The sequence below is a fragment of the Streptomyces ardesiacus genome, from assembly GCF_003112575.1.
Taxonomy (GTDB): domain Bacteria; phylum Actinomycetota; class Actinomycetes; order Streptomycetales; family Streptomycetaceae; genus Streptomyces; species Streptomyces ardesiacus.
In genome coordinates this window covers 1,410,621-1,467,857 of record NZ_BEWC01000001.1, presented here as the reverse complement: position 1 = coordinate 1,467,857, position 57,237 = coordinate 1,410,621, and the positions used below count along the sequence as shown (strand labels likewise).

The window sequence follows — 57,237 nt, the reverse complement described above, 5'->3', positions numbered from 1 at the left end:
GTCGGGCAGCCGCGTGATCCGGTCGTGGATGCGGGCGGCGCGGGCGCACCGCTCGACCTCCTCGTCGGTGGCGTCGGGGCGGCCGAGGCGGATGTTGTCGGCGACGCTCGCCCGCAGGAGCCGTACGTCCTGGAGGACGAAGCCGACCCGGCGGTACAGCTCGGTCGCGGGGATGTCGCGGAGGTCGACGCCGCCGAGGGTCACCGTGCCGGCCGTGACGTCGTGGAAGCGAGGCAGCAGTGACGCCAGGGTGGACTTGCCGGAGCCGGAGGGGCCCACCAGTGCCGTGACCGTTCCGGGGGACAGGTCGAGGTCGACGCCGCTGAGGACGTCGGTCTTCCCGTCGTAGGAGAAGGACACTCCGCGCATCGAGATGTGGTGACCGTCGGGCACGGCGGGGTCGGTGGGCTCGGGGAGGGTGGGGGCGTGCAGCAGCTCCGTGATGCGTACGGCGGCGGCCTGACCGGCCCGGATCTGCTGGATGCGGGGCCCCACGACACCCATGGGCGCGGCGACGGCCGGGCCGAGCAGCAGGAAGGGGACGAGTTCGGCGCCGGTCATCCAGTCCTGGGTGACGAACACCGTGCCCGGCACGCACAGGAGCAGCAGGACCACGGCCGGTGCGACCACCAGGATCGCGGCGGTGGAGCTGACCAGGGTGGACCGGACCCAGCCGGAGAAGAAGTCGGCGAAGCCCTCGGTCGCGCGGACGAAACGCTCATGGGCCTTGCGCCCACGCCCGAAGCTCTTGAACACGGCGATGCCGGACGCGAACTCCACGGCGGCAGCGGAGATCCGGCCCACCGCCGCACCGAACTCTGCCATCTGTGCCGCCGCGCCCGCCATGGCCCGGCTGAACAGGAACACGCCCAACAGCAGGGGCACCACGCTGAGGCAGGCGAGACGCCAGTCGACCGTGAACAGGTAAGCCAGTGCCAGAAGCGGGGCGGTGAGGACCGCGACGACATCGAGCAGCGTGTGGGCGAACAGCGTGTGCAGCGCGCCCACGTCGTCCTGCACGGCCTGCTTGACCTCGCCGGTGCCGCGGTCGACGAGCCGCCCGAGCGGCAGCCGCCCGATGTGCCGGGCGAGCCGCCGTCGGAGGGTGAGCTGGAGGTCGTTGTCGGCGATGTGGGCGAGGGCGCCGGCCGCCGTGCCGCACACCAGAGCGACGAAGCCCGACGAGCAGGCCAGCACCACCAGCGGCCACAGGGCGCCACCGTCGGCCCGGGACTCGCCGGTGAGCCTCTCGGCGATGCGGGAGACGGCGATGAAGGGCACCACTCCGGCCAGGGCGGCGACGGCCTGGAGGATGACGGCGAACGCCAGCCGCCCGCGAACGGGCTCGGCGAGCGCGCGCAGCGGAGGAGGGGGGACGCGAGCGCCCGTGTCGCCCGCAGCGGCGGCCGGGGCGGCCGGGTCCGGGCCGGGCTCGGACGGTTGTGACTTCACTTGACGAGTACTCCAATTTCGGGGATGGGCCTGCCGCCCGCCTCGGTGATGCGGCGGCTCGTCATGCCGGCCTCGCGGGCCAGTCGGGCAACGTCGAAGGTGTGCCAGTCGTAGGTGTCGGAGACCTCGCGCACGGTGCGGCCGTCGCGCAGCACCTTCCAGGTGGTGGTGAACCGCATGCCGTCGCCCTCGGTGGGTTCGCCGCCGATCCACCACTCGTACGTCTGACGCCCGATGGTCTCCCTGAGAGACATCACGGGTGGGATGACGCGGGGCGAGGACACGCCCATCAGCTCCACGACGATGGGCGCGCCGTCCGGGAGACGGTCCGCGAGCCGCTTCCACAGGGCGACGCGTTCGGGGACGGTGAGATGCCCGGCCACACCGAAGACGACGACGGCGGAGAGCCGTTCGGGCAGGGCGAGGTCCTGGGCGGCCCCGTCGACGACGGTCACGCGTCTGCGCAGGTCCGGGTCGCGGGCGATCCGGGAGGTGAGCATGGCGCGCATGGTGGCCGACGGCTCGGCCGCGAGGATCTCCGCGTCGGGCAGCGCGGAGGCGATGACCTCCGTCACGCGTCCGGTGCCCGCGCCGATCTCCAGGACGGGACCGTGGGACACGTCCAGGCCCGTGAGGACGCGAGTCAGCGGCGGACCGCTGCTGGCGGTGTGCCGGGTGGCGACCAGCTCGTAGAACTCGGCCGAGGTCGAGTAGTAGTCGATCACGAGGTTCTCCCGGTGGGGACGTGCGGTGCGGGTCGTGTGCGGGCGGGCGCACCGGGGGGGCGTGCGGCACGGGACGGGGCCGACCACGTGGTCACGGTTCACGGGGTGCTCGGCCAGGTGTGCGCGCCGCCGGTGGTCAGCGAGGGGTCCAGCCGGCGCAGGACGGTGGCGACGACCTCGCGGCGTCGGGGGGTGAGGTAGAAGTGGTCGCCGGGGAAGACCCGTACCTCGGTGCGGGCGGTGGTGAGGTCCGCCCAGCCGCCTGCCCGGTCACGGCTGCGTTCCTCGCCGAGTTCGGGGTCCGCGCTGCCGGTCAGGACGTGCAGGGGGCAGGACAGGGGCGGCCGGTCCGCCGGCCGGTAGGTCTCGATGATCCGGTAGTCGTGGCGCACGGCCGTGAGGACCAGGGACCGCAGCCCGGGGTCGTCCAGGATCTCGCGGCTGGTGCCGCCGAGGCGCGCCAGTTCGGAGCTCAGGACGTCGTCGCTCTGGCGGTGCAGTTGCCCGGTCACAGCCGTGCCGGGAGCGACGCGGCCCGACGCGAACAGCCGGCGTGGGCCCGGGGCTCGGCGGCCGGCGAGCTCGTGGGTCAGCTCCCAGGCCACGGCGGAGCCCATGCTGTGCCCGAAGAGGGCGTACGGCCGGTCGAGCAGCGGTTGGAGGGCGTCCGCCACCGCGCGGACCAACTCGCCCATGTCGGCCGCCCCGGGGTCCTCGAGGCGGTCCTCGCGGCCGGGGTACTGGACGGCGAGGAGTTCGACCTCTGGGGGCGTCAGCGCCGCCCAGGGCCGGTAGAAGCCCGCGGTGCCGCCCGCGTGCGGCAGGCAGACGAGTGTGAACCGGGGGGCGGGCCCGCCGCTCCACCGCCTGAGCCACGGGCTGTCGGCCCGGGCGTCGCGTGGGGAGGGCCGGGTGGGGTGCCGGGCGGAGTCCTGGAAGGGCAGGTTCGGGGAAGAGGGCGCGGTCACCAGGTCACCTTCAGTTCTTCGAGGCCGAAGGTGGCCGAGTCGTGCTTGACGACGACGACGTCGTCCCGGTCCCCGGCGAGGCGGAGGGTGGGGACGCGGCGGACGAGTGTCTCCAGGGCGACCTCCAGCTCCAGCCGGGCCAGGTGCTGTCCGATGCACTGGTGGACGCCGTAGCCGAACGCGACGTGGTGGTTGTCGGTGCGGTGGAAGTCGACCCGCTCCGGCTCGTCGAACTGCTCGGGATCGTGGTTGGCCCCGGCCAGGAGGGCGATGACACCGTCGTCGGCGGGGATCGTCCGGCCGGACAGGTCGATGTCCTCGGCGGCCACGCGCAGGGGAATGGAGTCAGCGACGGACAGGACGCGCAGGAGTTCGTCGACGGCCGCGGGCATGAGGGAGGGGTCGCGGCGCAGTTCCTCCCTCAGCTCCGGCTGGTCCAGGAGGAGCAGGGTGCTCAGGGCGATCATGCTGGTGGTGGTCTCGCGGCCGGCGTTGATGGTGATGCCGAGGGTGGAGAGGAGCTGGTCCATGGTCACGTGGCCGGGGACGAGCTGCTCGGTCACGAGCTTGGAGATCAGGTCGTCGCGGGGCTCCTCCCGCCGCTTGCCGACCAGGTCGGCGAGGAGGCCGAAGAGCCCGCCGAGGGCTTCGGCGACCTGTTCGGCGGTGCTGTTCCGAGAGCCGGAGATCCGGGTGACGTCCCGGAAGAACTCCAGGTTCTCGCCCGGGATTCCGAGCAGTTCGCAGATCACCGAGGTGGAGACGGCGTTGGCGTACGCGGAGACGAGGTCCGCGGGGCCGCCGGCGGCGAGCATGGCGTCCAGGATCTCGTCCACCCGTGCCTGTACGGCGGGGCGCATCGCCCGGACCCGGCGCACCGTGAACACCGGCAGGAGCATCCGCCGGTACTTGGTGTGCTCGGGGGCGTCGGTCCGGATGAAGGGACGGAACCTGGCCCCGGCCTCCTGTTCGCCCTCGCCGAGGGCCGGAAAGTTGGGGCGGCGGATGTCAGCGCTGACGCGGGGGTCGGAGAGCAGTTCGCGGACGTCGTCGTAGCGGGTGACCGCCCAGGCTTCCTTCTTGGTCGGCAGGGTGACGCGGGCGACGGGGTCGTGGGTGCGCAGGGCGTCGTACTCCGGGGGCGCGGCGAAGGGGCATCCGCGTTGGATCGGGAAGTCCCGGGGCGGGGCGGCGGCCTCCGGCGCGGCGTCCGTGCGAAGTGGGTCGGCGACGTGGGACGCCGTCGAGGTCTCGGGTGTGTTCATGGGGTGTCCTGGCCGTCGGTGGAGAAGGAGACGAGTGAGGGGGCGCTGGGTGAGGCGTCCGGGTCGTCGGACGCGGGGCGTGTGTGCGGCAGCTGTGGTCCGGCGGCGGTGTCGGGGCTTCCCGGTGTCCGGGTGAGCACGGCCAGCGGGGGTGCTCCGGGGCGGGTGGGCAGGGTTCGTGCCGTCATGCCGGACTCGGCCGCCACGTCACTCAGTCCGAAAGGCGTCCAGCGGTAGGAGTCGCGCACCTCGCGTTCCGCCTGTGCGGCGCCGTCCCGGTAGACCCGCCAGGTGGAGTGCAGGCGCATCACCGCGTCCTGCGTCCCGTCCGGTGCTCCGCCGAAGGACCACTCGTACCGATGGCGTCCGGCTCTGGCGGTGGCGAGCCGGGTCTCGGGGAGGACCAAGGGCCGTGCGAACTGCATGAGTTCGACGATCACGAGCCCGTCGGGGGCCAGCCGCCGGGTCAGCCGCCGCCACAGCCGGGCCCGCCCTTCGGCGTCGAGGTGGCCGAGGACTCCGCAGAGCAGGACGACGCTGATCCGGTCGGGGAGATCAAGGTCCGGGGCGGAGTCCGCGGTGACGGTCACCCGGGCACGCAGGTCCTCGTCGCTGAAGACCCGGCTGGTGAGCACGGCGCGCATGCCGACCGACGGTTCGCAGGCGATGATCTCCGCGTCCGGCCGGGCCCGGGCGACGGCCTCGGTCACCAGGCCGGTGCCCGCACCGATGTCGACGACCGGCCCGGTGCTCAGATCGGCGTCGGCGAGGAGCGCGGCGACCGCGGGGGCGCTGGAGGTCGCGGTGTGCTCGGCGGCCACGAGGTCGAAGAACTCGGCCGACGGAGAGTACGCAGCGGCGTCCGCGGGTCGGGCCGAAGCCGTTTCCGGTGAGGGCCCGGCCGGCTCCCCGGCGAGGGCCGGGCGTACGGCGGCCCGGCCCGCGGGAGGCGGGGCCGGTTCCGGGCGGGGCGTGGTGTCGCCCGGGAGTCCCCCGGGCGCAGGGAAGACGTCACTGACCGCCAAGGGCCGGGGCGTGGCCGGCCGGATGATCTCGGGTGGTCCCAGCCGGGCCGCGAGGTCGGTCCAGATACGGCACACGGCCAGGTCGTACTGGCCCGCGCGCAAGGCGTCGCCGCCCTGCAGGACAGCCGCGCGGAGTCCGTCGAGGGCGGTGCCGATCGCTTCGGGCCACAGGTCGGAGAAGACCGTACGGAAGGACCCCGTGGTGCCGACCACGGCCGTGGTCCCCAGCCCGAGCCGGCCGGTGCCCGGACCCTCCAGGACGAACCGCCGGTGCGCGTCACGCCCGATGTGCAGCCGGGGGCTCCACAGCACGGGGCCGTGGGTGTCGGCCAGGGTGAGCACGCCGCCCTCGGTTCCGACGGAGATCCGGTGCCAGTGCAGGGCGTGGTTGTCCCGGTCGGACGGGTCGAGCTGGTGGTGCACCCGCAGGGTGAGGGGCACGCCCGCGAACACGCCGTGCAGGGAGCGGAACGGCTGCGGTCCGATCTCGGCGGGCAGCGGCGCGGGGTCCGCGAACCGCCAGGGCCTCAGCGTGCCCATCGCCTGGCCGAGGATGTCGACCAGGGGGTGCATCAGGTGGACGGGGGTGGCCGCGTCCACGAAGAGCGGCCGCTGCTCCGCGACGAGCCGGCGGGTCGCCTCGACGAAGGCCCGGACCGGGGCGACGTGCGGATAGTGGGTGTTGAGCCGGTACTGCACTCCCCGCCTGCGGGCGTGTGTGAGGTTGCCCGTCAGCTCGGTGAGGTGGACGGGATGCTCCTGGAGGACGTGAATGCCGCGGTCCATGAGTGCCCGGGCCAGCTCGGTTCCCCGACCTCCCGATATGGAGGAACTCACCGCGACGCAGGCGGCGTCGATGCCCGCCGGGAGGTCGTCGGCATCCGTGAGGAACGGAACGCCGAGGCTCTGGGCGTACGCACGGGAGGCTGCCGAGCCCCGGCTCAGGATGCCGGCCAGGACGTATCCGGGGCGCCGGCGTACCGCCTCCGCGTAGAAGCGCCCGAAGTTGGTGCCGCAGACCAGTACGCGCAGCGGCGACGGTTCGCTCACAGCACACCTTCTTCCAGCTGGTCGGCGCCGGCCGCCGCGCCGGTGAGCCGGAGGTCGGCCGCCCCGTGCGACCTCAGGTGCCGCACCACGGTGTCGGGGTCCAGCACGTCGCAGGCGAAGTGCACGCCCGCCGGGATCCCGCCCCGCAGTACCGCGTCCACCGCGAGTGCGCCCACGGCCGCCGTGAGGCGGTAGCTGCTGGCCGCGCGCAGGGTCAGTCCCGCGGCGGCGGGTCGCCCGGACGCGGTGCCCGCCAGGGCGAAGTCCATGACGTAGTAGGGCTTGCGTCCGGCCAGGTCGAGGTCGGCGGCGAGGATCAGCCGCTCCGCGAGCCGGTCCGGGTCGTCTCCGGCCGCGAGACGGCCCGGCAGGAGGGTGAGCAGCGCACGTACGGCGGGGCCGGGGTGGACGGTGTACCAGTCGAGCCGGTCCAGGCCCAGGACGGTGGCGAGGCGTTCGCTCTCCCCGCTGAGGTAGGGCTGCACGGCGACCCGGCCGGGGAACGCCTCGTGTTCCGTGTCCTCGGCCGTGCGCAGGACGCGCGGCACGCGGCGCCCCCCGCGGACGGCCGCCAGCGCCTCGCCGTAGGCCGCACCGTCCGCGCCGCCGGAGGTGAGGGACAGCATGAGATCGTGCGCCACCGTGGGCGAGCAGGTTTCCAGACCACCGCAGTACGCGGTCAGAGCGGTGGCGCCGTCCGGTCCGTGCCCGGCCAGCCAGCGCGGCAGCAGGCTCGACAGTCCGGGCAGCGCTCCCGCCGAAAGGACGACGGTGCGGCCGTCGCGGGCGGGGTCGCCGCCCTTGAGGAGGTCTTCGGCGGCCGGGTCGTCCCCGGCCACGTCGACGCAGTGGGCGCCGGCGGCGAGTGCCGCGGAGGCCACCGTGGCGCGGAGCCGGTAGGTGGGGCCGACGCAGTTGAGGACGATGTCGCAGCCCTCGGTGAAGGGGCGCAGGCCGTCCGGTGCGGTGGCGTCGGCCCAGACCGTCTCGTCGTGGCCGGCGGGGCCCTCCTCGGCGACCGCGCACAGGGCGGACGCGGTGCGCCCTCCCAGGCGGAGCCCGGTGTGGCCGAGCGTGCGCAGCTCCCGTACGGCGGCCCGGCCGACCGCCCCGGAGGCACCGAGGACCCCGATCACGGGTTTGGTCATCGGGTGATCGCCCCCTGGGTCAGCCCGTCGAGGGTCTTGAGGATGCCGGGTGCGTGTTCGACGGACAGGCAGCTGTAGTGGTCGCCGCCGATGTCGACGATGTCCAGGTCTCCCAGGGTCAGTTCCTCCCAGTAGGTGGTGACGGCGTCCTTGCTGCCGGGGAAGGGGTAGGCGCCGTCGTGGCGCAGGAAGGTGATGTCGCCCGCGTAGGGCTCGGCGTCGTAGCGGGTGATGGCGAAGACGCTCTGCCGGAAGGCGAGGAAGAGCCGTGTCATGTGGTCGGGCTCGTAGGTGCCGGCCGAGGCGGGCACCGCCTCGCACATCCGGGCGATACGGGTGGCCCGGGGCACGTCGGCGAGTCGCCGGAAGCGGCTCGCGACGTCCTCGAACTCCTCGGGCAGCGCGGCGAGTCCGCCGTCCGGCAGTACGCCGGGACTGGCGGCCAGGACGGCGTCGGCCGCCGCGGCCACCCGGTACTGGTCGTCCGGGAAGCCGAGGTCGGCCGGATCGATGCCCATCATGACGGCGAAGGAGTACTCGGCGAGGAGTTCGTCGTCCAGCCGGAAGCGGGGGCTGTGGCTGCTGATGACGGTGAGGCTCTCGACCTCCGCCCCGGACTCGGCCAGGTTGCGGGCCACCTCGGTGGCGATCAGGCCGCCCAGGCAGTAGCCGACGACGTGGAACCGGCTGCGGCCGTCCGCCGTCAGGGCCCGCGCGTAGTCGGCCGCCATCTGCTCGATGAGTCCCTCCGGTGGCGCGGTGAGGAACCCGTTCAGGTCCGGGACCTCGATGCCCACGACCTCGGCGAGACCCGGTGAGCGGCGCCTGATCTCGGTGATCAGCGCCCGGTACGGCATGATCGTCGCCGTTCCCGCGTGCACCAGGACGGTCGTCGGCTCGTCGTCGGAGCGGGCGCCGTGCAGGTGGATCACCGGGTCCGTGCGCACGGCCTCCGTCGCGGGGGCGTCCTCGGCACCGGCGAGGCCGCGCAGGAACCCGGCGAGACCGGCGACCGTGGGGCGGCGCAGCATGTGGCGCAGGACGACCTCCCACTCCAGGTCGGCCGCCCGGGGGACGCGTTCGCGCAGCCGGCCCACCATGCGTGCGACGAGGAGCGAGTCGCCGCCGAGGTCGAAGAAGTCGTCGTTGCGGGTGACGCGTTCGACCGCGAGGAGTTCCGTCCACAGCTCGGCGAGGCTGTTCTCCAGCTCGTCCCTCGGCTGCTCGGCCACGACGACGGGGGCGCTCTCGCGGGGCAGCCAGGTCCGCAGACGGGAGCGGTCGGTCTTGCCGTTGGCCGTGCGGGGCAGGGTGTCGACGACCTGCCACACCGAGGGGAGCATGTACTCCGGGAGCCGGGTGGCCGCCGTGCGGGCCAGCTCGCCCACGGGGACGTGGTACCGGTCGTCCTTCAGCGTGGCGAAGAAGACTTCCTGGCCGGTGAGCGCCAGGGCGTCTCGGGCGTCGGGCAGCGAGGTGACCTCGGACGCCCCGTGTGCGTCGAGGAGTTCGCGCCATTGGGTGTGGGTGAGGAAGGACTGTCCGGTGTGCTCGCGCACGTCGGTCCAGGTCCGGCCGGCGACCTCCAGGAACTCCATGGAGACGAGCAGCGGCAGGTTCTCGTCGCGGGTGTTCTCCACGAACACGAGCTGTCCTCCGGGAACGAGCAGTTCCCGCAGCCGGCCCACGGCGGCGTCCGCGTCGGCGGCGGCGTGCAGCGTGTTGGCACAGATCACGACGTCGAAGGTGTTCGGCAGCAGTTGCTGGACGCGCGGGTCCTCGTCGACGTCGAACCGCTGGTAGCGGACCCACGCGTGGTCGGCGAAGCGCTCGCGTGCTTCGTTCAGGAAGAACGCGGAGGCGTCGGTGAACAGGTAGTCGACGCCGTACTCGGCGAGTACGGGCACCAGTTCTCCGGTGGTGCCGCCGACACCGCCGCCCACTTCGAGGACGCGCAGCCGCTCCTCGCCGGTGTGACCGGCGGCGATCTCGCGCAGCGCGGCGACCACCGCGCGGTTGAGGTGGCGGATGGCGAGGTTGTCGCGGTAGGCGGCGTCCGCGGCCTCCGTGGCCGCGCCGGGGAAGAGCAGTTCCTGGATGCCCCGCTCGCCGGAGACCAGCTCGGGCAGCCGCTCGGCACAGGTGCGCATGACGGTGAGCAGCTCCGTGCTCCAGCCGATCTCGTGCTCCAGCGCCGCGGCCCGCTGCCAGCGTTGTTCCCTCTCGGTGTCGGAGACGGGGACGAGGCCGGTGTAGGTGCCGTCCGCGTTCCGGTGGGTGAGCCGGTCGCGGGCGGCCAGGGCGCGCAGCCATCGCCGGACGATGTGCCGGTGCCGGGGCGTGGCGCGCAGGGCCGTGCCCACGTCGTCCGCCGTGCGGGGCGCTCCCCCGTCGAACACTCCGCTGGCGGCGAGGACGTGCGTCATCTCGGCGATCGCCACTTCGTCGAGGGCGGCCAGGAAGTCGGTGAGCCGCTGGGCGTCGACGGCCGCGGAGGCTTCCCGTACGGCGTCGGCGGCAAGCGTGCGCGCCTGGGCCCGCCTCGCCGCGGCGGGCTCGTCGCCGTCCCCGGTGGCCGCCCCGGAACGACCGGCCGCCCCACCGTCCTTGCGGGCCGTCTCCACGAAAGCGGCCAGACGCCGTCCACCCGCCGCGGAGTCGTCGACGACGACCGCGCCCGCGGCGACCGCCGGGTGGGCCTGTACGGCGGCCTCCACCTCGGCGAGTTCGACCCGGTAGCCGCGGATCTTGATCTGGGCGTCCTCGCGGCCCAGGAACTCGACGGTCCCGTCGGGCAGGTACCGCCCGAGGTCACCCGTGCGATACAGCCGCCCTCCGGTGACCGGGTCGGTGAGGAACCGCTGTGCCGTACGCTCCTCGTCGCCGAAGTAGCCCAGGGCGACGCCGGCGCCGCCGATGTACAGCTCGCCCGGCACCCATTCGGGGCGGGGGCGCAGGTGCCGGTCGAGTACGGCGAACGTCTGATTGGTCAGGGGCTTGCCGTACGGGATGCTCGGGCGGGCCGTGTCCACGTCGCCGATCGGGTGGGCGATGGACCAGATGGAGCCCTCGGTGGCGCCGCCGAGCGAGATGATCTCCAGCCCCGGCAGGAGTGCGCGGGCCTGGTCGGGCAGCGAGACGGGTATCCAGTCGCCGGATATCAGCGCGAGCCGAAGCGGGGTGTCGTCCGCGGACGGCTCGGAGCGGAGCCAGTCGCACAGCATGTGGAGCTGACCGGGGACCGAGTTCCACACGGTCACCCCGTGGTCGCGGACCAGCTCGGCCCAGTGGGAGGGGTCGCCGCGCCGGTCGGCCGCGGGCAGGACGAGGGTGGCGCCCACCGCGAGCGGCCCGAACAGGTCGTAGACGGACAGGTCGAAGCCGAGTCCCGCGATGCCGAGGACGCGGTCGCGTCCGGTGACGGCATAGCGGCGGTTGATGTCCTCGACGGTGTTGAGGGCGGCGCGGTGACTGATCATCACGCCCTTGGGCGTGCCGGTGGAGCCCGAGGTGTAGATGACGTAGGCGAGGTCGTCCGGGTCGCGCCGGGCTCCCGCCGCGTCCGGCGTGGCCGCCGTGCCTTCGGCGAGGAGGTCGACGGCGACGGCCGTGACGTTCTCCGGCAGGTCGTCGGTCTCGGCGAGCCAGGACTGGGTGAGGACGGTGCGTGCGCCCGCGTCCGCGATGATCGTGTCCCGGCGGGCCGGTGGCTGAGCGGTGTCGACGGGCAGGTAGGCACCGCCCGCCATGAGGGTGCCGAGAACCGCGACGACCTGCTCCCAGCCCTTGTCCGCCCAGATGGCCACGGGTTCTCCGGGACGCAGCCCGGCTGCCGTCAGTGCCTCGGCCAGAGCGCTCGCGCGGGCCACGAGCTGTCGGTAGGTGAGAGCGAGTTCCGGGGTCCGGACGGCGATCGCGTCCGGTGTGGCCCGTGCCTGGGCGAGTACGGGTTCGTGGAGCAGGGCGTCCGGCAGGGGGCCCTCGGTCGCGTTGACCGCGCGCCGGCGTACCGCCTGTGCCTCGGGCAGGGGGATGCGGGCCGGGGCGTCCCAGGCGTCCTCACCGGCTTCGCCCTCGGCCGACAGGGACCGCACGAGTGCCGTGTACGCCTCGAACATGGCGTCGGCCACCCCGTGGGCGAGCGCGCCCTCGCGGATGTCCCAGGACAGGCTCAGCGCGTCGCCGCGGTGCATGACCTGGCAGTCGAGCCACACCTGCGGCGTCCGGGTCACGGCGTACGTCACTTCGGGGGGTACGCCCTCGGAGGTGGCGCCGGTGCCCAGTGCGCTGGTGAAGACGACCGGCATCAGTACCGGCGCGCCGGCCCTGCGGGAGAGCTCGGCGAGCACCTCCGTGCCGGTGAACAGCGGATGCGCCAGGTCCTCGAGGAGCTGCTCCCCCACGGCCCTGGTCCGTTCGGCGAAGGCGGCCGGGGCGTCGAGGTCGACGGCGAGGAGTTCGAGCGAGGTGAAGTCTCCGACGAGACGGTCGATGTCCTCGTGCAGGGCGGGCCGGTCGACGGTGGGTACGTTGAGCGTGAAGCGGCTGGTCCGCGACCAGGCGCCGACGGTCTCGGCGTACGCCGTGAGCAGTGCGGCCGACACGGTCAGTCCGCGCCGCGCGGCCCGCTCGGTGAGGCGGTGCCGGTCTTCCGCGGGCAGCAGGATCTCCAGCCGGCGGAACGACACCGGGGCGTCGGGAGCCGGAGTGCGGCCCGGCTCTCCGGAAGCGCTCACCGCGGCTTCCCAGGCTTCGGCCAGGGGCAGTTCGGGGGCGGGCGGCAGGGTGTCGAGGCGTCCGGTCCAGTAGGCGCGGTCGCGGGTGTGCGCGTCGCCGTCGGTGAGGGCACGTCGGGCCAGGACGTAGTCGCGGAAGGTGATCCGCGGCGCGTCGGAGAGGGCGGCGCCGTCGTAGCCGCGCTGGAACTCGGCCAGCAGGATGCGCAGGCTGGCGTGGTCGACGACGAGCATGTCGAAGGCCAGGTGGAGTACGGCCCGTTCGGCGGTCCGGCTCACGTGCACGTCGAAGAGCGGCCACTGGTCGGTGGGTGCCTCGCGGGTGGCCAGACGCCTTCGGGTGCGCTCCAGCTCCGTCTCGGCGGCGCTTGCCGGGAGCGCGGTCAGGTCGTCGGTCCCGAGCACGAGGGCGGGCACGTCGGACAGGACCCGCTGGTAGCCGTCGTGGTGGACGACGGCGCGGAGCATGTCGTGGCGCCGGACCAGCTCGCGCCACACGGCGGTGACACGGTCCACGTCCAGGGAGGGGTATTCCAGCTCGACATAGGCGTGGCAGCCGACGCCCCCATAGGCGTAGGCATCGGTGCGGCCGATGAGGTAGGCCGCCTGGACGTCCGTCAGCGGGAAGGGTTCGTGGCGGTTGCCGGGGTCGGCACGCAGGGCCGGTTCCCCGGCCTGCAGGTGGCGCAGGACGGCGTCCTTGTGTGTGCGCAGTTCGGCGCGGTGCGTGTCGGTGAGCCGGCCCTGAGGGGCCCGGAAACGCAGTTGTCCGTCCTGGGCCCACAGCACCACGCCTTCGTCGGCGTAGCGGGCCAGCAGTTCAGCGATGTTCACAGCTCTCCGGTCTCGTAGGCGGTCTCGTGGGCCGCGAGCGTTCGGTTGATGTCCGCGGCGAGCGCGGCGATGGTCGGTGCGGCGAAGAAGCGGCGGACGGGCACGGCGGCCCCGAGGCGGCGCTCGATCGCGGTCAGCAGGCGCAGTGCGGTGAGACTGTCGCCGCCGGCGGTGAAGAAGTTGGCGTTGCGGTCCGGGGACCAGTGCGGCAGGTGCTCGTGCCAGAGGGCGGCGAGGGCCTCTTCGGTCGCGCCCCGTGGCGGTTGGGCGCCGGCGGACGCCGCCTGCGGGCCCGCCGTGGCGGCCAGGGCTCCCCGGTCGACCTTGCCGTTCGCGGTGAGGGGCAGGGCGGGCAGGAGGAGGATGCGGGACGGGACGGCGTAGACCGGCACCCGTTCCGCCAGCAGGGCGAAGAGTTCCTCGGTGAGTGCGCGGTCCTCGGGAGCCGGTGTGCCGGGTCCGGCGAGTACCGGCTCGGCGGCGGGCGTGCCGCCCGTGGTGGGTTCGTGCGGTACGGCGAACGCGACCAGGCGCTTGGCGGTGCGCTCCCCCACGGCCACGACAGCGGCTCGCGCGACGGCCGGGTGCGCTTCCAAGGCGGCCTCGATCTCTCCCGCCTCGATACGGTGACCGGCGATCTTCAGTTGGCTGTCGAGCCGGCCGAGGAACTCCAGCAGTCCGTCGCCCCGGAATCGGCCCAGGTCACCGGTCCGGTACCAGCGCTGCCCGTTCTGCTCGACGAACTTCTCGGCGGTGCGGTGCGGGTCGCCGAGGTAGCCGCGGGCCAGTCCGGCGCCGCCGATCCACAGTTCGCCGGGCGTCCAGTCGGGGCAGTCCCGGCCGTCCCGGTCGACCACGCGGTAGTGCTGCCCGGTGAGGGGACGGCCGTAGGGGATGGAGACCCACCGGGGGTCCAGCTCGGTGACGGTGAGCGTGTTGGACCAGATGGCGGCTTCCGTGGCTCCGCCCATGGCGACGAAGGAGCAGGGCCGCGTGGTCCGGGCCCGCAGCCGGGCGGGCAGGTCGAGGCCGATCCAGTCGCCGGAGACCAGTACGGTCCGCAGCCCTGCGATCCGGCCGTCCTCCCCGCCCTGTTCGTCGGCGTCCAGCAGCAGGTCGAGCAGGGCGGGCACGGTGTTCCAGACAGTCACGCCGCAACGCCCCACCAGGCTCGGCCAGCGGGCCGGTTCGCGGCGCTGGTCCTCGGTGGGCAGCACGAGGGACCCTGCTGCGGCGAGGAGCCCGAAGACGTCGTACACGGACAGGTCGAAGTCCAGCGCCGACAGGGCGAAGGCGCGGTCGTCGTCGGTGATGCCGTGCCGGGCGTTGATGTCGGCGATCGTGTTCCAGGCCGCTGCGTGGGTGATCTCCACGCCCTTGGGCTCACCCGTGGAGCCGGACGTGAAGATCACGTAGGCGAGCGTCCGCGGGGATGCCTCGCAGGGTGCGGGCAGCGGCTCGTGGTCCTGCGTGTGCGCGAAGGACAGGCCGCGGGGACCGGTTCCCGCCTGGGTGGGCCAGCCCCCCAGGGCCACCTCGAATCCGGCGGTGTCGTGCACCCGTGCCAGCCGCGCGGCAGGCTGGTCGAGGCTCAGGGGAACGTAGGCGGCACCGGCCGCGAGGACGCCCAGGACCGCCGCGATCTGTTCGGGGCCCTTGGGCAGGGTGACCGCGACCAGGTCCCCCGGCCGTACGCCCGCGTCACCCAGTGCCGCGGCGACGCGCAGCGCCTGCCGGGCGAGGGATCCGTAGGTCACCTCCTGGCCTGCCGTCGTGACGAGGGCGGTGCGCTCGGGGGTGGCGGTCGCGTGGGTGAAGAACGCCTCGTGCAGCAGGCGTGGGGCCACCGGTTCCAGGGCGGCCTCCCGCGCCTCGGCGGTCCGCCGTTCGTACTGGGAGGCGGGCAGCAGGTCGGGGAGCGGTGCCTCCCAGTCGCCGGCGACGACGTGCCGCAGCAGCCGTTCGTAGGCTGCGAACATCGCGTCGAGCACGCCCTCGGCGAACAGCTCCTCGACGGCGTCCCAGGTGACGACCAGGTTGCCGGACTCCTCGGTGACCTGGTTGTCCAGGCAGACCTGCGGGGACTGGGAGATGCCCCAGACCTTGGCGGGGAAGCCGGAGCCCGGTGCGGCCAGCGTCGCGTCGCCGACGCCGAGGGCGCTGGTGAACACCACGGGTGCGGCGGCGTCCACCGTGCCCGTGCGCCGGCCGAACTCCCGCAGCAGCCAGTCGACCGGCACGTCGGCGTGGTCGAGGTCCTCGGCCTGACGGCGTTGCAGCGCCGCGGCCGCCGCCGGCCAGGACGTGCCCTCGCGCCGGTGACCGGCGAGGGACAGGGAGGTGAAGTCGCCCAGCACGCGGTGGATGTGGGGATGGACGTCACGCCGGTTGAAGAGGGTGAGCGTGACGGTCAGGGCGTCGGTCCCGCTCCAGGTGGCCAGGACTTCCGCGTACAGGGCGAGCAGGACGGTGGAGGGGGTGAGGCCGTGCCGGGCCGCGTCCCGCTTGACGGCCTGCCAGTCCTCGGCGGGCAGGCTCGTCCGGCGCCGGGTGAAGACGGGCGCGTCGAGCGTCGCCGGGTGCCGGGCGAAGGGCAGGGCGGGGGGCGGCGGCAGTTCCGACAGGCGGGTCTGCCAGTGGGCGCGGGCTCGCGCCTGTGACTCCGGGTCCGCCGGGAGGCGGGTCAGATAGTCGCGGAACGTCACGTCGACGGGCGGCAGTTCGTGTTCCGGGTCGGCGTAGAGCGCGTTCAGTTCGGCGTAGAGCGTGGTGAGGGAGAGCGCGTCGAGCACGAGGTAGTCCAGGCCGACGCCGACACGGGTGCGTACCTCACCGTCCTCCCCCTCGGCGTGCTCGTCCTCGCGGTAGCGCACCGCCTCGATCGCGAAGAGCGGCCACCGGGCGGGATCGCGGACCTGGCGGGACAGGCGCGCGCGCAGGTCGGCCAGGGCCTCGGCCGTGTCGCCGGCACGGGCCTCCTCCACCGGGATGCGCACCGGCGGTACCTCGGGCAGGACCCGCTGGTGCCCGTCCTCGACGACGGCGCGGAGCATGCCGTGGCGTCGGACGAGGGTGTTCCAGGCGCGCTCCAGCCGGTCCAGGTCGACGTCTGTGCCGTCGAACTCGGTGTAGTGCCAGGTGCCGACGCCGCCGAGGGTGAAACGGGGATCGCGGCCGGTGTGGTAGGCCGCCTGGACGTCCGTCAGCGGGAAGGGCTCGTGGGCGTGGTCCGGGTCGGGCACGAGGAGGGTGGCGGTGGCCGGTGCCTGCTCGTCGTCGGCGGTCGTCGCGGGACGCAGCGTCTCGCAGAAGTGCTGGAGCACGGGACGGCCGAAGAGGTCGGCCACGCGAGCTCGGGGGAATCCGGCGGCGCGCAGCCGGCCGATCATACGGGTCGCGACGAGCGAGTCGCCGCCCAGGAGGAAGAAGCTGCTCTCGCGTCCCACGTCGGCCGCGTCGAGCAGGTCGGCCCACTCGGCCGCCACAGCCGTCTCCACGGGACCGACCGGCGCGGAGGTGCGCGGTCCGTCCTGTCCGGCGGCCTCGGTCAGCGCCTGGCGGACGGCGGCCCGGTCGAGTTTGCCGTTGGCGGTCAGCGGCAGGTCGGGCAGGACGAGCACGCGCTCGGGGACCATGTAGGCGGGCAGGCGGTCCGCCGCCCGGAGACGGACCTTCTCCGGGTCGGGTGCCTCGGCTCGGGGGGACACGGCCGCGGCGAGGTGCCGTGCCGGTGTGTCGAGGACGGTGGCGACCGCGTGCAGGACGGCGGGGTCGTCCTCCAGCGCGGACTCGACCTCGCCGAGTTCGATGCGATGACCGCCGATCTTCACCTGGTGGTCGGCGCGGCCGAGGAACTCGATCACCCCGTCGGGCCGGTAGCGGGCCAGGTCGCCGCTGCGGTACCAGCGTTCGCCGTCGTGCTCGACGAAGCGTTCCGCCGTGCGCGCGGGGTCCGCACGGTAGCCGTTCGCCACACCGGGACCGCCGATCCACAGCTCGCCGGGGACCAGGTCGGGGCAGTCGCGCCCGCGTCCGTCGACGACTCGGGCCCGCATGTTGCGCAGAGGAACGCCGTAGGGCACGGACTTCCAGGCCGGGTCGGTCTCCTCCACCTCGAACACCGTGGAGTGGACCGCGGCCTCCGTCATGCCGCCGAGCGCGACGAAACGGCAGCCCGGGACGAGGGCCCGCAGCCTGCGGGGCTGGTCGAGTCCGACCCAGTCCCCGCCGAGCAGCACCATGCGCAGGGAGTCGCCGAGGCCGTCGTCCTCGCCCGCGGCCATCAGCAGGTCCAGCAGGGCGGGGGCGCACTGCACCAGCGTCACCCCGTACGTGCGTACCAGCCGCGCCCAGTGGTGGGCGTCGCGGCGGTGCTCCTGTCCCACGGCCACCACCTGGCCGCCGAGGGACAGCGGGGTGAAGATGTCCCAGGCGGCGAGGTCGAAGTCCAGCGCGGAGACCGCGAGCGTACGGTCCGAGGGGCCGAGTTGGAGCTGCTCCTCCATCGCCTCGACGGTGTTGACGACCGCCCGGTGCGACACCTCGACGCCCTTGGGCAGTCCTGTCGAGCCGGAGGTGAACAGCACGTAGGCGGGCAGGGCGGGATCCGGCTGGACGACCGCCGCGGGTTCCGCCTGCGACGCGTCCTCCACGAGCAGCACCGGAGCCGAGGAGACGTCCTCGCACAGGTGGGCGTGGTCCCGGTCGGTGAGCACGGCGGACGCGGCGGCCACGGAGTGGATGCGTGCCCGGCGCACGGCGGGCTGTTCCACGCCGACGGGGGCGTAGGCCGCGCCGGCGGCCAGGATGCCGAGGACCGCGGTGATCTGGTCGGCGCCCTTGGGCAGGGTGACGGCGACCGTGTCTCCCTCTCGTACCCCCTGGGCGCGCAGCAGCGCGGCGATCTTCCGTGCCGTGCGGCCGAGTTCGCCGTAGGTGAGCGTGTCACCCGTCGTGCGGACGACCGCGGTGCGGTCCGGTTCGGTCTCGGCGAGCCGGAAGAAGCGGGTGTGCAGGGCGCGGTCCGGGACCGGCGTGGGGGGCAGGGCTGCCACCGCGCGCCGGGGCAGGACGTCGGGGGCGAGCAGGCCGTCCACCGGACGGTCCCAGGCGCCGGGGTCCGTCACGAGACGGGTGATGAGGCGACGGTAGGCGTCGAAGGCGGCGTCGGGCACGCCGGCCTCGAACACTCCGTCCCGGACGTCCCAGTTGAGGAGGAGACCGCCGTCGAGTTCGGTGACCTGCGCGTCCAGGTAGACCTGCGGCCCCTGCGAGATGATCCAGGCAGGGCGGCCGAAGGATTTCTGCACGTCCTGCTCGAAGATCTCCCCCAGCCCGACGGCACTGGTGTACACGACGGGGGCCAGCACCGGGGCCCCCTCGACGCGCGCGAGGTCGCGCAGCACCTCCACTCCGCCGTACGCGCCGTGGGAGATGCCTTCCTGCAGGCGTTCCTGCACGCCGCGGGCCTGCCGGGAGAAGGGCAGGGACGCGCGCATGTCCGCGTCGAGCAGGACCGAGCTGCTGAAGTCGCCGACCAGACCGGCGACGTCCGGGGTGAACATCTCCCGGTCGAACAGAGGGAGGTTGAGGAGGAAGCGTCGGCTGTCGCTCCAGGCGGCGACGACCTCGGCGAAGGCGGTGGCGAGCGCTGCGGCGGGGGTGATGCCGTGCCGGCGCGCCGCGCTGATCAGCGCCGCCTTGTCGGCGGGGCCCAGCCAGTGGTGCAGGCGGCGGGAGTGGGTGAGCGCGGTGTCGTCGGCGCTCACCGGCGTCAGCGGGTCGACGGTCGTCGGCAGGCGCGGAGCGCGGGGCAGGTCCGGCAGCCGCTCGCGCCACCAGGCGGCGTGCTGTTCGCGTTCCGCCTTTCGTCGGGCCTCGTGCTCCGCCAGGTAACCGCGGTAGTCGAGGGCGAGTTCACGGGGCTGGTCGTCGGGAGACTCGTAGAAGCGGCGCAGGTCGGCCAGGAGGACCCGCAGGCTCAGCGCGTCTCCGGCCATCATGTCCAGGTCGATCTGCAGCCGGGTCCTGCCGTCGGGGAGCAGACAGAGGGCCACGCGGAAGACGTCACCGGAGGTGATGTCGGGACGGGCGTGGGTGTGGCGCTCGCGCAGGAGCTCCAGCTGGGCCTCGGCATCGGCGGCGGGGTGCTCGCGCAGGTCGTGGACGGTGAGGGAACTGGCCGGAGGGCCGAAGCGCTGCCGTCCCTCCTCGTCGAAGACCGCCCTGAGCATGCCGTGCCGCAGCACGAGCGCCCGCACGGCGGTGTCGAGCCGGGCGGGGTCGACCTCGTGGCCGTCGAGTTCGACGTAGAAGTGCGCGGCGACGCCGCCGAGGGGCTGTCCGTCCTGGCGGCCGATCCAGTAGGCGTGCTGCATCGTCGCCAGTGGGAACGTCTCCGTCCGCTCTCCGGCCGGCACCGCGTCGAGCGGGACGGGTGGCGCGGTGGCGGATGCCTCGGCGCGATGCGCCTGCCCCAGCAGGTCCGTCCAGGCGGCCAGGGTCGGGGTCCGGGTGAGGTCCTGGAAGGTGACCGTACTGCCTTCGCGCCGCCAGGTGCCGACCAGAGACATCAACATCAGTGAGTCGAGACCGACTTCGAAGAGGTCCCGGTCGTCGTCCAGCTCATGGGGCGCCATCTGCAGTGCGTGTGCGACCGCTTCGCGCACCGTGGCCGACGTGTGAAGGGTTCCGTCACCGTCCGCTGTCCGCGCCTGGACGACTGCTTCATCGCTCACTGAGGGGGCCTTCCGGTCATATGGGGTGGCCAGTTGGGGGCCGGCGTCCGAAACGGGTCTCTCTCCCGCCGGGCCGAACGCCACTCTAGATTGAAATGATTATCATTTCTAGACTTCACATCGTAGTCACACCGCGGGCTGCGGCACCAGGGCCCGAGATCGACGGAGAGAGGGCAGAACCACATGACCGAGAAGCTGACCGGCTGGTCGGAGGTGGAATCGGCGCGCTACCGGGCCGTCGGCCACTGGGAGGGGGTCACCTTCGGTGCTCGCCTGCGTGAGGCGGGCACCGACCATGGAGACCGTGTCGCCCTGGTCGACGGGGACCGGCGGTGGACCTATGCCGATCTGGACACCGAGGCCGACCGCGTCGCCCACGGACTGCGGGGGCTCGGCATCGAGCGGGGTGACCGCGTCGTCGTCCAGCTCCCCAACTGCGCCGAGTTCGTCCTCACCTGGTTCGGACTGCAGCGCCTCGGGGCGGTCCCGGTGCACGCCATGCCCGGCCACCGGCGCCGGGAGGTCGGTCATCTGGTGCGCGTGTCGGGTGCGGTGGCCTGTGTGGTGCCCGACCGGCACGCCAGGTTCGATCACCGGCAGTTGATGCGCGAGGTACGGGCGGAGCAGGGGCGGGACGGCTCGCTCCGGACGGTCGTCGTGGTCGGCGATCCGGGTTCGGAGCACGGCTTCGTCCCGTTCGACGCACTGCGGGCCGCCCCGCCGACGCCGGGCGCCGACGACGGCGGAGCGGACTCCGCCGACGTCGCCCTGCTGTTGCTGTCCGGCGGCACCACCGGCCTGCCCAAGCTCATCCCGCGGACGCACGACGACTACGCCTACAACGCCCGCGCCTGTGCCGGGATCTGCGCCCTCGACGAGCGGACCGTCTACCTGGCGGTGCTGCCGGTCGGATTCAACTTCACCTTCGCCTGCCCCGGTGTGCTGGGCACCCTCATGGCCGGGGGGACCGTCGTGATCGCCCCGGATCCCAGCCCGCAGACGGCGTTCGCGCTCGTCGAGCGGGAGGGCGTGACCCTGACCTCCCTGACCCCGCCGCTCGTCACCCACTGGGTGGCCGAGGCCGCCTCCGGTGCGTGGGACCTCGGCAGCCTCTCGGTGGTGCAGGTCGGCGGGGCGCGGCTGCCGGAGGAGCACGCCCGCGAGCTCGGTCCGGCGCTCGGGGCCACCGTGCAGCAGGTCTTCGGCATGGCGGAGGGGCTGATCAACCTCACCCGGCTCGACGACCCCGAGGACCTCGTCTGCGCCACCCAGGGCCGGCCCGTCTCCCCCGACGACGAGATCCTGGTGGTGGACGCCGACGGCAGGCCCGTGCCGGACGGGGCGGCGGGCGAACTGCTCACCCGGGGCCCGTACACGCTGCGTGGCTACTACCGCGCCGAGGAGCACAACCGCACCGCGTTCACCCCGGACGGCTACTACCGGACCGGCGACGTGGTGCGTCGGCTGCCGAGCGGGCACCTCGTGGTGGTGGGCCGGATCAAGGACCAGATCAACCGCGGCGGTGAGAAGATCGCCGCCGTCGAGGTGGAGGAGCAGTTGCTCACGCATCCGGCGATCACTGCCGCGGCGTTGGTGGGTGTGCCGGACGAGCGCCGGGGCGAGCGGACCGTCGCCTTCGTGGTGTGCGACGGCGAGGCTCCCGGCGCGCGGGAGCTGGCCGCTCACCTGAGGGTGCGCGGGCTGGCCGGATACAAGAGCCCGGACGAGGTGGTCCAGGTGGCCGGCCTCCCGCTGACCGCGGTCGGAAAGGTCGACAAGGCCACGCTGGCGCAGACACTGCTCCGGCCGTAAGGCGTCTCGCGGAGGAGCGCCCACGAGGCGGGGCGCTCCTCCCGACGCCCGTGGGACGCCTCTCACCCTCGGCTACTCCGGCACGGCGAGGGCGGGGCCCTCCTCGCGGGCGAGCAGTCCTCGGGTGACGGGATGCTCGGGGTCCACCAGGACACGGTCCGCAGGACCGGCTTCGACGACCCGGCCCCCGTCCAGGACGACGACCTGATCCGCGCGGGGGGCTACGGCGGTCAGGTCGTGCGTCACCATGACGACCGTCAGGCCCAGCGTGCGCCGCAGCGAGTCCAGCAGGTCCAGGACCTGGTCCGCGGTCTCCGGATCGAGCGCCGAGGTGGTCTCGTCACAGACGAGAGCACGCGGCTCGGCGGCCAGCGTCCTGGCCAGCGCGACGCGTTGACGCTGCCCGCCGGACAACTCCCCGGGCCGGCGCGTCAGTACGTCGGCTCGCAACCCGACCAGTCCCAGGAGCCGTTCGGCTTCACCGGACGCCTCCCAGGCCGACCGGCTGCGCAGCCCCCTGAGTGGGCGCGTGAGCGCGTCGGCCACGGACTCGCGCGGATTGAGGGCCCCGCGGGAGTCCTGTGCGACGAGCTGCACCGCAGCCCCGCGTCCGCGCGGCGCGCCGCCCTCACGCCACTCGACGCTCCCCCGTACCGGCGGGTGCAGTCCCACAAGACATCGGGCGAGGGTGGTCTTCCCCGATCCCGACGCACCCACGACGGCGGTGCAGGAACCCGCCGGAACGGTGAGGGAGACATCGTGCAGCACGCAGACCCGCCCGTGGACGGCGTGCAGACCCCGTGCGGAAAGCCCTCCCGAGGCGGCGAAGTCGGCGGCAGCGTCACGGGGAGTCTCGGAGCGGAGTCCGGTGGCCGGGGGAATTCTGGAAGGCCGGGCGGCCGGCACCACCCCGGGCTTCCGGCGGGCGACGATCCGGCCCTGTTCCAGACGGATCACGTCGTCCGCCACGGACGCGATCCACGCCGGATCGTGGCTGACCAGCAACGCGGCGCGGTCCCCCTCGGAGAGGGCCTCGGCCAGCAGGCCGCGCATGCCGTCCGCCAGGACCGGGTCCAGGCCGCTGGTGGGCTCGTCGAGGACCAGCAGGCGGGGCCGGCCCGCCAGCGCCACGGCGAGGGCGACCCGTTGGGCCTGTCCCCCGGACAGTTGCCGGGGCAGCCGACGCCGGAACGCCCGGTCGGCCGGCAGTCGCACGGACGACAGCAACTCCCCGACCCTCGCGGAGACGTCGGCTCTCCCCGTCACGGACGAGCGCAGCCGCACCGCCTCGGCGATCTGCGTGCCGATCCGGAGCGCGGGGTTGAGCGACGAGGCCGGGTCCTGCCCGAGGAACGACACCACCCGGCCGCGCAGCCGACGGGCACCCGCCCGGTCGAAGGGATCCAGGCCGGCCACCCGGACGGTCCCGCCGCGGATCCGCAGGCCGGGGCGCACGTGTCCGAGCAGACTGTGCGCCAGACTGCTCTTGCCCGACCCCGACCTGCCGACAACTCCCAGCACCTGCCCGTGCGACACCGAGAGGCCGACGTCGCGCACGACGGGCGGCCCGCCGGCCGTGGGGCCGAGCGTCAGGGCGTTGATCTCCGCGAGCCGACCGGTGCCGGGGAGGGGAGCGGTGGCACGGCGACCGGTCATGCGGCTCCCCTCCCCACGGTGTCCGCCAGCCGCCCGGCCAGCAGGCCGACACAGACGGACAGCAGCACCAGCAGCAGCGCCGGGGCGAGGAACGGTGTGACGGCCAGCGTCGCACCCGGGACATTCTCACTCACCATGCGCCCCCAGTCCGGCGTCGCCCCGCCCGGTCCCAGGCCCAGGAATCCCGCCGTGGCGGTGAGGTGCAGGGAAGCGACCAAGCGCAGCGCGGTGTCCGTCAGCGCCGGTCCGGCGATGTTGGGCAGCACGTCGTGGCGCAGTACGGCCCGCCGCGTGTCGCCCCGGGCCAGGGCGGCCTCGACGTACCCGCTGCTGAGTACCGTGTCCGCCGCGGCGCGCAGCACGCGGGTCGAGAACGGGGCGGTGGCGAGGGCGATCGCGGCCACCAGGGCCGCGTCGCTGCCGGGGAACCCGGCGGCCAGGACGAGGACGATGAGGAGGGCGGGGAGGACGGCCAGGGCGTCGATGCAGCGGAGCAGCAGGTCACCCAGCCGGCGGGAGACCATGGCCGCCAGAACGCCGACGGCCGTCCCGATGGCTCCGGCCGCGGCCGTACCCGCCAGCGCGGTGAGCACGATGGTGCGGCCGCCGCTGAGCACCCGGCTCAGTACGTCCCGGCCCAGCACGTCCGTGCCGAGGAGGAACCGGCCGTCGGGCTGGTGGAAGGGCGCGGCGAGCTGTGAGGTGGGACTGTGCGGCGCGGCCAGCGGGCCCAGCAGGGCGAGCAGGAGGACGAGCAGGGTGCCCGCCCCGGTGAGCAGTGGTGGCCGGCGGCGGTGGAGGGTGCCCCTCCGTGGGGTGCGTGACCGCCTCCCCGGTGGTGTGAGGGCGGTCGTCATCGGCCGTGTCCTTCCCGTGCGCCCAGCAGGCGTGCGCAGATGTCGCCGGTCAGCAGCACCGCGAGCATCACCCCGGCGAGTACCGTGGCGATGCCCTGCACCATGGGTATGTCCCGTGCCGCGACGGCCAGTTGGAGTTCCCTGCCGATGCCCGGGTAGTCGAAGACGTTCTCCACCACCACCGCCGAGCCGACCAGCGCCCCCGTGGTGAGTGCGAGCGCGTGGACGGCGGGACCCGCTGCGTTGGGCAGGATGTGGCGGACGGCGAGCCGCACTCCGCGTACTCCGTTGAGCCGTGCGGCTTCGCAGTAGGGGGTGGCCGCCGCGTCCGCGACGGAGACCCGCAGGAGCCTGGTGGCCACCGCGAGCCCTACGGCGCCGAGCGTCAGCACGGGCAGGATCAGCGCGTGCGGCACGTCGAGGGGCGTACCGCCCAGGGGAATGACGGAAACACGCGGCAGCAGCTCCAGCCACACCGCCAGTACCGCCACGAGCAGCGCGGCGACGACGAACTCCGGTACGGCCGCCAGGATCTGGGCGGCCGTCGAGACGAAGCGGTCGGCGCCGCCCCCGCGCAGCCCGGTCCACAGGCCCAGGAGCGCGGCCAGTGGTGCGGTGACCGCGAGCGTCAGCCCGGCGAGGAGCAGGCTGTTGGGCAGGCGGGTGGCGAGGACGTCGGTGACCGGCCGGTCCCCCACGAAGCCATGGCCCAGATCCCCCCGGACGGCGCCTGCCGCCCAGGCCGCGTACCGTGCCGCGGCCGGCCGGTCCAGCCCGAGTTCGGCGCGGACCTCGGCGCGCTGCGCCTCGGAGGCGTCCACCCCGGCGACCGCGCTGACCGCGTCGCCCGGAAGGACCGCCGTGGCCGCGAAGATCACGGCCGACAACACGACGAGCAGGACGGCCGCCCCCACGAGACGACGGCCGACGAACACGATCAGGCTCACGCCAGCGACGCCTGCGAGAAGCCGGGGAACTGCTCGAAGAGATCGTCACGTATCCCACGGACCCCCTTGGACTGGGCGTTCAGGTTCGGCTTGAAGACCGGCAGTACCTGGTTGCCGTCCTCCCAGCGCGTGCGCTGGGCCCGCGTTCCCAGCTTCCTGGCCTCGGCCCGGTCGCTCTCGGCGCGGGCCTTCGCCACGAGGGTGTCGGTCGCGGACTCCTTCCAGCCGAACGCCGACGGCGATCCGCCCGCCGTGCTCATCTGGTAGGTCGAGAGTGCGGGGACGGGCATCTGGTACGAGCCCACCAGCGGCAGAGCCGTGTAGGCGGGGAAGTCCGCGTAAAGCTGTCCCGCCGGCAGTTCCCGCACCGACGCCCGGACACCGGCCTTCTTCAGGTCCTCGACGAAGAGGGTGGCCATCTCGACCATGCCCGGCGTCTCCGGGCCGGTCGTCAGCGTGACCTTCATCCCCTCGGCCCCGGCCTCCTTGAGCAGCGCCCGAGCGCGCTCCGGGTCGTGGGCGCGCTGGGGCAGGCCCTCCGCGTAGTCGGGGAAGCCGAGGGAGGGCAGGTCGTTGCCGACTTCGGCGTTGCCGTAGAACACCGTGTCCACCATGGCCCGCCGGTCGACCGCGAGCTTGAACGCCTCGCGCACCCTGGGGTCGTCGAAAGGTTTGGCCTTCATGTTCATCTGGAAGGACAGGCCGACCAGGTACGGACTCTTCGTGGGGACGAGTTCGACGTTGCCGTTGTCCCCGAGTGTGCGCGCGGTGACGGGTGAGAGGTCGTGCGCGAAGTCGATCTCACCGCCGGTGAGCGCTCCTGCCCTGGCGGTCGAGTCGGCGATCGCCCGCAGCTCCAGTCCGTCCAGGTGGGGCACGTGGCCGTAGTGGTCGTCGTAGCGTTCGAACGCCGCACCCTGGCCGGCCGTGAACTCGGTCAGCCGGAAGGGGCCGCAACTGGGCATGCCCTTGCGGAAGCGCTTGGTGCCGTCCTTGACGACCAGGAAGTTGCCCTGGCAGAGAATCATGCGGCCGTCGGCGATGGGCCGCAGGGTGGGCAGGACGACCTTCAGGTCGCCTTCGGCCCTGGCGTGCGCGAGGTCGAAGTTGGCGGCGGCGAGCCGGTACACGGGCAGTTTGCTGGTGGCCGCGAGGGAGCTGAGGGAGTGCAGGACGTCGGCCGCGGTCAGCTCGGAGCCGTCGGTGAAGCGGACGCCGGGCCGCACGTGCAGGGTGTAGGCGGACAGATCGTCGGCGATGTCGATGCCCTTGAGCACGCCGTATCGCACCCCGTCGGGCCCGCTGGGGTCCAGGTTGCCCAGGGTGCCGTGCCAGGCTCGGGCACGCACCAGGTCGAGAGCGGACGGGCCGTTGAAGAAATCGAGGGTCTCCGAGGCGCCGCCTCCGACGAAGGCGGCCCGCAGCGTGCCGCCCGAGCGGGGCGACGAACCCGGCCCGGACTTGCGGTCGGACGCGGGCTCCTCGGTGGAGCACGCCGCCAGCAGGCCGGGGCCCACCGCCAGAGCCGCGGCCCCCGCGGCACCGCGACGGAGGAAGGCGCGGCGATCGATCTGTCTGGACATGCTTCTCCTCGACGTTCTGCTGAGCTGATCAAGAAGCCGTGGCACATGCACGGCGTGTGAAAGAGGGCCCAACGGGATCCGGTGACCAGCAGGTCAGCAGCGCGTTCGGCGGCAAGACGTACCGCTTCCGTCACGTCTGGGTGCTGGACCGTCCCGCAGCGCTCGTGGACTGCCGCGCTCTCGCGGACTACCGCAGGGCCAGGGCGCCGGACGGGCAGGCCCACACGGCCTCACGCACCGCGTCCGACTGGGCCGCGGGCGGTTCCCCGTCCAGGACCAGCACGAGTCCTTCCTCGTCGTCCTGGTCGAAGACGGCCGGCGCGGCGAGCACACACTGCCCCGCCCCGACACACCGGTCCCGCTCGACACTGATCTTCCGGGCTTCGGACGCCCGGCCTGCCACGGTCATGAGGACCCCTCCCCTGCCGCCGCCCACGCGGCCACCTGTTCGGCAGTCAGACAGTAGTCGGTAATGACTTCCATATTCAACTAGCAGCACGCCTGAACGGCGTCCACCTCTCGACGGACGCGCAGAAGGAAGGTCTGGTTGGATTGCAGCCCGACAATGAGGTGATTCGGTCCGGGGCGTGCAGCGTTCCCCGCGATCCTGCGTCGGGAGGGCACATGCCGCGCGGCGAGGTCTGGTTGGCGGACGTGGACGAGCGGCGGCCGGTAGTACTGCTGTCGGGAGACGAAGCGTCCGGGTTCCGAGCGATGCAGGTCGTCGCTCCTGCGGGGACCGAGATCAGCGGTGTGGCCGTCGAGGTGGCAGTGGGGGCGCCCGAGGGGCTGCCACTCGAGGGTGTCCTTCGGGTGGCGCTGCCACGTCCCGGTCTTGTCCCGTGCACTTGGCTGGTCACGCTGGCCGAGGAAGATCTGACCGAGCAGGTGGGAGTCTTGTCGTCAGCGAAGCTCGGCGAGGTCGAGGATGCCCTCCGTGCCGGTGGACTCGAGTGGACGGCGCACAAGTCGTCACATCCGACCAGCACAACGAGCAACCCGGCACACCTTCCCGGCCACAGCGCGAGGGCATCCCGGCCGACACCAAGCCGTACCCGCTCGACGAACTCACCGAGGATGTCTCGGCAACCTCGTTGAGTGGCGTCTTCCTGCTCAGTGCGCACGCATTGCCGAGCGCCCCCTCGACTCACTGCATCGCTCGCATCCGTCACACGCTTCGTGCGTAAGCGATGAGTTTGGGCGGCGGTTGGGGTCTGCCCTGGCATGAGTCGAATCATCGCTGACATCTCGGTCTCTCTCGACGGCTTCGTCACCGGGCCCGACCCCGGCCCGGACAACGGTCTGGGTACCGGCGGCGAGGCCCTGCACACGTGGGCGTTCTCCGACGACCCCGACGACCGCCGGGTCCTGCGCGAGGGAACCGCCCGCTCGGGCGCCGTCGTCCTCGGCCGCCACCTCTTTGACGTTGTCGACGGGCCGAAAGGCTGGGACGACACGTCCGGCTACGGCGCCGGCGAGGTCGGCAAACCCGCGTTCGTCGTCGTGACGAGCTCACCGCCGGAGTCGGTGCGGACCACCAACCTCGACTGGACGTTCGTCACCACCGGTCTGCGCGACGCCGTCGCCGCCGCGCAGGAGCGAGCCGCGGCGGCGTCATCGCACAGCGGCAAGGACCTCGACGTCATCCTCATGGGCGGCGGCTCCACGATCGGCTCGGCGCTGGAGGCCGGGCTGGTCGACACGCTGACGCTGCACCTCGCGCCCATCGTGCTGGGCGCCGGGACCCCACTGTTCGCCGGTGCGGCGCCGCGCACGCTGGTGCAGCGGAGCGTGAGCCCGACATCGACCTGTACGCATCTGACCTACGACGTCTTCCGGTGAGCCGATGAATACTGTCAACATCCATGAGATCACCCTGGGCATCGAGTCGTTCGGTGACGACAAGGCGCCGCTCGTCCTGCTCGTGGGCGGGACGACGATGCTCTCCTGGCCGGACGCGCTCTGCGAGCGCCTCGCCGCCGGCGGGCGCCGTGTGGTGCGCTACGACCTGCGTGACAGCGGGGAGTCGTCGACGACGGATCCGGAGGCGCCCGCCTACACCCTGCGTGACCTCGCCGCCGACGCGGCGGCCCTTGCTGACGCGCTCGGCGGGGGACCTGCGCACCTCGCGGGGATCGGCGTCGGCGGGATGGTCGCCCAAGTGGCCGTGCTCGACCATCCGAGTGCGTTCTCGGCGCTCACCCTGGTCGGCACCCGCGCGGTTGCCCCTGGACCGCCCGACGACGACCTCCCCGACCATGACGAGTCGACGATGAGCCGGCTGTTCGCGTGTCCGATGCCCGATTGGACCGACCGCGAGGCCGTCGCGGAGTTCGCCGCCGCCTCCGCGGAGATCCTCGGCGACGACCCCGTCGCCGCGCGTGACATCGCTGCGCGCGTCTGGGACCGCACGCCCGGCACCGCGCCCCCGGTCCACATGGCCAACCAGATGGGCATGGTGTTTTCCAGGCTCGACTGCACACCCCGCTGGCGCGAGCGCCTGCCCGAGATCGACGTCCCCACGCTCGTCGTCCACGGCCGCCGCGACCGGTTCTTCCCCGTCGGCAATGGCGAGGCCATCGCGCGCGAGATCCCCGGTGCACGGCTGCTCGTCCTCAAGGAGGCCGCCACCGCGATCCCCGACGCGGCGGTCGGCGCGGTCGCCGAGGCGATGCTCACGCTCGGATAGAGGACGACAGGTACCGCCCGGGTCCGGCCTCCACACAACAGTGGACGTCGAAGGCTCGATCGGTGAGCGACGAGGTGGACGCGGTGCACCGGCGGGTGGGCCGGCACCGCGCTCGGTGGACGCCGCGGGGGCGGCAAGCCCTACGGCACCCTCCTGCCCGCCACCGCGGTCACCGCCGTGGTCATGGCCGCGCTTCATCCTGTGGGCGACCAACGGCGTCGTGGACGTGGTCCTGGTCGTGCTCCTCGGCACCACCGGCTTCGCGACCAACCCGGTCGTGGTCGGTCAAGTGGTCCACGTCGCCGGAGCCGGCCGAGCTCTGCCCATGGCGCTGGCCACGTCCGCGTTCCAGGCCGGCATCGCCCTCGGCTCCCGGACCGGCGGCGCCGCCCTCGCCTCCACCCCGCACCTGCAGGGACCGCCGCTGACCGGCACGGTCCTCGCTCTGCCTGCCCTGGTACCGCTCGGCCTGCCGGCCGCCACGCACCGTACGGCGGCACCGGCACCGGCACCGGCACGGGCACCCGCACCGGACCGGCCGAACGAACAGGCAGGCCAGGACCTCGCTTCCGGCCAGTCGGCACCTCGGTCCGTCACCGATCCGGCCGACACCCGCGGCGTTGCTCCCGCCCCTGGACCGTCGTCCCGCCGACGCTGACCACACCCCTCTCTCCCGAAGGAGCACTCATGCGATACCGCAAGCTCGGCAGCTCGGACCTGGAAGTCTCGGAGATCTCCCTCGGCTCCTGGCTGACCTACTCCGGCGGCATCGATGCCGACCGCACCCGCGCCTGCACCGAAGCGGCGTTCGACGCCGGCATCAACTTCTTCGACACCGCCAACGTCTACGGCCAGGGCGCAGCCGAGACGGCCTGGGGCGAGATCCTCTCCGCCCACCCCCGGGACTCCTACGTCCTGGCCACCAAGGTCTGGGGCCCGATGTCCGACGACCCGGCCGACCAGGGATTGTCCCCGACGCAGATCGCCAAGCAGATCGACGCCTCCCTCACCCGGCTGAACACCGACTACGTCGACCTCTATCAGGCGCACCGCTTCGATCCGGCGGTTCCGGTCGAGGACATCGTCGAGGCGTTCCAGAAGGTCGTCGAGCAGGGCAAGGCCCGCTGCGTCGGCTTCAGCGAGTGGACCCCCGAACAGATCCAGGCCGCGATCGACATCGCCGGAGCCGACCTGTTCGTCTCCTCCCAGCCGCAGTACTCCATGCTGTGGCAGGCCCCCGAGGCCCAGGTCTTCGGTCTGTGCGCCGCGAACGGCATCTCCCAGATCGTCTGGTCCCCGCTCGCCCAGGGCGTGTTGACCGGTAAGTACAAGCCCGGCCAGCCCGTCCCCGAGGGCAGCCGCTTCGCCTCCGCGGACATGGCGGTCTCCCAGGACCTCGTCTACAGCGACGCCGCTCTTGAAGCGGTCCAGCGCCTCGTCCCGATCGCCGAACAGGCCGGGATGAGCATGCCCACGCTGGCCCTCGCCTGGGTCCTGCGCCGTAGCGAGGTCGCCTCCGCGATCACCGGTGCCTCCCGCCCCGAGCAGGTTCACGCCAACGCCGCCGCCTCCGGCGTCCACCTGTCGGACGACCTCCTCACGGCCGTCGACCAGGCCCTCGGTGACGTCCCCGTCACCGAACCCACCCTCGCCCCCGGCGCCCAGCCCGGCATCCTGCATCGCTGACCGCAGGTACTTGTCACGTTGACTGAAAGGCATCGAGCAAGTGCTCCCCGAGTCGAGGAGGCTCGGGATCATGAAGCATGCTCCCGGACGACTGGCACCTCACCCAAGACGTTGACGACTTCCTCACCCGAGCCGGGGGATTCCTGCGCTCGCGCCCCGCCCTCCACAACACCCCGCTGACGGACATCGAGAAACTGCGGATGGGCAGGCCGGACGCACACGGCCCCGTCAGCGCCGTCTTCGGCCGACTGGAGGCCGGGGGCGAGGTCCACGCGGTCTTCTATCTCACTTCACGCGGCCGCCTGGGCCTCACTCCCCTCTCTGTCGAGCAGACCGACGCCCTCGCCGCCCATCTGACTGTTCTCGGCCACTCGCCCGCCAACGTCATCGCGGACCACGACACCGCCACCGCATTCGCCGACTCCTGGCAGCGGCACACAGGTGCGGCGCCGGCACTCTTCTGGCGGACCCACCTCTACCGTCTCGGCACACTCACCCCGCCACAGCCGCCCCCGGAGGGCCGGGGCCGTCTCACGGACGGGACAGACCGCGAACAGGTCGTGCGCTGGTGCCGTGAGTTCTGCGTCATTGTCGGGGAGCAGTCCTCCATCGACTTGATCGACGCCGGCTCCTGGGACGACTCACGCTTCGGCGACCGGCACTTCACCCTTTGGGAGACCCCGGACGGCATCCCCGTCTCGATGGCAGCCGCGACCTCGGTCATAGGCGGCATGGTCCGGATCGACCCCGTCTACACCCCGGTCCACCTCCGGGGCCGCGGCTACGCAGGCGCCGTGACGGCCGAGGCGAGCCGGGCCGCGCTGGCCGCGGGCGCGACGGACGTCGTCCTGTTCACGGACCCGGACAACCCCACCAGCAACGCCCTCTACCAGCGCATGGGGTATGTCCACGTCGCCGACTTCGCCGGGTACAGGTTCTCCGGAAGCGCGCCACAAGCCTGGTGAGGGCCTGATCCGCGCTTCACACACCTGCCTCCGGCAGTTGCTCGAAGCGACCCTGCTCCGAGGTGAGGCCGGGGCCAGCCTGCTGATGCTGATGCTGATGGCCGAGTCAAGACACAAGAAGCCGGGAAGCGTCCGCCGCTACGTCAAGCCCTCGCCCGAACGCCCTTGCGGAAAACAGCAGTTGCCTCGCGCCGGGCGCCGGCAGGCGCTCATCGCGGCGCCTGCCATGAGGTGGGCTCGGCCCACAGATCGGTGCTGTGGGCCCCGATGAGTGCGCTGATGTGGGCGAGTGCGTCACTGACCGGCCGCGGTGCGAGGCGACGTCCGTCACGCAAGCGCAGTGCGACGTGATCGTCGGCGGCCTCCTTGGCACCGATGACGGCTTGGTAGGGAACCAGGCGGGCCTCTCGGATGCGGGCGCCCAGGCTGCCGCGGTCCGGTCCCGCGATCTGGGCGCGCAGTCCGAGGCGGGTGCAGCGTTGGGCGAGGGCTGCGGCGTTCGGCAGTTCGGTGTCGGAGATCGGGAGGATCACCAGCTGAGTGGGGGCGAGCCAGGCGGGGAAGGCACCGCCGTGCTGTTCGATGAGATGGGCGACGGCTCGTTCCACGCTGCCGATGATGCTGCGGTGGACCATGACCGGGCGGTGTTTGGCGCCGTCCGCGCCGATGTAGTGCAGGTCGAACTGCTCGGGCTGGTGGAAGTCGACCTGAACGGTGGACAGAGTGGACTCCCGGCCGGCGCCGTCGGTGACCTGCACATCGATCTTGGGGCCGTAGAACGCGGCCTCTCCCTCGGCTGCCTCGTAGGGCAGGCCTGAACGGTCGAGGACGTCGGTCAACAGGGCGGTGGAGCGCTGCCACTTCTCGGGCGCGGCGACGTACTTGCCGCCGGGCCCCGGGAGGGAGAGCCGGTACCGAGTGGGGGTGATGCCGAGCGCCTCGTACGCCTGGCGGATCATCCCCAGCGCCGCCTGCGCCTCCTCGGCGACCTGGTCCAGGGTGCAGAAGATGTGCGCGTCGTTGAGCTGGATGGCCCGCACCCGGGTCAGCCCGCCGAGCACGCCAGAGAGTTCGGAGCGGTACATGCCGCCCAGTTCGGCCATCCGCAGGGGCAGTTCGCGGTAGCTGTGGGAGCGGGAGCGGTAGATCAGCGCGTGATGGGGGCACAGGCTCGGCCGCAGGACGACCTGCTCTCCGCCGAGGTCCATCGAGGGGAACATGTCGTCGCTGTAGTGCGCCCAGTGCCCCGAGATCTCGTACAGCTCCCGCTTGCCGAGGACCGGTGAGTACACGTGCTGGTAGCCTGCCCGGCGCTCGGCCGCACGGATGTACTCCTCCAGGGTGTGCCTCACGGCCGCGCCGTCGGGCAGCCAGTACGGCAGGCCGGCGCCGATCAGCGGATCGGTGTCGAACAGGCCCAGTTCACGGCCGAGCCTGCGGTGGTCGTGCACGGCGGTCATTGCGGTCTCCCTGCTGGTTGCGGAGCAAGTGACCGGGCCTACGACGAAGCCCCGGGGCACTTGCCCCGGGGCTTCGGATCAGATCATCTGTCAGCGCGCCGGGACACTCTCCGGCGTCGTCGTCACAGCGGCGCGCTTCATGTCGCAGACGTTAGCAGGACGCAGCGATGTCCACACGGTCATTCCTCGTCAGGGTGCCCGGGTCACGCAGAGGTCGCAGGCCGCCGGGCAGAGCACGAAGCGGGAAGGAGTACCGGCCCAGCATGGTGATGTGACGCCGTACAAACGGTGAGAGGCGGGCCACGTCCTCGACCCTCACGATGTGCTCCTCCGCACCGGCGCGAGCCTCGGCCAAGCCGGCCAAACCAGCCAGGCCGACGCCGCCGCCCACTTCCATCGCTTGGCCGAGACCACCGGCCACCGCCTGGGCCCTGAAGGGGAAATGGCCGTTGAGGAGTCAACCATTTCCGCGAGCAGCGCACCGTCACCGCCGTCACGCACGGCGGCTTCGTTCACCTGCCCGTTCTCCGACTCAGATACCGTGCGCCGATATCGATGCTCGTCATTGAGAGGCAAGGGCATGGACACGTCGGCTCCACCGGCCGGACCGGGAGAACTGAAGCGGCACCTGGGCGTGTTCGACGCCGTGGTGATCGGCCTCGGCTCGATGATCGGCGCGGGCATCTTCGCCGCCCTCGCCCCCGCCGCGGCGGCCGGTGGCTCCGGGCTGCTGCTCGGCCTGACGCTCGCGGCCGTGGTGGCCTACTGCAACGCCCTCTCCTCCGCCCGGCTCGCCGCCCGCTACCCGCGGTCCGGCGGCACCTACGTCTACGGCCGCGAACGCCTCGGCGACTTCTGGGGCTACCTGGCCGGCTGGGGCTTCGTGGTCGGCAAGACCGCCTCCTGCGCGGCGATGGCCCTCACCGTCGGCTCCTACGTCTGGCCCGCCCAGGCCCACGCCGTCGCGGTCGCCGCCGTGGTCGCGCTGACCGCGGTGAACTACGTCGGCGTGCAGAAGGCCGCCTGGCTCACCCGTGCGGTCGTCGCCGTGGTCCTGGCGGTGCTCGCCGCCGTAGTCACCGCCTGCCTCACCGGCTCGACCGCCGACACCGGCCGCTGGACCATCGGCACCGGCAACGGCTGGCACGGCGTGCTCCAGGCCGCCGCCTTCCTGTTCTTCGCCTTTGCCGGCTACGCGCGGATCGCCACCCTCGGCGAGGAGGTCCGAGACCCGGCCCGCACCATCCCCCGCGCGATCTCGACCGCGCTCGGCATCACCCTGGTCGTCTACGCCGTCGTCGCGCTCGCCGTGCTCGCGGTACTCGGCCCCGACCAGCTCGCCCGTACCACCGCGCCACTGGCCGACGCGGTCCGCGCCGCCGGCGTGCCCGGTCTGGCCCCGGTGGTGCGCGTCGGCGCGGCGGTCGCGGCCGCCGGCTCGCTGCTCGCGCTGATCCTCGGCGTCTCCCGCACCACCCTGGCCATGGCCCGCGACCGCCACCTCCCCCACGCCCTGGCCGCCGTCCACCCGCGCTTCCAGGTCCCGCACCGCGCCGAACTCGCCGTCGGCGCCATCGTGGCGGTCCTGGCCGCCACCACGGACGTGCGAGGCTCGATCGGCTTCTCCTCCTTCGGCGTCCTCGCCTACTACGCGGTCGCCAACGCCTCCGCCTGGACCCTCACCCCGGCCGAGGGCCGCCCGCCGCGCGTCGTGCCCGTGCTCGGCGCCGCCGGCTGCCTCGTGCTGGCCTTCGCCCTGCCCGGCGCCTCGGTGCTGTGGGGCTCGGTCGTGCTCGCGCTCGGCGCCGCCGCCTACGGCGCGCGCCGCATCCTGCACCGCGGCTGAGCGGGCGCCAGGGCTGGAGCTGGTCCGGAGGAGCACCTCGCGGGCCAGCTCCGCCGGCGCCCGCCGGTCCTCCTCGCTTGGAGTCGTCGCTCACACCTCGGTGTGTTCCATGGGGGTGTTTCAGGAGGAACGTCTTCTTGCAGTAACTCATGAACCATGACTGCCGCAGGCGGACCGCCGGGCGGTCGGGCGTTTCACGAGCACACCTGTGAAAGGCCCCGAGGCGAAGCCGCACTATCGGCGCGGGTCTCCGGGCCGTGTTGGGTGATCAGCGGTCTGCTGGGAGTGGTCTTGGCGCCGGGTGGCGTGCAGGGCGCCGAGCAGGTGGAGGGAGTGGGCGCTGGGGCTGCCCGGTTCGGCATGGTAGATGACGAGCTGCTGGCCGGGTGTCTCGCGTACGTCGAACGCCTGGTAGGTGAGTGTGAGCGGACCGACGTCCGGGTGGAGGAAGTGTTTGGCGTCCTGCGTCTTGCCTCGCACGGTGTGGGACTGCCACAGGCGCGCGAAGTCCGCGCTGTACTCGGTGAGGGTGCCGACGAGTTCACGCAGCCGCGGGTTGTCCGGCTCGAAGCCGGTCGCCTCGCGGAGGTTGGCGACGGTGGCTTGTGCCGCCCGGTTCCAGTCCGTGTAGAAGGTGGGGCCGGCGGGGTCGAGGAAGGTCATGCGGGCGAGGTTGTCCGCCGGGGTGAACGCCGAGTAGAGGGCCTGGGCCAGCGCGTTGACCGCGAGGAGGTCGAGGGTGCGGTTCATGACGAACGCCGGGGTGTTGGGGTAGCCGTCCATCAGCTGTCGCAGGGCGGGGCTGACGCGCCCGGTGGAGTGAGGCGAAAGTCGGTCGCCGGGCGTGGCCCCGGCCAGCCGGTACAGGTGCGCCCTGGCGTCCTCGTCGAGGTGCAGCGCTTGACTGAGAGCGTCGATCACCTGGGGCGAGGGGTTGCCTTCGCGGCCCTGTTCCAGACGGGTGTAGTAGTCGGCGTTCACTCCGGCCAGGACGGCGACCTCCTCGCGGCGCAGCCCGGCGACTCTGCGGGTCCCGTGGCTCGGCATCCCGACGTCGTGCGGGCGCAGGGCGGCGCGGCGTGCGCGCAGGAAGTCCCCCATGCGGTTGTCGTCCATGCCTTCAGGCTAGGCGGCGCGCCGCCGGGCTGCCTGGGTGTGGTGCACCCAGGCAGCATGCGTCCTGGTTGGCCGCCGCTGACCTGCGCAGACTCGGTGGAACGGAAGAGACCGCACCGTTCGAGGAGAGGGGGCCGCCATGGCCGAGATCGAGGACGGCCACGTGGATGTGGTCGGTATGTGGGTGACCGAGGACGGGCACATCCGGCAGGAGCTGCTGCCGGACGGCCGTTACGACGAGGCTCGCGGCGAGCGGGCCAGTGCGTACACCGGCCGTTACACCGTCACCGGTAGTCACCTGGACTACGTCGACGACACCGGGTTCACCGCCACAGGGGACATCCGCGACGGAGTGCTCTACCACGAACACCTCGTCCTGTACCGGGAGTCGCGCCCGTCGTAGCGGGGCGGCGAGCCCAGCGGGACAACGGGGTTCGGGCGGCAGTCGCTCCGGTCGGGGAGACCGACTCCTCCTGGGAGGGGACCGACTGCCGAGGCCGGTACCAGTCAGCAGTCAGCAGTCAGCAGTCAGTGACAGACGTATCAAACGCAAGAGAAGGACCGTATTCATGACCGGACGACGTCTTGAGGGCAAGGTGGCCCTGATCACGGGAGCGACCGGGGGGATCGGTGCGGCGACCGCGGAACTCTTCGCCCAGGAGGGTGCCCGGCTGGTGATCACCGATGTGGCCCAGGAGCCCCTCCAGAAGCTGGCGCGGCGCATCGAGGCGGGTGGCGCGGAGGTGGCGACCGCCCTCCTCGATGTCTCCTCCGCCCGGAACTGGGAGGAGGTGACGGCCCTCGTACGCGATCGTTTCGGCGTGCTGGACGTGCTGGTCAACGTCGCTGGAATCCTGGACTGGCCGGGTATCGAGGACACGCGGGAGGAGGTGTGGGACCGCGTGATCGATGTGAACCAGAAAGGCACCTGGCTGGGTATGAAGGCGGCGATGCCGCTGCTGCGAGCGAGCGGCAACGCGTCGGTGATCAACACCTCGTCCGTGCTCGGCCTGGTGGGCAGCGGCGCGGCCGCGGCCTACCAAGCGTCGAAGGGCGCGGTGCGCCTGCTGAGCAAGACGGCCGCGGTCGAGTACGCCAGGCAGGGCGTACGGGTCAACTCGATCCATCCCGGAGTGATCGCCACACCGATGATCCAGGATCTCCTGGAGGAGCAGGGCGACCAGCAAGCGGACATCCAGCGCACCCCCATGCGCCGAGCCGGCCGCGCCGATGAGATCGCTCCCGCGATCCTCTTCCTCGCCAGCGACGACTCCTCCTTCGTCACCGGCTCGGAAATCGTCGTCGACGGCGGCCTCACCGCACACTGAACAACCCGCCCGCCGAGCGTCCACGACGCCACCGGTGCGCACGCCCGGCAAGCGCGCTCATCTCCTGTGTCGTCTGCCTCGTGAGTGCGTGACCGACAGCAGCCCAGACAGTCGGCGCGGGAAACCGCGCGCGACCCCGATCCTTACGAGAGGGCCTCATCATGACGCCCACCGCCGCTTCTGCCGAAGCATCCGAGTTCGCCGGGAAGACCGCGCTGGTCACCGGGGCCGCGCGCGGCGTCGGCAGGGAGACCGTGGCACTGCTCCATGCCCGCGGCGCCCACGTGGTCGCCGTCGACCTGCGTCCCGACGTCACGACCCTGCAGGAAGAATTCCCCGGTGTGCTCGCGATGCGGGGCGACATCACACGGGAGGAGACCGCCGTCCACGCGGTCCGCTCGGCGCTGGACACCTTCGGAGGACTGGACATCCTGGTGAACAACGCCGGACGCACCCTGAACAAACCCGTCACCGAAACCACCGCCGAAGACTGGGACACCGTGATGGCCGTCAACGCCCGCGGATCCTTCCTCTGCGCCCGAGAAGCCTTCCGGGCCATGCGGAGCCGGGGCGGCGGAAGCATCGTCAGCACCGGGTCCTACGCCGGCACGGTCGCCCTGCCCGAAGGCACCGCCTACAGCGCGTCCAAAGGCGCCCTGACCCAGCTGACCAAGGTGCTCGCCGTCGAAGGCGGGCCATGGGGCATCCGCGCCAACCTCGTCGCCGCGGGCGTCATCGAGACCGACTTCCTCGACACGATCCGCCCCGACAGCCGTGCCTACCTCGCATCGTTCGCCGACGCCCAGCCCCTGGGCCGAGTCGCACAGCCCGAAGAGATCGCCGAGGTTCTCTGCTTCCTCGCCTCACCACGCTCCAGCTTCGTCACCGGAGCCGTAGTACCCGCAGACGGCGGCTTCACCGCCGTCTGACGTGACGGGGCCGATCAGCCGTTGCTCGGACACACCATCCTGCCTGCCGGGCTGCGGATTGCGGGTTGCCGGAAGTTCGTCGTCGCGTCTCCGCACGGGATCGACCGACGGGGTCTGTCGCGCAACGGGCACGGGGCACCGTGAGTCCCAGGTCGAACCGACGTCAGTAAGCCGCCGCCATGTCCGCGCATTCGGCGACGTCACCAGTTGCGGGCGGTACGGTGCAGCTCGTCAAAGCTTGCGTGGAGGTGTTGCCCGAACGTGCCGTGCTGCGGATCGGCCAGCCACCGGGCTGCGGCACAGTGGTACGCGGTGACGGAGACGCCTGCTGTCAGCGTGGCAGCAGGCTCGGGAACGCCCCGTCCGCGCAGCGCGTCCGCGATCGCAGCGGCGAGGGCCGCCAGTTTCGCCCATTCGCGTTCCCGCAGGTCAGGGTGTGCGTCGAGGATGTGTCTGCGGCGCTCTGCCGCGTTCCGGCGCTGGTCGAGCCAGTCACTGCCAGCAGTGAAGACCGCGCGGACCGCTTCGAGCGGAGACTGCTCGGTGGGTGCCCTGCCGAGCGCGTCCTGCACCCCGGCGATGAACGAGTCCTGTCCTGGGAAGAGCACTTCGCGCTTGTCGGCGAAGTGGTTGTAGAAGGTGCGCTCGGTCAGGCCGGCGCGCGTCGCGATCTCGGCGACGGTCGTGCGTTCGTAGCCGCGCTCGGTGAACAACTCGATCGCGGCTTCCTGCAGTCGTTCCGGCGTGCCGCCCGGCCATCGTGCCATGACACGCAGAGTAGGGACTGCAGAGCCTGCAATCAAGCTGTACAGTGATTGCAGAACCTGTAATCAGTTGCTGCGCGGCACGATGCAGGCCGCGGTGGTGAGGACGACGCATCCCTGCGGCCCCGATCAGGCGAAGGAGCTCGTGATGAACCCTGTCGGGAAGAGGACGGGAGTGTTTCTGGGAGGCACGTTCGCCCAGGACCCCGGCATGACCAACCTCGTGGACCGGGCTGTGGAACTCGCGCACGAGGTGGCCGACGCCGGGATGCGCACGGTGTGGTTCGGGCAGGCGGCGGATTACGACGCGTCCCAGCTCGCCGCGCTGGTGGGCCGGGCGGAACCCAGAATCGGCGTAGGCACCTCGGTCGTGCCGATGTACCCTCGCCACCCGCTGCTGCTCGCGGCGGCGGCGAAGACCGCGCAGGCGGCTACCGCGGGGCGTTTTCGGCTGGGTGTCGGGCTCGGCGCGCGCTCGGTACTCGAGCCGCAGTTCGGCCTGCCGTATCCGCCGCAGATCCAGCACCTGCGCGAGTACCTCGTCGCGCTGCGTCCGCTGCTGGACGGCGACGACGCTGCCTTCGAGGGACAGACGCTGTCGTCGCGCCCGGCCGGCCCGACGGCCGTGCCCGGAGCCGCGCCGCAAGTCCCGGTCCTGGTGGCCGCGATGGGGCCGCGGGCCCTCGCGGCGGCGGGCGAGCTGGCCGAGGGAACGATTCCCTTCCTCGCCGGGCCTCGCACCCTGGCCGAACAGATCGTGCCGGCCATCACCGAAGCCGCCGCCGCGGCCGGGCGGCCGGCCCCGCACATCGTGGCCGGGGTACCAGCGGTGGTCACCGACGACGCCGCGGCCGCCCGCAGCCACGTCTCGGCCGCCCTCGGCTTCTACGACAGCATCCCGTCCTACCAAAAGGTCATCGCAACCGAAGGACTGTCCAGTGCGGCGGACCTGCTGATCGCCGGCGACGAGAACACTGTCACTGCTGGTCTGCGCCGCTACTTCGACGCCGGGGCCACTGAAATCATGGTCACTCATACCGACCTCTTCGACGCCCAGGACCGCGCTCGCACCTGGGCCGTCGCCCGGAACCTGTGACCCGGAACCGCATCGTCCCTGCCCCGGTTTCTCCCACTGCGTCGCCGTGCGGGCCTTCGCCACCAGCGCACCGCTCCCGTGGGAGGGCGAAGGCCCACCAACCAGGCTCCGGGTGGGGGGGGGACAGTAGCGGTTCACTCGAACATCGCCGACGCGACGCCGATTTGCTCGGCAACCGCCCCAACGATGCCGAGTTCCGGCATCGCCCCGCGTAACCAGCCGGGAAGCAATCTGCGCACCGGCCCACCGGAAAGATCATCAAGGGCGCTGAGCCGCTCACGTTCCCCAAGGAAGCACCATGGCCAATGAGCTCAACCACATCATCGTCCACTGCCGCGACCGGCGGGAGTCCGCCGCCTTCCTGGCGGAGCTGTTGGGAGGGCCGGCCCCGTGTGACTGGGGTCTGTTCACCCAAGTGGATACAGCGAACAACGTCGGCATCGACTTCGCCGACGCCTTGGTCCCGTCGGACCGCATCAACGAGAGCCACCTCGCTTTTCTCGTGACGGACGACGAGTTCGACGGCATCCTGGCGCGTCTGAAAGGTCAGGGAATCAGGTACTGGGCAGATCCGCAGAAGACCGAAGAGGGCGAGATAAACCATCTGTTCGGCGGACGCGGGGTCTATGCACTCGATCCCGGCGGCACGGTTCTGACCGAGTTCATCACCGCCCCCTACCCCTACTGCTGACTGAGGGCTTCTGCCATCCGCCAAGCCACGAGAGTGACGAAATGGAGCGCCGCGATTTCGCCGCACCCAGCACACGGCCGTTCGCATCGGTCAGTGGCACGGCTGGTACGAACACGACCGCTGCTCCCTCCCTGACATTGCCGACCTCGAAGGCACGGGCCTCGCCACCGTGCGCTCACACTGCAAAGAGTCCGACAGGGGGCGACTGCTGATGCACCAGCCGCTCGCCGTACCCGAGCCGGCGGCGGGCGTCTCACAGGAGGATGACGGTGCGTTCGCCGGGTGCGTCCTGGTGGGCCCAGGCCGTCTCGACCTGGTCGAGCGGGAAGGGGTGGGGGCGCACGGCCATGCCTCCCGCGGCGATCGCGGCGATAAGCTCGGTGAACTCCCGTTGCATGACGTCCATGGGGACCGCTCCGATGCCGCTGCCCAGGACGCGGAATGCGTTGGAGCGCATGGCGTGTCCGGACAGCGTGATGGTGTCTCCGCCCATGCCGCCGATCTGCACCCAGTCGAGCAGGCGGGTGTGCTGGGTACGTGCCTCAAGGACGGCTTGCATGGCGAGTTCGGTGGGAGGTCCCCATACATAGTCGAGGACCACGTCGACCTCTGCGGCGGTCTCGGCGAGCGTGGCCGCGGTGACCTCCTGGTCCGGGGTGAGTTGGACGATGTCGTCCGCGCCTTCGGCGGCGAGTTCGTCGAGGCGGGCGCGGTTGCGCCCGGCGGCGATCACGCGCTCGGCTCCAAGATGCTTGGCGACCTTGACGGCCATCGATCCCGCGTTGCCGGTCGCGCCGTGCACCAGGACCGACTGCCCGGCCTGGAACGGGACGCGCGTGCGCAGTGCGGCCCACGAGGACAGAGCCGGATTCATGGTGGCGACCAGGAGCGCGGGGTCGGTTCCGTCCGGGACGGGGATGGCGGTGGCCGGGTCGATGGCGATGCGCTCGGCCAGCGAGCCCGCGCCCATGGGCATGATGAAAGCGAGGGTGCCGTCGGCCCGGCGGACTACGGCGTCGGCACCGGCCAGGGCAGGCAGCTTCTTGGGGCTGGTGTAGTGCTTGCCCGCGGCGATTCCCTTGGTGGCACGGTGCACGCCGACGGCGAGGACGTCCACCACTTCCTGGCCGGGGGCAGCCTCGGGGGCAGGGATGGAGCGGAAGTGCGGCGGCTCGTCGAATGACTCCACCAGCGCGGCATTGATCATGGACATGTGCGTTTCCCTTGCTTGACACACAGCACCAATAAGATACGGGCGCGTTTCTTTTCGCCTCGACCCTACGGCCGCAGGTTAAGATACGCAAGCGGATCCAATCGCAGGCCAGTGCTATGAAAATCGACATAGGGGGGTACCAGTGAGTGACCGCCATGAAGAAGGCGCCCCCACCCGGCGCAGGGGCGCCGCCCTGGAGAACGCGATCACCGGTGCCGCCTGGGACGTACTCCTCGAGCACGGCTACAACGGCTTCACCTATGAGGCCATCGCAGCCCGCGCCGGAACCAGCAAACCAGTGCTCTACCGGCGCTGGCCGCAGCGCGAGGACCTCCTCATCGCCACACTCACCCGGTACTGGCACCCCCTCGGCATCCCGGACACCGGCAGCCTGCGCCAAGACGCCCTCACCCTCCTGCGTACGGTCAACGCTGAGCGGGGCCGTACGGTGATACTCCTGCGCATCCATCTGGCGGACTACTTCCGCGAGACGGGCACCGACTTCAGCGATCTGCGCGACCGGCTCCTCCCCGCGGACCGGACGCCGCCCTTCGCGCAGCTCGTCGACCGGGCCGCCGCGCGCGGCGAACTCACGGATGTGCCGCGCTCCGCACGCGTGGTGAACCTGCCCTTCGACTTGGTGCGCCACGACATGCTGATGACCATGGGCGCGGTGCCGGACGAGACGATCGTCGACATCGTGGACACGGTGTGGCTACCCCTGCTCGGCCTGTCACCCCACGCCACGCACGCAGGGCACTGAGCCCACAAGCGCGGCTCCTCGACCTGCACCTCGCGCTCTACAGCGCACCGCCGGGATGGTGGCCGTGTACTCCCCCCTCCCCCGCGCCCGGCCCCTGACGAGGGGCTGACGCCTCAGCCGGTCCGGCCGAGCACGGCGCATACGCGCTCGGGGTCGGTGACGGATGCCATATGGGCGGCGCCTTCGATGGTCAGGAGCCGGGCCCCGCGCCGGCGCGCGGTCTTCGCAGTGCCGGCGAAGAAGGGTGAGCCTCCGCACCCTATGTACGTCGCCGGTGGTCGAGGCCGGCCGGACACCGGGTCCGGGAGGGGTTCCTCGTGGGTGGCCCGGCTCATCGGCTTGGCCCGCGCGGTCACCCACTCCAGGTCGGCCCCCGTGAGACCCATGGTCTCGAAACCGAAGGGAGGGATCAGCCACGCCTCCTTCTCCGGCCGCAGAGCGGCAGCGGCATCGCACGCGTCGCGCAGGCGAGGCTGGAGGCCGAAGGCCGACTGGCCCGGCGAGGGGAAGAACGCGTCCAGGTAGACGAGTTGCCGGACGCGCCGCGGTCGCTCGTGTCCGGCGCCGGTGATGACCATGCCTCCGTAGCTGTGGCCCACGAGGGTCACGTCGGTGAGTTCGTGGCGGTCGATCAGACCGACGATCTCGGTGATGTGGGTGCGCAGCCCGACGCCGGGTTCGGCCGGGGCGAGCGAGGGGCACAGGACGGTGTGGCCGGACGCCCGCAGTCCGGGGGCGACCCGCTCCCAGGCCCAGCCGCCGAGCCACGAACCGTGTACGAGAACGAAGGTGGTCATCACCCCTCCGTTCCGGCCTTGGCCGCCCAGGCGGAGCGGATGTCCCGCAGCACCCACTTCAGACGGTCGTCGGGGATCAGGAAGCCGCCGACCCCGGACGAGAACAGCACGTCGTAGACGCGCTGGGACACCTCGGCGAGCCGCTCCTCGAAGTCCTCGCCGTGCTCCGGTTCCGCGGGGAGCAGGATGACGACGGTGTCCTGACGCTGTTCCACTGCTTCGACGGCGAAGTCCTCGTGCGGGTGGTGGCCCGACTCCTCGCACAGCACGGCTTTCGGGTCGGCGACGAGCCTCTCCCGGTAGGAGTTGTCGTTGACGAGCCGGAGGGTATGGCGAGTGCCGGCGTCGTGTTTCATGTGCTGCTCCGTGTCGTCTCGGTGGCGGTGCGGGCCTCGTGGAAACCGCGGCGCATGGCCAGCAGTTCGGTCTTGAGCCGTTCGGGCAGCAGCCAGACGAAGTTGTCCCCGCTGCGCCACAGGTCCATGAGGTCCACGGGCTCCCTGCGGTCCGGCTCGTCCGGTCGTTTAGCGGGGGGGAGGACGTAGTACAGCGTGTCGCGTCTCTGCAGCCTGACCTGCACCTTGAGCCCCGGGGGCACCGCCACCCCCATCGACGCCAGGGCCTCCAGGGGCTCGCGTTCCAGTCGTGCGGCGAAGGACGGGTCCTCCCAGGCCCGGCGGGTGAGTGCCGTTTCGAGATCCTGGTCACCGTCCGTCTTGTGTGCCCTGGCGGGCTCGCCCGCCTCGGTGCCGGCGTCGGCCGGTACGGCCCGGTCCTGGCTCCCTGATCCGGGGAGCACGGCGACCACCTTGACCTCCAGGAGGAGCCCCGGTGCGCAGAGCGCGGACACGCCCACCAGCGTGCTCGCGGGTGCTTCCGCGACACCGGCCCGCAGCGGCCCGAAGATCGCGGGCAGCAGCTCCGGGGTGTAGTCGACGACGTAGACCGTCTCGTCGACGATGTCGTCACGGGTGGCGCCGACCGCGGCGAGTGCGGCGTCGAGGTTACGGGCGATCTGTGCCGCCTGGGCCCCGTGGTCACCGAGTCCCACGGGCCGTCCTCGCTCATCCCAGGCGACCTGCCCGGAGAGATGCACGAGCCGCCTTCCGTCGACGGTGACGACCTGGGTGATCTGGTCGGACGGGTTGTGCACGGACGGTGGACTGACGCGGGTCACCGACATGATCAGCTCCTCGAGGAGGACGTACCCGCCCAGGCGGTCAGCGCCTGGACCCGCTCGTCGCGGCGCGTGGCGTGGTCGGCGGTACGGGTGGCCCACGCGACGTGTCCGTCGGGGCGTACGAGCACTTCGGTGACCCCGTCGAGTTCGGCGTGCTCGTCGTACGTGTCGACGGATACGGCCGTGACCCGGGAGGCCCGGTCCGTGTCGACGGCCTTCCCCGGGGAGGGGTCCTTCGTCAGAGCGAGCAGAACGAAGCGGCCCTGAGTGAGGAGTTCGTACACCCGTGTCGCCGCCGAACCGGCGGCGGTCAGTCCCACATCGGGCATACGCCGCCCCACCAGCGGGTCGGCGCCCGGGTCCGCCGGCGGGTAGTGGGTGTCGAGCGCGGAGACCTGATCGGCGAGCCGGCGGTTGACCTCCGCGATGCCCAGCAGCTGGTCGAGGAGCGACCGCAGGGCCGCGGCCGGGCGCTGGTACTCCGAGATCAGCGTCAGCTCCGCCAGCAGTGTCTGGACCTCGGTGTTCTCGGTCACCGACCGGCCGGCCGGCCGGCGCTCCGCGTCGTAACTGTCCAGTAGCCCGGGCGGGGCCCAGCCGTGCACCGCGGCGGCCAGTTTCCACCCCAGGTTCATGGCGTCCTGGAGCCCGGTGTTGAGCCCCTGACCCGCCGCGGGGAAGTGGATGTGGGCGGCGTCGCCCGCCAGCAGGATCCGTCCCGAGCGGTAGCTCTCCGCGAGCCGCGTGGCATTGCCGAAACGCGACAGCCAGTCGGGCTCGGCGACCCCGCAGTCGGAGCCGGTGATCCGGGTGAGCGACGTACGGAACTCCTCCAGGGTCACCGGCTCCCGGGACGGGACCCGCATCCGCTCCGGATCCAGGCAGACGAACCGGGTGAGCCCTCCCTCCAGCGGCGCGACGATCACGCCACGGGCCCGTGCCGCATCGAGGGCGCCGGGCCGGGGGTCGACGACCGCGAAGTCCCCGAGTATCCCGGTCAGGGTCTCGTCGGCGCCGGGGAAGCCGATCCCCGCGGTCCGCCGTACGAGGCTGCGCCCGCCGTCGCATCCGACCGCGTACAGGGCACGTACGGTCTCGGTGCCGCCGCCGGGGACGCAGGTCTCCACCTCGACCCCGTCGCCGTCCTGGCTCACGCCGAGGATCTCGTGTCCCCGGCTGATCTCCACTCCCAGCTCGTACGCCCGCTCCTGGAGGATCGCCTCGGTGCGCGCCTGGGCCAGGAAGAGGGTGTAGCCGTGCCGGGAGTCGAGGGCACCGAAGTCCAGCTGCGTGGGCAACCCCGCGAAGTGCCAGCCCGGCACGGTCCGGCCGAGCGGGAGGAACCGGTCGAGCAGTCCCCGCTGGTCCATCAGTTCCACGCTGCGCGGGTGCAGGCTCAGCGCCCGCGAATGGCGCTGCGGTGCGGTGCGGCGCTCCAGGACCCGGGTCCGTACGCCCGCCAGTGCCAGCTCGCAGGCGAGCATCAGCCCGGTCGGGCCGGCGCCTACGACGATTACATCGGTGTCCATCAGAGATGGCCTCCTCTATTTAGTGAACAGTGTTCACGTGAACGGCGTTCACTATAGTGGGGTCCATGAGCACACCGTCAAGTCCTGCCAGGGGCCGGCCCGCCCGGCTCAACCAGGCCCGCACCGTCCGGACCGCCCTCGACCTGCTGAACGAGTCCGGGCTCGACGCGCTGACCATGCGCAGGCTCGCCGATGCGATGGGTGTCCAGGCCGGTGCGCTGTACCGCTACTTCGCGACCAAACAGGACCTGCTCACCGCCATGGCCGAGCACATGGTCGGTGGCGTCGCCGACGCCACCGGCCCGGCCGGGGACGACGACTGGAGCGAGGAAGTGGCGCGCCTGGCCCGAGCACTGCGCACAGCCCTGCTCGCCCATCGCGACGGCGCCCGCGTCTACGCCGGTACGCACTCGACCGGCCCGAACACCCTGGGCTTCGCCGACGGCCTCATCGGGGTGCTGCGTGCGGCGGGCTTCAGCGACAGTGAGGCGGCGCGGGCGCTCTACACGGTGTCCCACTTCACCGTCGGCCACACCCTGGAGGAACAGGCCGCCCTCCGGCCGGACGACGGGGGGCCGGCCAACGCGGGAGTCCTGCGCGAGGCGGTGGTGGAGGCAGGGACGTATCCGCACCTCGCCGCCACCCTGCCGGTGCTCACCAGTACGGACTTCACGGCACACTTCGAGTTCGGGCTGCGGCTGCTCCTGGACGGACTGCGTGCCGTCCGGCGGTGAGCCCGGTGGCGGTGCTCCCCGCCGCGGCATCCTTGCGGGGCGCGAGCATCGGGGCCGGCAGATACTCGTCCAGGAGCAGAGGCGGCTCCCGCGCGGTGACAGGCCGCTCGAACCGCGGACAGGCGGTCCGCTCGATCGAGGCCCACGGTGCAGCAGCCCCGACCTCAAGTCACCCGTCCCTACGTTGCCCCGCGGGACGTGGCGAGCCTTCCGTAAGGTTGACCTGCCCAGGAGCGCCGGGGGTGGTTGGTGGTTGTCACTTCTCTGCCCCTTGTGCCTTGCACCGATTGGCCGCCCACGCTCACAAGGCGGACACCACTTCGCAATCGCCGGTGCCCTGGACGCGGCGGACGGCCGCAGGAGAGCCACACGGACGGGCACGGCTCGAGGCGGCACGCACACGTGGCCGAGTGCCCCACTCCCCCAGTAAGCGGGAGCGCCTGGCTCAGCTTCCGCTCGGGGCGGCAGTAGGAGTGGGGGTGGGGTTTGGATCGGCCGGAGTGGTCGCGCAGACTCGGCCGCGGGACGTGCCGGCGCAGGCCTTGGCGGTGTCGGGGTTGAGTGCCTCGACCATCGGGGAGTGGGCGTCGTGGCCCCACTGCTGGGTGTAGTGGCGGGTGTCTCCGGCGTTGTTGGTGACCCGGACGACGTCTCCCTGCGTGGTGCCGGTCATCTTCGCCCAGGCGGCCTGGCAGGACGGGCTGAACCGCAGCTCGACGAGGATTCCGTGTCCCTTGCCGGTGTAGTACGTGGCGGCGTCCTCGCCGCAGGTGGCGTACTTGGGGTCGACGCCGTAGCAGGACTTCCGCCAGCACTTCACCGTCGAGGGCGTGGGCGAAGGGTGCCCGGCGAAGAACGACGAGGAGGCGGTGGGCGAGTCGGGGCCGCCCTTGGCCGAGGTGTCGTCGTCCCCGTCCGTCATGGCGGCGGTGACGGCGACGATTCCGGCGACGACGGCGGCGATCGCGGCGGCCGCCCAGGGCCACCTCCTGCGCCTGGCCGCCGCCGGTGCGTTCACCGGCTCCCGCGCGGATGACTCGCCCTGGGTGGCGGCCGCGGTGACCGTCGTGAGCCGTGGCCGGTTCGTCGGGGAGGCGGCCCGCGCGTGCAGGTCCAGCGCGGTGGTGAGCTCCTGGGGCGGGCGGCCCAGTACCTGGTGCATCGTCCGGATCACGTCGGGCCGGGCGAGCGTGGGCCGGGACTGCTTCAGATAGCGCGACAGCATCTCCTGGCTGATCTTCACACCGCGCTCGGTGATCTGACGGGCCAGCGACTCCTGCGTGATCTTCTTCGGGTCGTCCTTCCACCAGGTGCGCAACAGCTGCGCGAGTTCGTGCCGTGCCGCGTCCGCGTGCTGGTCGCGCTCAACGCCCATTGATGCACCTTCCCCTGCCTGCCCGCGCATAGCCGCAGGTCAGCGGCGTGCATCAGGCGTCACCCGTGAATGAATCAGCTGACCCGCCGGAAGTGTAGGAACCACCCCGGAAGTCGGGGCAGGGTTGAGCCATCCCCCCACTCGGTCGTCCGACCACGTTCTTCACGCCTTCACGGCCCTGACCAAGGAGATCCGTCATGCCCATGCGTCCCTCGCACGCCCTGCGCCTGGCAGCCCTCGGCGTTGCCACCGCCTCCCTCACAGGCGGCGCGCTGCTGTCCACGGCGCCCGAGAGCGCGGCCGCGCCGCCGAGTTCGTACGCGGTCAAGGGGATCGACACCAGCCACCACAACCACGACGCGACCGGGCAGCCCATTGACTGGAAACGTGTCGCCCAGAAGAACGCATTCACCTTCCTGAAGGCGACGCAGGGCGCCCGCTACCAGGACCCCTGGTTCGCCCGCGACTTCAAGGCCGTCTCGGCGACGTCGCTCCTGAGGGCCCCGTACCACTTCTTCGACCCGAAGGGCACGGGGGACGGTGCCGCCCAGGCCGACCACTTCGTCCGCACCGCACGCGCCGCCGGGTACAGCGGGACGAAGCCGGGCGAGCTGCCTCCGGTGCTCGACGTCGAGAGCGTGTGGGTGAACGGGAAGGAGGTCTGCCCCAAGGCGCTGCGCGCCGGCCAGCTGGACGTCTTCCTGAAGCGGGTAAAGGCGGCGTTCAAGGTGACGCCGATCGTCTACACCCGGGCCTCCTTCGTGAACGGCTGCATGGCGGGCAAGGGGCAGGTCTTCAAGGACTATCCGCTGTGGCTCGCCCGCTACGGCAGCGGCTCCCGTGAGCCGCAGTCCGTGCCGGGGGCCGGTTCCTGGACGTTCTGGCAGTACACCGAGACCGAGCGCGTCCCCGGTGTGCCCGGCGCCAAGAACACCGTCGGCAAAGCCGACCGGAACGTCTACCGCGGCACGCTCGCCCAGCTGCGGGCCCTGGCCAACCTCGGCGGCACGCCGGCTCCTCCTCGGCCCGGGACGTCCTGGCCGACGGTGAAGTCGGGGCAGCGAGGCGTCGACGTGACGACCGTTCAGCTCCTGCTCACCGCCCGTGGCCACGCCGTCAAGGCCGACGGCGTCTACGGAACCGGCACCGTGGCCAAGGTCAAGGCCTTCCAGAAGACCCAGCACCTCCCCACCGACGGCATCGTCGGCCCCGACACCTGGACCCGCCTCGTCACCACCCTCAAGCCCGGCACCAAGGGCACCGCCGTCACCGCCCTGCAGCACCAGCTCACCGCCAACGGCCACACCGTCAAGACCGACGGCGTCTACGGCCCCGCCACCACCACCAAGGTCAAGGCCTTCCAGACGGCGCACCGCCTCACCGCCGACGGCATCGCCGGGACCAACACCTGGACCGCCCTGGTGTCCCGATGAAGCCCTCTCCCGCAAGTGACCGGAACACCCGTATCCACCACGTAAGGAATCGCACCATGCGTACCGCAGCCCACCGGGTCCGTCTCATCGCTTCGGCGGCACTGCTCGCCACCGCCCTCTCGACCGGTGCCGCGGCGACGGCCGCACCCCATATGCCGGCTCCCGCCGCCGCACCCGTGTCCGCGACGGCCGCGGCACCCACAGCGGCCGCAGCAGCCGCTCAGGCGTCCTGGCCGACGGTGAAGTCGGGGCAGCGAGGCGTCGACGTGACGACCGTTCAGCTCCTGCTCACCGCCCGTGGCCACGCCGTCAAGGCCGACGGCGTCTACGGAACCGGCACCGTGGCCAAGGTCAAGGCCTTCCAGAAGACCCAGCACCTCCCCACCGACGGCATCGTCGGCCCCCAGACCTGGACCCGCCTCGTCACCACCCTCAAGCCCGGCACCAAGGGCACCGCCGTCACCGCCCTGCAGCACCAGCTCACCGCCAACGGCCACACCGTCAAGACCGACGGCGTCTACGGCCCCGCCACCACCACCAAGGTCAAGGCCTTCCAGACGGCGCACCGCCTCACCGCCGACGGCATCGCCGGGACCAACACCTGGGCCGCCCTGGTCCGTGGCGGGGGCAGCGGGGGCGGGGGCGGCACGCCCGGAGGCGGTGCGAAGCTCAGCGACGCTCAGGCGGCGGCCAAGCTGAAGGCGGCAGGTATCAGCCGCGTCTCCAGCGGGAACTGCACCGACCGCAACCGCAAGAACTGCACCAGCCTGGAGGGCATCCGGGTCGGTACGGTCGACGGCGTCATCGCGCTGAAGAAGAAGAGCGGCTGCAAGATCACCGTCACCGGCGGCACGGAGACCAACCACGCGGGCGGTACGTACAGCCACTGGAACGGCTACAAGGTCGACATCAGCCGGACCTCCTGCGTCACCAGCTACATCCAGGGGCACGCCACGAAGCACCACAAGCGCGGCGACGGAGCCTGGGTGTGGCGCGTGACGTCCGGTGGCAAGACGGTCGTCGACTACGCCGACGAGCGCTGGGCGAACCACTGGGACATCACCTACTACTGATGCACCCGCGGCCCCGGGAGCGCTTCCGGAGCCGTGAACCCCTCGTCGCCCGGTCGGACCCCAGTCCGGCCGGGCGACGGTCTTCGGCCCGCTCCAGCAGCGGATCCCGTTCGGCGGCCATCCGCCGCCTCCGCCTCGGCCGGGTGCGAAGCCGGGGCGGTGGTGTCGGTGGAGGTTGCCAGGTACAGCTCCCACTCATCGTCGGCGGCGGGGCCCGGCGGCGGGGCAGGGCAGGGGCGGCTGACGACTTTGCGGTGCCGCTCCCCGGCTGACGTCCACCGGGCAATTGGGTCGGGGGGGCATCCTCGCGAGTGTGGGGCGCAGACCCTTTGACCTGCACCTTCATAGCCGCTGAGACACGGTTCCGGCGGCTTTCGGACCCGAGCCACTCTTGTCTAGGCGCCGGCGCCGCCATCGACCGGCAGGATCGCGCCGGTCACGTACGAGGCGCGGTCGCTGAGCAGCCACGCCGCTGCCTCGGCGATCTGACGGGGCTCGGCCATCTGACCGAGCGGGATCGTCGCGGTCATCCGCTTGACGATGCCGGGAGACGCTGCCTCCCAAGTGTCGATCATCTCCGTGGAGGTGCCACCGGGGGTGATGCCGTTGACCCGGATACGGTCACCGGCCCAGTTCACCGCGGCGGTCTCGGTAAGGCTGTTGAGCGCGCGCTTCATGGCGCCGTAGGCGGGCAGAGCGGGGTTCGCGCGGCGGCTGCCGATGCTGGAGGTGTTGACGATCGCCCCGCCCCCGCCCCGCCGCATGAGCGCTGCCTCCGCGGTCATGGCAGTCCAGTGCGAACGGAAGTTCACGGCGAACTGCTCGTCGATGTCCTCGTCGCTGGTGGTCTCGACCGGGCCGAACTGCCGCTGGGGAGCCGCGCCGTTGTTGAAGGCGCCATCCAGCCGTCCGTGAAGCGATTCGACTTGGTCAACAGCGGCGCGGACACTCGCGGCCTCGGCGAGGTCCAAGGTGACGGCGTCGGCGACGCCGCCGTCGGCGCGGATCTCATGCACGATGCGGTCGAGGGCGTCGGTGCTGCGGGCGGCGAGCACGACGGCGGCGCCCTCGGAGGCGAAGAGCCGGGCCGCAGCCGCTCCGATGCCGCGGCTGGCGCCGGTGATGAAGATGATCTTGCCGGCGAGCATGCCGATGGGTGCGTTGCCGGTGGCGTTGGTGGTGTTCGTGTCGTTCGTGGTGTTCGTGTCGTTCGTGGTGTTCATGCTGTTCGTGGTGTCCTTCATGGCAACAGCGTCCGGCCGGCCGCCGACCGGATACAGGCACAGGCTGTACCAGGATCCGCCGCCGGGCTGCGTGCACACTTGCCGTATGGACAAGCAGGAACTCGGGGCATTCCTCCGCAGCCGCCGTGAGCGGCTCAGGCCACAGGACGTCGGCCTCCCCTCCGGTCCGCGCCGGCGCACACCAGGTCTTCGCCGCGAGGAAGTAGCAGTTCTCGCGCACATCTCCACCGAGTACTACATCCGCCTCGAACAGGGCAGGGCGCCCCGTCCGTCGGGCGACGTCCTGGCCGCAATCGCCGGCGCACTGCGGCTCACCGACGCAGAGTCCGACCACCTCCACGTCCTCGCGGGCACCGCGCCGAACCGCAGCGGACTGCACCGGCGCGACGTCCGCCCGAGCATCCTCGCGCTGCTGGAACGACTGCCGCAGACGGCCGGCTTCGTGATGTCCGCCGCGTTCGAGGTCCTCGCATGGAACGACCTCGCGGCCGCCCTCATGGGGGACTTCACCCCGCTCGCCCCCGAGGACCGCAACCTCGCGCGCCGGGCCTTCCCCGGGCCGCAGCGCGCCAATGAGACGCTCTACGGGCTCTCCGACGCCGCCGAGTTCCGGCTGGGCGTGGTGAAGCAGCTCCGCGCCACCCTCGCCCGCTATCCCTGCGACTCCGCGGTGACCGGCCTCATCGGCGAACTCCGCGATGTCAGTACCGACTTCGCCCGCCTCTGGGAACGGCACGACGTGCAGAACACGCCGATGCTCACAAAGACCTTCCGCCACCCGGCCGTCGGGGAAGTCACCGTCGACTGCGACGTCCTCGCGCTCACCGACCGGGACCAGTACCTCGTGCTCTACACCGCGCCGCCGGGGTCTCCCAGCGCCGAGGCCCTGAACCTACTGAACGTCCTGGGGACACAGGCCAGTCACTACGTGATGTAACGCCACAGCCGGCCACCGCGTACTCCCCCCCTCCCCCGTGGCACGAGGCCGTGTGGCGAGCGCTCGACCTGAAGTCCCAGTCGTCGGACGCCAGATCGGACACGGCCGGCATCAGCACGTCTATGGACACCGCGGTGGCGCCATCGGGCAGGTCCAGGTCGTGGGTGTCGCCGGAGAAGATCTTGCTCATCGCCCTATGATGCGATCCCGGCCCTCCACCTGCCTGGAGAAGACCATGACGGATGCGAGCACCGGCAAGGTGGTCGTGAACAGGGCGATGTCCCTCGACGGGTTCATCGCCGGTCCCGGCCACACCATGGACTGGGTCTTCGAGCACATGACGTCGGCGATGTTCCCGGAGGTCATGGCGGCCACGGGCGCCATGCTGATCGGCCGCGGCACGTACGAGGTCGGCAAGCGCATGTCCGCGGAGAACACCGGCTACGACGGCGGCGCGCAGTTCGTCCTCACCCACCGTCCGCCCGACGAGCCGGACCCCGACGTCACCTTCCTCACGTGCGACATCGAGGAAGCCGTGTCCACGGCACGCCGCGCCGCGGGCGACAAGAACCTGGAGATCCTCGGCGCCGACGTGGCCGCCCAGTGCCTGGCGCGCGGCCTCGTCGACGAGATCCTGGTGTACGTGCTGCCCGTGCTCCTCGGCGACGGCGTCCGCTTCGTACCGCCGGGTCTCGACCGGATCGATCTGGAACCGTTCAGCACCGTCCAGTCGGACGGGGTCACCATGCTGCGCTTCCACGTGCGCAAGCAGGTCCCGCCGGGTCCTCTCGATGGACGAGGGCCGGGCGGGTGAAGGGAGGGCCCGTCCGGTCCGGCTTCCGGCGCAGAGGCCACGGTGCTGCAGCGCCGTGCCCGTCGTCGTCGACCCAGTAGCCACCCGCCCCTCTGGGATCGTCGGCCCGGAAAAGACCGCACCCTCAAGGGGGTTGGGGAAGGGGGCCGTCTGTCAGACCCGTCTGGGAGGCTCCCCGCATGGAGATGACACTGCAGCTGACGATCGACTGCTCCGATCCGCAGAGAATGGTGACGTTCTGGGCCCGGGCCCTGAACTATGTGCCCGAGCCCGCGCCGGACGGGCACGCCACGTGGCGTGCCTACTGAGAGGCGAGGGGAGTACCCGCGGACGAGCTGCCGCCCGGGGCCGGCGACGTTCCGGAGTCGATCGTCGATCCGGAGGGCCGGGGACCGCGCGTGTGGTTCCAGCAGGTTCCGGAGCCGAAGACCACCAAGAACCGGTGGCACTTCGACCTCAAGGTCGGTGGAGGCCGTGACGTCCCGCTGGACGTGCGCGCACAGCGGGTGGGAGCCGCCGTGGACCGGCTGGTCGAAGCCGGCGCCACCCTGCTGAGGCTCAAGGACGAGCCGGAGATGGGGCTCTACGCCGCGGCCATGCGTGATCCGGAGGGGAACGAGTTCGACGTCGTCTGAGGGCCGTTGCCATGGTGCCGGTCGCAGCCACGCGTCCACGCCTGCGACCGGCACGGCCGCCTCGTTGCGGACGGCCGGCTCGACGTCGCTTGATGGTCGACCCGCCCCGCGAGTGTCCCGGCCCGTGCCCCACCCACCTGGCGTCGGCCGACCTGCAACGCCCCTGCCGCAGCCGGAGTCACAGCCCATCCTGCTGCTACGACCGGGGAGCCGGTGGGGTCGGCCCGGGTCGCGCTCGGTCCGCGGGGCTTCCGTGGTGCGGTACAGGTCCGCCGCCGGTCCGGGAGCCACGGCGGCCGGCCGGTTCGCGTCCTCGTGCGGAGCCGCCGCGTCGGCGTACAGCACGGCGGGCCTGCTCCAGGAGTTCCACCGCGCGCCCCGGGCCGCCGGCGCCCGCCTCCGCATCCCCCGTGGTGGTCGGCCAGACACGCGCCCCAAGTGGGGCAAGTCCGTCGGAGACGGCCGGGAAGACGGAACCGTTGGCCGGCCGACCACCCGCTCACACCAGTCCGCGCCCCACAACGGGCACTTTCTCCTGGCTCCTGATCGCTCCTCACCGCGGCCGCGGTCCACTCCGTCTCCAGACCCGGTGCCATTCTGAACCGGGTATGTCTACAGTCACCGTATGACAGGGCTTCGCGAGCGCAAGAAGGAGCAGACGAACGCCCTGCTCCGTCGGCAACAGCGGGCGTTCGCCGCCGTGTTGGACGCCGAATTCGCCTTCGCCCTGCTGGAGCACGGCGTCCACCACCTGAAGGAGCAGTGACGTGCGCGCACGGGGCATCAACTACGACACCGGGTTCCTTCCCGGACAGGATCTCTCCCGCAAGACCTTCACCCCTGAAACGGTCCGGCATGACATGGCGGTCATCTCGGACGAGCTCCACTGCGATGCCGTACGCGTCTCCGGCCGTGATCCCGAACGGCTGAGCATCGCCGCCCGCTGTGCCGCGGCCGCGGGGCTCGAGGTGTGGTTCGCCCCGTTCCCCGTCGACCTTCCCGCCGGCCGGCTGCTGCCGTTCTTCGCCGACTGTGCCCGCCGGGCCGAAGCCGTACGACGCGGCGGCGCCGAAGTGGTGTTCGTCGCGGGCTGTGAAATGACCGCGTTCTGCGGCGGCTTCATCCCGGGCGACACCTACGGCGACCGTCTGCGGACCATGGCCGAGGCGGACATGGAATGGTGGAAAGGCCTCGGCCCGGTACAGGAGCGCCTCAACGCCTTCCTCCCACAGGTCGCCGAAGCGGTGCGTGCCCACTTCGGCGGGCGCGTCACCTACGCCTCGGCTCCCTGGGAGTTCGTCGACTGGCGTCCGTTCGACCTCGTCGGCATCGACGCCTACCGCGCCGCGTACAACGCCGACACCTTCCGGTCCGAGCTGCGGGGACACCACGCACACGGCAAGCCCGTCGCGGTGACCGAGTACGGAACCTGCGCCTACCGGGGCGCGGGCGACCGCGGTGGTTCGGCCTGGCAGGTCCCCCACGACGCGGTTCCGGACGAGGACGAGCAGGTCCGCTACTTCACCGAACTGCTGGACGCCTTCGAAGAGGAAGGGGTGGACACCGCGCTCTGGTTCACCTTCGCCGGCTACAGCAGGCCCGGAAGGGCCGATCTGGGTTCCTACGGCGTGGTTCGCATGCTCGACGAGACCCGTTGGGAACCGAAGAAGGTGTTCCACGCGATGGCCGCCCGGTACCGCCGCGACTGAGACGATGTCCTGCTGAGGGGTCTTTCGTTGTCCGCTCCCTGGGTACAGGCGATCACATTCGGGCCGGAGTGTGTTGAATGGGCGCATGAGCCAGACAGCCGCCCTGCGCCTGCGGCAGGCGATCGCCCGGACCAGGGACGCCACGCGGGACCGTAGCCCCGTCGGGCGCCGCCCAGAGGAGGCAGACGATCTGCTGGGCACCTTCGCCACGGACGGGGCACTCGGCTTCGATCCCTTCCCCTTCCTCCGAGCACTCCATGACGCGGGCTCCCGCGCGGTGGTCATCGGCCAGGTCGCCGGCATCATGCACGGCTCCACCGAACTGACCGGGGACCTCGACCTGCTGTGGGACGGAACCCCTGACGAGGCACGTGCCTTGCGCGACGCCCTCGCCCTGGGCGGCTGCACCGAACTACCCGATCTCGGCCGCGAACAG

Annotated in this window: 45 protein-coding genes and 1 pseudogene (2 of these 46 running past the window's edge); 23 read left to right on the top strand and 23 right to left on the bottom strand. The window is 71.9% G+C overall.

From position 1 onward, the window contains the following. From Sdi02f_RS06375 to Sdi02f_RS06340, 8 genes are all read right to left on the bottom strand, one after another. On the bottom strand, nt 1-1,452 hold the 5' portion of the coding sequence (locus Sdi02f_RS06375) for an ABC transporter ATP-binding protein (RefSeq protein ID WP_108932854.1). 435 nt of this gene lie to the left of the window's left edge; only the first 1,452 of its 1,887 coding nucleotides appear in the window; the start codon lies at nt 1,450-1,452; its stop codon lies off the left edge, out of view. Next, nucleotides 1,449-2,177: a class I SAM-dependent methyltransferase gene (locus tag Sdi02f_RS06370; RefSeq protein WP_030401135.1), complete on the bottom strand. Its 729-nt coding sequence runs from the start codon at nt 2,175-2,177 to the stop codon at nt 1,449-1,451. Before Sdi02f_RS06370 ends, Sdi02f_RS06375 begins: the two co-directional genes overlap by 4 nt. Nucleotides 2,178-2,275: 98 nt before the next feature. Further along, the gene (locus Sdi02f_RS06365; RefSeq protein ID WP_031085015.1) at nt 2,276-3,145 is read right to left on the bottom strand and encodes a thioesterase II family protein; all 870 of its coding nucleotides are present in this window, start codon (nt 3,143-3,145) and stop codon (nt 2,276-2,278) included. Next, a complete protein-coding gene (locus tag Sdi02f_RS06360) occupies nt 3,142-4,410 on the bottom strand; it encodes a cytochrome P450 (protein ID WP_108932853.1) in 1,269 nt (422 codons plus the stop codon). Before Sdi02f_RS06360 ends, Sdi02f_RS06365 begins: the two co-directional genes overlap by 4 nt. Continuing rightward, the gene (locus Sdi02f_RS06355) at nt 4,407-6,485 is read right to left on the bottom strand and encodes a Gfo/Idh/MocA family oxidoreductase (protein WP_108932852.1); all 2,079 of its coding nucleotides are present in this window, start codon (nt 6,483-6,485) and stop codon (nt 4,407-4,409) included. Before Sdi02f_RS06355 ends, Sdi02f_RS06360 begins: the two co-directional genes overlap by 4 nt. Further along, nucleotides 6,482-7,633, bottom strand: a complete 1,152-nt coding sequence (locus Sdi02f_RS06350) for a saccharopine dehydrogenase NADP-binding domain-containing protein (RefSeq protein WP_108932851.1) — start codon at nt 7,631-7,633, stop codon at nt 6,482-6,484. The genes Sdi02f_RS06355 and Sdi02f_RS06350 overlap by 4 nt, the downstream gene beginning before the upstream one ends. Next, on the bottom strand, nt 7,630-13,203 hold the full coding sequence (locus Sdi02f_RS06345) for a non-ribosomal peptide synthetase (protein ID WP_108932850.1): 5,574 nt from the start codon (nt 13,201-13,203) through the stop codon (nt 7,630-7,632). Before Sdi02f_RS06345 ends, Sdi02f_RS06350 begins: the two co-directional genes overlap by 4 nt. Beyond that, nucleotides 13,200-19,841 (bottom strand): non-ribosomal peptide synthetase, encoded by a 6,642-nt coding sequence (locus Sdi02f_RS06340; protein ID WP_245962141.1) that lies wholly within the window; start codon nt 19,839-19,841, stop codon nt 13,200-13,202. Before Sdi02f_RS06340 ends, Sdi02f_RS06345 begins: the two co-directional genes overlap by 4 nt. A gap of 282 nt (nt 19,842-20,123) precedes the next feature. On the opposite strand from Sdi02f_RS06340, the gene Sdi02f_RS06335 reads away from it, so the two are divergent. Further along, the gene (locus tag Sdi02f_RS06335; RefSeq protein WP_108932848.1) at nt 20,124-21,752 is read left to right on the top strand and encodes a (2,3-dihydroxybenzoyl)adenylate synthase; all 1,629 of its coding nucleotides are present in this window, start codon (nt 20,124-20,126) and stop codon (nt 21,750-21,752) included. Nucleotides 21,753-21,824: 72 nt separating this feature from the next. On the opposite strand, the gene Sdi02f_RS06330 is transcribed toward Sdi02f_RS06335, so the two are convergent. The 5 genes from Sdi02f_RS06330 to Sdi02f_RS06310 all read right to left on the bottom strand — a co-directional run bounded on the left by Sdi02f_RS06330 (nt 21,825) and on the right by Sdi02f_RS06310 (nt 27,204). Next, a complete protein-coding gene (locus Sdi02f_RS06330) occupies nt 21,825-23,408 on the bottom strand; it encodes an ABC transporter ATP-binding protein (protein ID WP_108932847.1) in 1,584 nt (527 codons plus the stop codon). Then, nucleotides 23,405-24,265, bottom strand: a complete 861-nt coding sequence (locus Sdi02f_RS06325) for an ABC transporter permease (protein ID WP_108932846.1) — start codon at nt 24,263-24,265, stop codon at nt 23,405-23,407. The genes Sdi02f_RS06330 and Sdi02f_RS06325 overlap by 4 nt, the downstream gene beginning before the upstream one ends. Continuing rightward, nucleotides 24,262-25,212, bottom strand: coding sequence for an ABC transporter permease (locus Sdi02f_RS06320; protein WP_031185496.1), 951 nt, complete (start codon nt 25,210-25,212; stop codon nt 24,262-24,264). Before Sdi02f_RS06320 ends, Sdi02f_RS06325 begins: the two co-directional genes overlap by 4 nt. Next, nucleotides 25,209-26,795 (bottom strand): ABC transporter substrate-binding protein, encoded by a 1,587-nt coding sequence (locus tag Sdi02f_RS06315; RefSeq protein WP_031084997.1) that lies wholly within the window; start codon nt 26,793-26,795, stop codon nt 25,209-25,211. Before Sdi02f_RS06315 ends, Sdi02f_RS06320 begins: the two co-directional genes overlap by 4 nt. Nucleotides 26,796-26,982: 187 nt before the next feature. Then, nucleotides 26,983-27,204 (bottom strand): ferredoxin, encoded by a 222-nt coding sequence (locus Sdi02f_RS06310; RefSeq protein WP_031084987.1) that lies wholly within the window; start codon nt 27,202-27,204, stop codon nt 26,983-26,985. Nucleotides 27,205-27,419: 215 nt separating this feature from the next. On the opposite strand from Sdi02f_RS06310, the gene Sdi02f_RS06305 reads away from it, so the two are divergent. The 6 genes from Sdi02f_RS06305 to Sdi02f_RS06280 all read left to right on the top strand — a co-directional run bounded on the left by Sdi02f_RS06305 (nt 27,420) and on the right by Sdi02f_RS06280 (nt 32,135). Continuing rightward, entirely contained in the window at nt 27,420-27,893 is a 474-nt protein-coding gene (locus Sdi02f_RS06305; protein WP_158716720.1) for a type II toxin-antitoxin system PemK/MazF family toxin, read from the top strand. A gap of 126 nt (nt 27,894-28,019) precedes the next feature. Continuing rightward, on the top strand, nt 28,020-28,637 hold the full coding sequence (locus Sdi02f_RS06300; protein WP_031185495.1) for a dihydrofolate reductase family protein: 618 nt from the start codon (nt 28,020-28,022) through the stop codon (nt 28,635-28,637). Between the two features lie 4 nt (nt 28,638-28,641). Next, nucleotides 28,642-29,484, top strand: a complete 843-nt coding sequence (locus Sdi02f_RS06295) for an alpha/beta fold hydrolase (RefSeq protein ID WP_053663974.1) — start codon at nt 28,642-28,644, stop codon at nt 29,482-29,484. Between the two features lie 220 nt (nt 29,485-29,704). Further along, nucleotides 29,705-30,142, top strand: a complete 438-nt coding sequence (locus Sdi02f_RS06290; protein WP_108932845.1) for an MFS transporter — start codon at nt 29,705-29,707, stop codon at nt 30,140-30,142. 29 nt (nt 30,143-30,171) lie between these two features. Further along, nucleotides 30,172-31,170: an aldo/keto reductase family protein gene (locus Sdi02f_RS06285; protein WP_108932844.1), complete on the top strand. Its 999-nt coding sequence runs from the start codon at nt 30,172-30,174 to the stop codon at nt 31,168-31,170. Between the two features lie 77 nt (nt 31,171-31,247). Then, nucleotides 31,248-32,135: a GNAT family N-acetyltransferase gene (locus Sdi02f_RS06280; RefSeq protein WP_108932843.1), complete on the top strand. Its 888-nt coding sequence runs from the start codon at nt 31,248-31,250 to the stop codon at nt 32,133-32,135. Nucleotides 32,136-32,344: 209 nt separating this feature from the next. Here the strand turns inward: Sdi02f_RS06280 and thrS are convergent, their stop codons facing one another. Next, nucleotides 32,345-33,586: a threonine--tRNA ligase gene (gene thrS, locus Sdi02f_RS06275; RefSeq protein WP_108932938.1), complete on the bottom strand. Its 1,242-nt coding sequence runs from the start codon at nt 33,584-33,586 to the stop codon at nt 32,345-32,347. Nucleotides 33,587-34,175: 589 nt separating this feature from the next. On the opposite strand from thrS, the gene Sdi02f_RS06265 reads away from it, so the two are divergent. Beyond that, nucleotides 34,176-35,441, top strand: coding sequence for an APC family permease (locus Sdi02f_RS06265; protein WP_108932842.1), 1,266 nt, complete (start codon nt 34,176-34,178; stop codon nt 35,439-35,441). A gap of 234 nt (nt 35,442-35,675) precedes the next feature. On the opposite strand, the gene Sdi02f_RS06260 is transcribed toward Sdi02f_RS06265, so the two are convergent. Beyond that, entirely contained in the window at nt 35,676-36,557 is an 882-nt protein-coding gene (locus tag Sdi02f_RS06260) for a helix-turn-helix transcriptional regulator (protein WP_108932841.1), read from the bottom strand. Nucleotides 36,558-36,696: 139 nt separating this feature from the next. On the opposite strand from Sdi02f_RS06260, the gene Sdi02f_RS06255 reads away from it, so the two are divergent. The 3 genes from Sdi02f_RS06255 (at nt 36,697) to Sdi02f_RS06245 (ending at nt 38,814) form a co-directional block, all read left to right on the top strand. Further along, nucleotides 36,697-36,960, top strand: a complete 264-nt coding sequence (locus Sdi02f_RS06255) for an Atu4866 domain-containing protein (protein ID WP_030401157.1) — start codon at nt 36,697-36,699, stop codon at nt 36,958-36,960. A gap of 166 nt (nt 36,961-37,126) precedes the next feature. Further along, nucleotides 37,127-37,885, top strand: a complete 759-nt coding sequence (locus tag Sdi02f_RS06250) for an SDR family NAD(P)-dependent oxidoreductase (RefSeq protein WP_030401158.1) — start codon at nt 37,127-37,129, stop codon at nt 37,883-37,885. Nucleotides 37,886-38,046: 161 nt separating this feature from the next. Further along, nucleotides 38,047-38,814 (top strand): SDR family NAD(P)-dependent oxidoreductase, encoded by a 768-nt coding sequence (locus Sdi02f_RS06245; RefSeq protein ID WP_030401159.1) that lies wholly within the window; start codon nt 38,047-38,049, stop codon nt 38,812-38,814. A 200-nt stretch (nt 38,815-39,014) separates the two neighbouring features. Here Sdi02f_RS06245 and Sdi02f_RS06240 read toward each other — a convergent pair whose 3' ends face one another. Next, entirely contained in the window at nt 39,015-39,581 is a 567-nt protein-coding gene (locus tag Sdi02f_RS06240) for a TetR/AcrR family transcriptional regulator (protein ID WP_053663966.1), read from the bottom strand. 145 nt (nt 39,582-39,726) lie between these two features. On the opposite strand from Sdi02f_RS06240, the gene Sdi02f_RS06235 reads away from it, so the two are divergent. Continuing rightward, nucleotides 39,727-40,674 carry a TIGR03564 family F420-dependent LLM class oxidoreductase gene (locus Sdi02f_RS06235; RefSeq protein WP_174843316.1) on the top strand — a complete coding sequence of 316 codons (948 nt, stop codon included), beginning with the start codon at nt 39,727-39,729 and terminating at the stop codon, nt 40,672-40,674. A gap of 298 nt (nt 40,675-40,972) precedes the next feature. Further along, nucleotides 40,973-41,365 carry a VOC family protein gene (locus tag Sdi02f_RS06230; protein ID WP_030401162.1) on the top strand — a complete coding sequence of 131 codons (393 nt, stop codon included), beginning with the start codon at nt 40,973-40,975 and terminating at the stop codon, nt 41,363-41,365. Nucleotides 41,366-41,618: 253 nt separating this feature from the next. Here Sdi02f_RS06230 and Sdi02f_RS06225 read toward each other — a convergent pair whose 3' ends face one another. Then, a complete protein-coding gene (locus tag Sdi02f_RS06225; protein ID WP_108932839.1) occupies nt 41,619-42,578 on the bottom strand; it encodes a quinone oxidoreductase family protein in 960 nt (319 codons plus the stop codon). Nucleotides 42,579-42,720: 142 nt separating this feature from the next. On the opposite strand from Sdi02f_RS06225, the gene Sdi02f_RS06220 reads away from it, so the two are divergent. Beyond that, nucleotides 42,721-43,341 carry a TetR/AcrR family transcriptional regulator gene (locus Sdi02f_RS06220; protein ID WP_108932838.1) on the top strand — a complete coding sequence of 207 codons (621 nt, stop codon included), beginning with the start codon at nt 42,721-42,723 and terminating at the stop codon, nt 43,339-43,341. 113 nt (nt 43,342-43,454) lie between these two features. On the opposite strand, the gene Sdi02f_RS06215 is transcribed toward Sdi02f_RS06220, so the two are convergent. The 4 genes from Sdi02f_RS06215 to Sdi02f_RS06195 are packed head-to-tail and all read right to left on the bottom strand — an operon-like array spanning nt 43,455 to nt 46,847. Then, nucleotides 43,455-44,138 (bottom strand): alpha/beta fold hydrolase, encoded by a 684-nt coding sequence (locus Sdi02f_RS06215; protein ID WP_108932837.1) that lies wholly within the window; start codon nt 44,136-44,138, stop codon nt 43,455-43,457. Continuing rightward, on the bottom strand, nt 44,138-44,494 hold the full coding sequence (locus Sdi02f_RS06210) for a hypothetical protein (RefSeq protein WP_108932836.1): 357 nt from the start codon (nt 44,492-44,494) through the stop codon (nt 44,138-44,140). The genes Sdi02f_RS06215 and Sdi02f_RS06210 overlap by 1 nt, the downstream gene beginning before the upstream one ends. Continuing rightward, nucleotides 44,491-45,321, bottom strand: coding sequence for a Rid family hydrolase (locus tag Sdi02f_RS36265; protein WP_245962140.1), 831 nt, complete (start codon nt 45,319-45,321; stop codon nt 44,491-44,493). Before Sdi02f_RS36265 ends, Sdi02f_RS06210 begins: the two co-directional genes overlap by 4 nt. Before the next feature lie 2 nt (nt 45,322-45,323). Beyond that, nucleotides 45,324-46,847 (bottom strand): monooxygenase, encoded by a 1,524-nt coding sequence (locus Sdi02f_RS06195; protein WP_108932835.1) that lies wholly within the window; start codon nt 46,845-46,847, stop codon nt 45,324-45,326. Between the two features lie 65 nt (nt 46,848-46,912). Here Sdi02f_RS06195 and Sdi02f_RS06190 point away from each other — a divergent pair, with 65 nt between their 5' ends. Continuing rightward, entirely contained in the window at nt 46,913-47,581 is a 669-nt protein-coding gene (locus Sdi02f_RS06190) for a TetR/AcrR family transcriptional regulator (protein WP_108932834.1), read from the top strand. Between the two features lie 445 nt (nt 47,582-48,026). Here Sdi02f_RS06190 and Sdi02f_RS06185 read toward each other — a convergent pair whose 3' ends face one another. Continuing rightward, on the bottom strand, nt 48,027-48,956 hold the full coding sequence (locus tag Sdi02f_RS06185; RefSeq protein ID WP_108932833.1) for a DUF2690 domain-containing protein: 930 nt from the start codon (nt 48,954-48,956) through the stop codon (nt 48,027-48,029). Between the two features lie 197 nt (nt 48,957-49,153). On the opposite strand from Sdi02f_RS06185, the gene Sdi02f_RS36260 reads away from it, so the two are divergent. Both Sdi02f_RS36260 and Sdi02f_RS06175 read left to right on the top strand, forming a co-directional pair. Next, entirely contained in the window at nt 49,154-50,389 is a 1,236-nt protein-coding gene (locus Sdi02f_RS36260) for a GH25 family lysozyme (RefSeq protein WP_245962139.1), read from the top strand. Between the two features lie 56 nt (nt 50,390-50,445). Beyond that, nucleotides 50,446-51,462: a peptidoglycan-binding domain-containing protein gene (locus Sdi02f_RS06175; protein ID WP_108932832.1), complete on the top strand. Its 1,017-nt coding sequence runs from the start codon at nt 50,446-50,448 to the stop codon at nt 51,460-51,462. A 395-nt stretch (nt 51,463-51,857) separates the two neighbouring features. Here Sdi02f_RS06175 and Sdi02f_RS06170 read toward each other — a convergent pair whose 3' ends face one another. Beyond that, on the bottom strand, nt 51,858-52,610 hold the full coding sequence (locus Sdi02f_RS06170) for an SDR family NAD(P)-dependent oxidoreductase (protein ID WP_245962156.1): 753 nt from the start codon (nt 52,608-52,610) through the stop codon (nt 51,858-51,860). Nucleotides 52,611-52,791: 181 nt separating this feature from the next. Here Sdi02f_RS06170 and Sdi02f_RS06165 point away from each other — a divergent pair, with 181 nt between their 5' ends. The 6 genes and pseudogenes from Sdi02f_RS06165 to Sdi02f_RS06145 form a co-directional block, all read left to right on the top strand. Then, complete coding sequence (locus Sdi02f_RS06165; RefSeq protein WP_108932831.1) at nt 52,792-53,643, top strand: helix-turn-helix transcriptional regulator; 852 nt, start codon at nt 52,792-52,794, stop codon at nt 53,641-53,643. Between the two features lie 235 nt (nt 53,644-53,878). After that, entirely contained in the window at nt 53,879-54,457 is a 579-nt protein-coding gene (locus Sdi02f_RS06160; RefSeq protein ID WP_051783390.1) for a dihydrofolate reductase family protein, read from the top strand. Nucleotides 54,458-54,636: 179 nt separating this feature from the next. Then, nucleotides 54,637-55,092: pseudogene (locus tag Sdi02f_RS06155) on the top strand (VOC family protein). A 625-nt stretch (nt 55,093-55,717) separates the two neighbouring features. After that, nucleotides 55,718-55,858 carry a hypothetical protein gene (locus Sdi02f_RS35565; RefSeq protein WP_158726279.1) on the top strand — a complete coding sequence of 47 codons (141 nt, stop codon included), beginning with the start codon at nt 55,718-55,720 and terminating at the stop codon, nt 55,856-55,858. A 1-nt stretch (nt 55,859) separates the two neighbouring features. Continuing rightward, nucleotides 55,860-56,801 (top strand): glycoside hydrolase family 113 protein, encoded by a 942-nt coding sequence (locus Sdi02f_RS06150; RefSeq protein ID WP_108932830.1) that lies wholly within the window; start codon nt 55,860-55,862, stop codon nt 56,799-56,801. Between the two features lie 85 nt (nt 56,802-56,886). After that, nucleotides 56,887-57,237, top strand: the 5' portion of a protein-coding gene (locus Sdi02f_RS06145; protein ID WP_108932829.1) for a hypothetical protein. It continues 225 nt past the right edge of the window; 351 of the gene's 576 nt are visible here — the first part of the coding sequence; it begins with the start codon at nt 56,887-56,889; the stop codon falls past the right edge of the window.

Bases quoted from the DNA above. Each gene is read 5' to 3' on its own strand.
- Sdi02f_RS06360 (WP_108932853.1), bottom strand. From the start codon at position 4,410: ATGAACACACCCGAGACCTCGACGGCGTCCCACGTCGCCGACCCACTT.
- Sdi02f_RS06350 (WP_108932851.1), bottom strand. From the start codon at position 7,633: ATGACCAAACCCGTGATCGGGGTCCTCGGTGCCTCCGGGGCGGTCGGC.
- Sdi02f_RS06340 (WP_245962141.1), bottom strand. From the start codon at position 19,841: ATGGCGCCCCATGAGCTGGACGACGACCGGGACCTCTTCGAAGTCGGT.
- Sdi02f_RS06335 (WP_108932848.1), top strand. From the start codon at position 20,124: ATGACCGAGAAGCTGACCGGCTGGTCGGAGGTGGAATCGGCGCGCTAC.
- Sdi02f_RS06330 (WP_108932847.1), bottom strand. From the start codon at position 23,408: ATGACCGGTCGCCGTGCCACCGCTCCCCTCCCCGGCACCGGTCGGCTC.
- Sdi02f_RS06325 (WP_108932846.1), bottom strand. From the start codon at position 24,265: ATGACGACCGCCCTCACACCACCGGGGAGGCGGTCACGCACCCCACGG.
- Sdi02f_RS06315 (WP_031084997.1), bottom strand. From the start codon at position 26,795: ATGTCCAGACAGATCGATCGCCGCGCCTTCCTCCGTCGCGGTGCCGCG.
- Sdi02f_RS06310 (WP_031084987.1), bottom strand. From the start codon at position 27,204: ATGACCGTGGCAGGCCGGGCGTCCGAAGCCCGGAAGATCAGTGTCGAG.
- Sdi02f_RS06305 (WP_158716720.1), top strand. From the start codon at position 27,420: ATGCCGCGCGGCGAGGTCTGGTTGGCGGACGTGGACGAGCGGCGGCCG.
- Sdi02f_RS06300 (WP_031185495.1), top strand. From the start codon at position 28,020: ATGAGTCGAATCATCGCTGACATCTCGGTCTCTCTCGACGGCTTCGTC.
- Sdi02f_RS06295 (WP_053663974.1), top strand. From the start codon at position 28,642: ATGAATACTGTCAACATCCATGAGATCACCCTGGGCATCGAGTCGTTC.
- Sdi02f_RS06285 (WP_108932844.1), top strand. From the start codon at position 30,172: ATGCGATACCGCAAGCTCGGCAGCTCGGACCTGGAAGTCTCGGAGATC.
- Sdi02f_RS06280 (WP_108932843.1), top strand. From the start codon at position 31,248: ATGCTCCCGGACGACTGGCACCTCACCCAAGACGTTGACGACTTCCTC.
- Sdi02f_RS06265 (WP_108932842.1), top strand. From the start codon at position 34,176: ATGGACACGTCGGCTCCACCGGCCGGACCGGGAGAACTGAAGCGGCAC.
- Sdi02f_RS06260 (WP_108932841.1), bottom strand. From the start codon at position 36,557: ATGGACGACAACCGCATGGGGGACTTCCTGCGCGCACGCCGCGCCGCC.
- Sdi02f_RS06255 (WP_030401157.1), top strand. From the start codon at position 36,697: ATGGCCGAGATCGAGGACGGCCACGTGGATGTGGTCGGTATGTGGGTG.
- Sdi02f_RS06250 (WP_030401158.1), top strand. From the start codon at position 37,127: ATGACCGGACGACGTCTTGAGGGCAAGGTGGCCCTGATCACGGGAGCG.
- Sdi02f_RS06245 (WP_030401159.1), top strand. From the start codon at position 38,047: ATGACGCCCACCGCCGCTTCTGCCGAAGCATCCGAGTTCGCCGGGAAG.
- Sdi02f_RS06240 (WP_053663966.1), bottom strand. From the start codon at position 39,581: ATGGCACGATGGCCGGGCGGCACGCCGGAACGACTGCAGGAAGCCGCG.
- Sdi02f_RS06235 (WP_174843316.1), top strand. From the start codon at position 39,727: ATGAACCCTGTCGGGAAGAGGACGGGAGTGTTTCTGGGAGGCACGTTC.
- Sdi02f_RS06230 (WP_030401162.1), top strand. From the start codon at position 40,973: ATGGCCAATGAGCTCAACCACATCATCGTCCACTGCCGCGACCGGCGG.
- Sdi02f_RS06225 (WP_108932839.1), bottom strand. From the start codon at position 42,578: ATGTCCATGATCAATGCCGCGCTGGTGGAGTCATTCGACGAGCCGCCG.
- Sdi02f_RS06215 (WP_108932837.1), bottom strand. From the start codon at position 44,138: ATGACCACCTTCGTTCTCGTACACGGTTCGTGGCTCGGCGGCTGGGCC.
- Sdi02f_RS06210 (WP_108932836.1), bottom strand. From the start codon at position 44,494: ATGAAACACGACGCCGGCACTCGCCATACCCTCCGGCTCGTCAACGAC.
- Sdi02f_RS36265 (WP_245962140.1), bottom strand. From the start codon at position 45,321: ATGTCGGTGACCCGCGTCAGTCCACCGTCCGTGCACAACCCGTCCGAC.
- Sdi02f_RS06195 (WP_108932835.1), bottom strand. From the start codon at position 46,847: ATGGACACCGATGTAATCGTCGTAGGCGCCGGCCCGACCGGGCTGATG.
- Sdi02f_RS06190 (WP_108932834.1), top strand. From the start codon at position 46,913: ATGAGCACACCGTCAAGTCCTGCCAGGGGCCGGCCCGCCCGGCTCAAC.
- Sdi02f_RS06185 (WP_108932833.1), bottom strand. From the start codon at position 48,956: ATGGGCGTTGAGCGCGACCAGCACGCGGACGCGGCACGGCACGAACTC.
- Sdi02f_RS36260 (WP_245962139.1), top strand. From the start codon at position 49,154: ATGCCCATGCGTCCCTCGCACGCCCTGCGCCTGGCAGCCCTCGGCGTT.
- Sdi02f_RS06175 (WP_108932832.1), top strand. From the start codon at position 50,446: ATGCGTACCGCAGCCCACCGGGTCCGTCTCATCGCTTCGGCGGCACTG.
- Sdi02f_RS06170 (WP_245962156.1), bottom strand. From the start codon at position 52,610: ATGCTCGCCGGCAAGATCATCTTCATCACCGGCGCCAGCCGCGGCATC.
- Sdi02f_RS06165 (WP_108932831.1), top strand. From the start codon at position 52,792: ATGGACAAGCAGGAACTCGGGGCATTCCTCCGCAGCCGCCGTGAGCGG.
- Sdi02f_RS06160 (WP_051783390.1), top strand. From the start codon at position 53,879: ATGACGGATGCGAGCACCGGCAAGGTGGTCGTGAACAGGGCGATGTCC.
- Sdi02f_RS35565 (WP_158726279.1), top strand. From the start codon at position 55,718: ATGACAGGGCTTCGCGAGCGCAAGAAGGAGCAGACGAACGCCCTGCTC.